40 protein-coding genes and 2 pseudogenes are annotated in these 50,706 nt (G+C 45.9%); 17 read left to right on the top strand and 25 right to left on the bottom strand.

Annotated features, from left to right (window positions below):
* A partial coding sequence (locus tag RID53_RS31005; RefSeq protein ID WP_446391759.1) for an S-layer homology domain-containing protein occupies positions 1-267 on the bottom strand: 267 nt, incomplete at its 3' end.
* Between the two features lie 130 nt (positions 268-397).
* On the opposite strand from RID53_RS31005, the pseudogene RID53_RS31010 reads away from it, so the two are divergent.
* From RID53_RS31010 to RID53_RS31020, 3 genes and pseudogenes are all read left to right on the top strand, one after another.
* Positions 398-550: pseudogene (locus RID53_RS31010) on the top strand (FAD-dependent oxidoreductase); the annotation flags it as partial.
* A gap of 299 nt (positions 551-849) precedes the next feature.
* Positions 850-2,958, top strand: a complete 2,109-nt coding sequence (gene argZ, locus RID53_RS31015; RefSeq protein ID WP_446391760.1) for a bifunctional arginine dihydrolase/ornithine cyclodeaminase — start codon at positions 850-852, stop codon at positions 2,956-2,958.
* An 81-nt stretch (positions 2,959-3,039) separates the two neighbouring features.
* Positions 3,040-3,774, top strand: coding sequence for a Uma2 family endonuclease (locus RID53_RS31020; protein ID WP_446391761.1), 735 nt, complete (start codon positions 3,040-3,042; stop codon positions 3,772-3,774).
* Between the two features lie 42 nt (positions 3,775-3,816).
* Here the strand turns inward: RID53_RS31020 and RID53_RS31025 are convergent, their stop codons facing one another.
* The 4 genes from RID53_RS31025 to RID53_RS31040 all read right to left on the bottom strand — a co-directional run bounded on the left by RID53_RS31025 (position 3,817) and on the right by RID53_RS31040 (position 8,176).
* Entirely contained in the window at positions 3,817-4,398 is a 582-nt protein-coding gene (locus tag RID53_RS31025) for a chorismate--pyruvate lyase family protein (protein ID WP_446391762.1), read from the bottom strand.
* 291 nt (positions 4,399-4,689) lie between these two features.
* Positions 4,690-5,550 (bottom strand): SDR family oxidoreductase, encoded by an 861-nt coding sequence (locus RID53_RS31030; protein ID WP_446391763.1) that lies wholly within the window; start codon positions 5,548-5,550, stop codon positions 4,690-4,692.
* Between the two features lie 199 nt (positions 5,551-5,749).
* Positions 5,750-6,778, bottom strand: a complete 1,029-nt coding sequence (locus tag RID53_RS31035) for a hemerythrin domain-containing protein (protein WP_446391764.1) — start codon at positions 6,776-6,778, stop codon at positions 5,750-5,752.
* Positions 6,779-7,225: 447 nt separating this feature from the next.
* Entirely contained in the window at positions 7,226-8,176 is a 951-nt protein-coding gene (locus tag RID53_RS31040) for an S-layer homology domain-containing protein (RefSeq protein WP_446391765.1), read from the bottom strand.
* Positions 8,177-8,409: 233 nt separating this feature from the next.
* On the opposite strand from RID53_RS31040, the gene RID53_RS31045 reads away from it, so the two are divergent.
* Positions 8,410-9,177 (top strand): Uma2 family endonuclease, encoded by a 768-nt coding sequence (locus tag RID53_RS31045; RefSeq protein ID WP_446391766.1) that lies wholly within the window; start codon positions 8,410-8,412, stop codon positions 9,175-9,177.
* 204 nt (positions 9,178-9,381) lie between these two features.
* Positions 9,382-9,750 carry a hypothetical protein gene (locus RID53_RS31050; RefSeq protein WP_446391767.1) on the top strand — a complete coding sequence of 123 codons (369 nt, stop codon included), beginning with the start codon at positions 9,382-9,384 and terminating at the stop codon, positions 9,748-9,750.
* A gap of 230 nt (positions 9,751-9,980) precedes the next feature.
* Here RID53_RS31050 and RID53_RS31055 read toward each other — a convergent pair whose 3' ends face one another.
* The 3 genes from RID53_RS31055 to RID53_RS31065 form a co-directional block, all read right to left on the bottom strand.
* Positions 9,981-11,756, bottom strand: a complete 1,776-nt coding sequence (locus tag RID53_RS31055) for an N-acetylmuramoyl-L-alanine amidase (RefSeq protein WP_446391768.1) — start codon at positions 11,754-11,756, stop codon at positions 9,981-9,983.
* Between the two features lie 147 nt (positions 11,757-11,903).
* A complete protein-coding gene (locus RID53_RS31060) occupies positions 11,904-12,101 on the bottom strand; it encodes a hypothetical protein (protein ID WP_446391769.1) in 198 nt (65 codons plus the stop codon).
* Positions 12,070-12,615 carry a pyridoxamine 5'-phosphate oxidase family protein gene (locus tag RID53_RS31065; RefSeq protein WP_446391770.1) on the bottom strand — a complete coding sequence of 182 codons (546 nt, stop codon included), beginning with the start codon at positions 12,613-12,615 and terminating at the stop codon, positions 12,070-12,072. Before RID53_RS31065 ends, RID53_RS31060 begins: the two co-directional genes overlap by 32 nt.
* A 526-nt stretch (positions 12,616-13,141) precedes the next feature.
* Here RID53_RS31065 and RID53_RS31070 point away from each other — a divergent pair.
* From RID53_RS31070 to RID53_RS31085, 4 genes are all read left to right on the top strand, one after another.
* Entirely contained in the window at positions 13,142-14,806 is a 1,665-nt protein-coding gene (locus RID53_RS31070; RefSeq protein WP_446391771.1) for a CTP synthase, read from the top strand.
* A gap of 86 nt (positions 14,807-14,892) precedes the next feature.
* Positions 14,893-15,312, top strand: a complete 420-nt coding sequence (locus tag RID53_RS31075; protein WP_006099378.1) for a hypothetical protein — start codon at positions 14,893-14,895, stop codon at positions 15,310-15,312.
* Between the two features lie 302 nt (positions 15,313-15,614).
* On the top strand, positions 15,615-16,985 hold the full coding sequence (locus RID53_RS31080; RefSeq protein WP_446391772.1) for an RNA-guided endonuclease InsQ/TnpB family protein: 1,371 nt from the start codon (positions 15,615-15,617) through the stop codon (positions 16,983-16,985).
* Positions 16,986-17,044: 59 nt separating this feature from the next.
* Positions 17,045-21,934, top strand: coding sequence for a CHAT domain-containing protein (locus RID53_RS31085; protein WP_446391773.1), 4,890 nt, complete (start codon positions 17,045-17,047; stop codon positions 21,932-21,934).
* Positions 21,935-22,228: 294 nt separating this feature from the next.
* Here the strand turns inward: RID53_RS31085 and RID53_RS31090 are convergent, their stop codons facing one another.
* Entirely contained in the window at positions 22,229-22,720 is a 492-nt protein-coding gene (locus tag RID53_RS31090; RefSeq protein ID WP_446391774.1) for a DUF3368 domain-containing protein, read from the bottom strand.
* Positions 22,717-22,962: a UPF0175 family protein gene (locus RID53_RS31095; RefSeq protein WP_446391775.1), complete on the bottom strand. Its 246-nt coding sequence runs from the start codon at positions 22,960-22,962 to the stop codon at positions 22,717-22,719. The genes RID53_RS31090 and RID53_RS31095 overlap by 4 nt, the downstream gene beginning before the upstream one ends.
* 151 nt (positions 22,963-23,113) lie before the next feature.
* On the opposite strand from RID53_RS31095, the gene RID53_RS31100 reads away from it, so the two are divergent.
* Complete coding sequence (locus RID53_RS31100) at positions 23,114-23,281, top strand: hypothetical protein (protein WP_446391776.1); 168 nt, start codon at positions 23,114-23,116, stop codon at positions 23,279-23,281.
* Positions 23,282-23,489: 208 nt separating this feature from the next.
* On the opposite strand, the gene RID53_RS31105 is transcribed toward RID53_RS31100, so the two are convergent.
* Together RID53_RS31105 and RID53_RS31110 are read right to left on the bottom strand one after the other, a co-directional pair.
* The gene (locus RID53_RS31105) at positions 23,490-25,799 is read right to left on the bottom strand and encodes a CHASE2 domain-containing protein (protein WP_446391777.1); all 2,310 of its coding nucleotides are present in this window, start codon (positions 25,797-25,799) and stop codon (positions 23,490-23,492) included.
* 234 nt (positions 25,800-26,033) lie between these two features.
* Positions 26,034-27,359: an AAA-like domain-containing protein gene (locus RID53_RS31110; protein WP_446391778.1), complete on the bottom strand. Its 1,326-nt coding sequence runs from the start codon at positions 27,357-27,359 to the stop codon at positions 26,034-26,036.
* 511 nt (positions 27,360-27,870) lie between these two features.
* Between RID53_RS31110 and RID53_RS31115 the strand changes: the two genes are divergently transcribed.
* The 5 genes from RID53_RS31115 to RID53_RS31135 all read left to right on the top strand — a co-directional run bounded on the left by RID53_RS31115 (position 27,871) and on the right by RID53_RS31135 (position 32,401).
* Positions 27,871-29,580, top strand: a complete 1,710-nt coding sequence (locus RID53_RS31115) for a PEP-CTERM sorting domain-containing protein (protein WP_446391779.1) — start codon at positions 27,871-27,873, stop codon at positions 29,578-29,580.
* Between the two features lie 277 nt (positions 29,581-29,857).
* The gene (locus RID53_RS31120) at positions 29,858-30,778 is read left to right on the top strand and encodes an XDD3 family exosortase-dependent surface protein (protein WP_446391780.1); all 921 of its coding nucleotides are present in this window, start codon (positions 29,858-29,860) and stop codon (positions 30,776-30,778) included.
* Positions 30,779-30,921: 143 nt separating this feature from the next.
* Positions 30,922-31,140: a hypothetical protein gene (locus tag RID53_RS31125; RefSeq protein ID WP_446391781.1), complete on the top strand. Its 219-nt coding sequence runs from the start codon at positions 30,922-30,924 to the stop codon at positions 31,138-31,140.
* A 254-nt stretch (positions 31,141-31,394) separates the two neighbouring features.
* Positions 31,395-31,619, top strand: coding sequence for a hypothetical protein (locus tag RID53_RS31130; protein ID WP_446391782.1), 225 nt, complete (start codon positions 31,395-31,397; stop codon positions 31,617-31,619).
* An 83-nt stretch (positions 31,620-31,702) separates the two neighbouring features.
* Positions 31,703-32,401: a sugar transferase gene (locus RID53_RS31135; RefSeq protein WP_446391783.1), complete on the top strand. Its 699-nt coding sequence runs from the start codon at positions 31,703-31,705 to the stop codon at positions 32,399-32,401.
* 114 nt (positions 32,402-32,515) lie between these two features.
* On the opposite strand, the gene RID53_RS31140 is transcribed toward RID53_RS31135, so the two are convergent.
* From RID53_RS31140 to RID53_RS31180, 9 genes are all read right to left on the bottom strand, one after another.
* Positions 32,516-33,154: a ThiF family adenylyltransferase gene (locus tag RID53_RS31140; protein ID WP_446391784.1), complete on the bottom strand. Its 639-nt coding sequence runs from the start codon at positions 33,152-33,154 to the stop codon at positions 32,516-32,518.
* 85 nt (positions 33,155-33,239) lie between these two features.
* Positions 33,240-33,461, bottom strand: coding sequence for a hypothetical protein (locus tag RID53_RS31145; RefSeq protein ID WP_446391785.1), 222 nt, complete (start codon positions 33,459-33,461; stop codon positions 33,240-33,242).
* Between the two features lie 239 nt (positions 33,462-33,700).
* Complete coding sequence (locus tag RID53_RS31150; protein WP_446391786.1) at positions 33,701-34,600, bottom strand: hypothetical protein; 900 nt, start codon at positions 34,598-34,600, stop codon at positions 33,701-33,703.
* Between the two features lie 127 nt (positions 34,601-34,727).
* The gene (hpsP, locus tag RID53_RS31155) at positions 34,728-35,978 is read right to left on the bottom strand and encodes a hormogonium polysaccharide biosynthesis glycosyltransferase HpsP (RefSeq protein ID WP_446391797.1); all 1,251 of its coding nucleotides are present in this window, start codon (positions 35,976-35,978) and stop codon (positions 34,728-34,730) included.
* A 227-nt stretch (positions 35,979-36,205) separates the two neighbouring features.
* Positions 36,206-37,375: a hormogonium polysaccharide biosynthesis glycosyltransferase HpsO gene (gene hpsO / locus RID53_RS31160; RefSeq protein ID WP_446391787.1), complete on the bottom strand. Its 1,170-nt coding sequence runs from the start codon at positions 37,373-37,375 to the stop codon at positions 36,206-36,208.
* A gap of 174 nt (positions 37,376-37,549) precedes the next feature.
* Positions 37,550-38,542, bottom strand: a complete 993-nt coding sequence (gene hpsN / locus RID53_RS31165; protein WP_446391788.1) for a hormogonium polysaccharide biosynthesis glycosyltransferase HpsN — start codon at positions 38,540-38,542, stop codon at positions 37,550-37,552.
* A gap of 160 nt (positions 38,543-38,702) precedes the next feature.
* A complete protein-coding gene (gene hpsL, locus RID53_RS31170) occupies positions 38,703-40,397 on the bottom strand; it encodes a hormogonium polysaccharide biosynthesis protein HpsL (protein ID WP_446391789.1) in 1,695 nt (564 codons plus the stop codon).
* A 242-nt stretch (positions 40,398-40,639) separates the two neighbouring features.
* The gene (glmM, locus tag RID53_RS31175; RefSeq protein ID WP_446391790.1) at positions 40,640-42,106 is read right to left on the bottom strand and encodes a phosphoglucosamine mutase; all 1,467 of its coding nucleotides are present in this window, start codon (positions 42,104-42,106) and stop codon (positions 40,640-40,642) included.
* Between the two features lie 157 nt (positions 42,107-42,263).
* Complete coding sequence (locus RID53_RS31180; RefSeq protein ID WP_446391791.1) at positions 42,264-43,700, bottom strand: pentapeptide repeat-containing protein; 1,437 nt, start codon at positions 43,698-43,700, stop codon at positions 42,264-42,266.
* 273 nt (positions 43,701-43,973) lie between these two features.
* Here RID53_RS31180 and RID53_RS31185 point away from each other — a divergent pair, with 273 nt between their 5' ends.
* A complete protein-coding gene (locus tag RID53_RS31185) occupies positions 43,974-44,831 on the top strand; it encodes a prephenate/arogenate dehydrogenase (RefSeq protein WP_446391792.1) in 858 nt (285 codons plus the stop codon).
* Between the two features lie 59 nt (positions 44,832-44,890).
* On the top strand, positions 44,891-45,502 hold the full coding sequence (locus RID53_RS31190; RefSeq protein ID WP_446391793.1) for a hypothetical protein: 612 nt from the start codon (positions 44,891-44,893) through the stop codon (positions 45,500-45,502).
* 291 nt (positions 45,503-45,793) lie between these two features.
* Here the strand turns inward: RID53_RS31190 and RID53_RS31195 are convergent, their stop codons facing one another.
* The 4 genes and pseudogenes from RID53_RS31195 to RID53_RS31210 all read right to left on the bottom strand — a co-directional run.
* Positions 45,794-46,597, bottom strand: a complete 804-nt coding sequence (locus tag RID53_RS31195; RefSeq protein WP_446391794.1) for a sulfite exporter TauE/SafE family protein — start codon at positions 46,595-46,597, stop codon at positions 45,794-45,796.
* 158 nt (positions 46,598-46,755) lie between these two features.
* Positions 46,756-48,237 carry a M16 family metallopeptidase gene (locus RID53_RS31200; RefSeq protein WP_446391795.1) on the bottom strand — a complete coding sequence of 494 codons (1,482 nt, stop codon included), beginning with the start codon at positions 48,235-48,237 and terminating at the stop codon, positions 46,756-46,758.
* A gap of 161 nt (positions 48,238-48,398) precedes the next feature.
* Entirely contained in the window at positions 48,399-49,988 is a 1,590-nt protein-coding gene (locus RID53_RS31205) for an insulinase family protein (RefSeq protein WP_446391796.1), read from the bottom strand.
* 156 nt (positions 49,989-50,144) lie between these two features.
* Positions 50,145-50,706, bottom strand: a pseudogene (locus tag RID53_RS31210) (RNA-guided endonuclease IscB); the annotation flags it as partial.

Consider the following 50,706-nt stretch of genomic DNA (forward strand, 5'->3'; position numbering starts at 1 on the left):
GGCTCGATTCCCGCGATAGGTGCCATCGGGATAGCCCGCGATACAACCATACCGTTCCACCAGACTGCGTAGGGCTTCATACGCCCAATCGCCAGGGGAAACATCTCGTAACTGAGAGACACTGGTGACTTGCTCAAGAGCGTTCGTTTGACTGATGGGGTTGTATCCCTCAATCTGTGCCAAAGCATTTGGGGCTGCACAGACTGCCCAAGTACTACCCAACACCACTGGGTTAACGATTAAAGTATTCCACCATGTTTTTGCCATAGTCATTCCTCACACCCTATGCAGTTCAAGGTCTTGCCCGATCGCCTATTTGGTTACTCGGTGTCACAATTGTGATAATCATTATCATAAGAACGATTATCGTTATTGTAAATCAAGGATCAGATTTTTCATGACAAATTATTCGGCATCCTTACCCGCGAATATTGACATTGCCATTGTTGGTGCAGATCCCCAGGCTCTAACCTTAGTCACTCATCTGCTGCAAAAGCGTAAGAAAATGCGGGATAGGTTTTGGGTTTTTGACGCCAGTGGCAGATGGATGAAGGGGATCTATCCGATCCAGATGATCCACAATCACCACCAGTCCTCTTTTCCCTTGCTGCTTGAGGCTTTTTATCGCAGGTTTTTTTACGATTTACCGAAGAAAGGCAGAAGCCAGAAGGCTCCAAGGGGTAGAAGGAAAAAGTACCCAAGTTGAAAAGGGGTTGACAAAAGCAGTTTGGTATGAATGAAGACGCGATCGCATCTCCCCTAATCCAGCACTAATGTGGGTTGTCCTTTGAAAATTAGATAGGATAGGAAGTTGGTCTATTGTCAGCGTCTACCCATTAAAAATTGATTATGACTGATTCGATTCGCTTTCTCATGTGTTCCCCAGACCACTACGATGTGGACTATGTGATTAATCCCTGGATGGAAGGGAATATTCACAAGTCCTCGCGCGATCGCGCCGTCGAACAGTGGCACAAGTTGCACCATGTCCTCAAAGATCATGCGATCGTGGATTTGGTTAACCCTCAACAAGGGTGGCCCGATATGGTGTTTACGGCAAATGCAGGGCTGGTTCTCGGTAAAAACGTTGTCCTGAGTCGGTTCTTGCACAAAGAACGCCAGGGTGAGGAACCCCATTTCAAGGAGTGGTTTGAAGCCCAAGGCTACACTGTCTACGAACTCCCCAAAGAACTGCCCTTTGAAGGTGCAGGTGATGCCCTCCTGGATCGAGAAGGACGCTGGTTATGGGCGGGCTACGGCTTCCGTTCCGAATTGGATTCTCACCCCTATCTGGCAAAATGGCTGGATATTGAAGTTGTCTCCCTGCGACTCACCGATGAGCGCTTCTATCACCTAGATACCTGTTTCTGTCCCCTGACGGGCGGCTATTTACTCTACTATCCCCCCGCCTTTGATGCCTACTCCAATCGCTTAATTGAGATGCGAGTCGCACCCGAAAAACGTATCGCCTTGGAAGAAGCCGATGCCGTGAACTTCGCCTGCAATGCGGTGAATGTTGACCAAGTTGTGGTGATGAACAAAGCGAGCGATCGCCTGAAGCAACGGTTGGCTGAGGCAGGGTTTAGAGTCCTTGAAACCCCCCTGACTGAATTCCTCAAAGCAGGTGGCGCGGCGAAATGCTTGACCCTGCGGGTAACTGAACCGGTTCGTACTGAACTCCATGCTAATGTCCCAGTCGAAAGTCGCACGATTCGCCTAGAAGGACATTTGTTAGATTCTGGCTTGATTAGTCGGGCGTTAGATCTAATTGTGGAAACTGGCGGTAGCTTCCAAGTTCTCAACTTCGATTTGGGTGTTCAACGGCAAAGTACCTCCAGCGCTGAGATTCGCGTCTCTGCACCCTCCCATGATGTGATGGAAGAGGTGATGAGCCAACTGATTGAGTTGGGCGCTGTCGCTCCCGCCCAAGAGGAGTGTGACGCCAATCTTGAACCCGTGATTCAATCAGGTGTAGCGCCGGATGACTTTTATGTGTCCACGATTTATCCCACAGAAGTGCGGATTAAGGGTGAGTGGGTGAAGGTACAAAACCAGCGCATGGATGGGGCAATTGCGATTACCCAGATGGACTCCCAGCCGATCGCTCGCTGTAAAATCCTACGGGATCTAGAAGTCGGAGAACAGGTGGTTGTCGGTGTGGAAGGAATTCGCACCGTTCACAAGCCAAAAACCCGTGAACAGCGTAGCAGTGAAGAATTTAGCTTCATGGGTGCTGGCGTTTCTAGTGAACGCCGGGTGGAATTAATTGTTGAGCAAATTGCCTGGGAATTGCGCCAAATTCGCGATCAAGGGGGTAAAGTCATAGTTACTGCTGGTCCGGTGGTGATTCACACGGGTGGTTCTCAACATTTATCTCGTCTGATTCGCGAAGGATATGTGCAGGCGTTGTTGGGCGGTAATGCGATCGCGGTTCATGATATTGAGCAATCCCTGATGGGAACCTCTCTGGGCGTGGATATGAAACGAGGTGTCCCGGTACGGGGTGGACATCGCCACCATCTCAAGGTGATTAATACTATCCGTCGTTATGGCAGCATTGCTGGTGCTGTGGAGAAAGGGGTATTGACAAAAGGGATTATGTATGAATGCGTTAAGCACAATGTTCCCTTTTCCCTCGCGGGTTCCATTCGCGATGATGGACCTCTACCAGATACGCAGATGGATTTAATTAAAGCCCAAGCCGACTATGCCAAGCTGCTGGAAGGGGCGGATATGATTTTAATGCTGTCCACGATGCTGCACTCCATTGGGGTAGGAAATATGACGCCATCTGGGGTGAAAATGGTGTGTGTGGACATCAATCCCGCCGTTGTTACCAAGTTAAGCGATCGCGGTTCCTTGGAATCCGTGGGTGTAGTTACTGATGTGGGCTTATTCCTAAGTTTGTTAGTACAGCAGTTGGATAAATTAACCAGCCCTTATCAACAATCAGCGTAATCGATTGGGCGGTTGAAACCGCAGCTACACAAACGAAACCCGCCTGCGCGGGTTTCCACAGCCCTAGAGAACTGATGAAGAATGAAAACGATACCCGAACTTCCCAAAACTCTACCCGATCACACCCAACTCCCAGAATCCGATGGTACGTTTGTGAAAAACTTTCAGGAACATCCTCAAAGTATTCTATTAACCGAATCCATTGAGCCGATTCTCCAACAACTACACCCCGATGGATACTATGCGATCGGTCAAGACAGTGGTATCTACTGGCGCTTAACTGACCCGCCAGAGCGCGGAGCCGAAGCCCCTGACTGGTTTTATGTTGCCAATGTGCCACCCACCCTGGATGGTCAAATGCGGCGCTCCTACGTCCTGTGGCAGGAAATCGTTTCCCCCCTCATTGCCTTAGAATTCGTCTCTGGAAATGGCTCCGAAGAACGAGATTCCACGCCTTATCAAGGCAAGTTCTGGGTTTACGAACAAGCGATTCGTATTCCTTTCTACGGCATCTACGAAGTAGAGCAAGCCAGCATAGAAGTTTATCATCTGGTAGAAGGACGCTACAGGTTGTTACCTGCTAATGATCGCGGACACTACCTGATTGAACCACTCGGAGTAGAGTTAGGAATTTGGCAGGGACGCTACAAGAACGTAGAACTGCCCTGGTTGCGGTGGTGGGATAGTCAGGGGAATTTGCTGTTGACAGGGGAAGAACGAGCCGAACAGGAACGCCAGCGAGCTGAACGAGCCGAGGGAGAGAATGCTCGTTTGCGGGAACAGCTCAGGGCTTTGGGGATAGAGCCGGAAACATGATCATGGGATCTGTGACATCTAGATGATTGCTTGTTCTCAAAATCAAACGCTATTGAGAAAATAGCTTTCTGGAAACTTTTCTGTAATCATCATTACAGGTTTACCATTGGTAAATACGCGATAAGTACGGGAAAGTAGCTTGTCACTCGCCTCAATATCAAAATACTCCGCTAAACCCTGAGCCGATTCTTTAGCAGAATCCAAAATTTCTTTGAAAGTTTCCACCTTTTGCTCTAACCAAATCTTACCAATTGGGGTTTTGGTTTTAAACAATTCATGTCTAAAATGATCATCCAGGCGTTCGGGAACCAGGATGGATTCCGCGTAAATAAAGTTTTTGCGACTAATGCGTCCTTGCAGTAAAATGCGTCTATCAATCACGTCCGTCCCCTCCGCTAATTCCATAATCGGAAGTGATTTGGGAATGGGGATAAGATTTTGGGAGAGTTTGACAACCTGGATCTGTTCAAATAAATAGGCTTCCAGAATATCAGTTAACGTGCCATCGGTGGTGAGTAAAATTCGCTGAAACGTACTCAATGTACCTGGATTAATATGATGGCGCTCTAGAGACTGTTGTAAATCGTCTCGCATGAGGTGTTCGTTCGCTATCAGTCGGTTCATGGTATCTTAAGTCCTATTTCCCCTATCCACTTGGTTGAGTAAAAAACGCTCAAACCGAGGTAGCGTACACAGTTTGCATTTTCTGAATTCGTGAATTTACATTTATTTACAACTAGAAATAATGTAGCACTCTTGCGACGATTTGACCACATAAGCCTAATTACAGCATACTTCTACATTCTATCCAAGCAAGATCCCCGACTTCTTGAAGAAGTCGGGGATCTGTGTAGTGGCGTGGCACAGAATTGTAGGAGCGCACCGACGTGCGCCCAATTTGACTCCACCCAATCTCTATGCACCAACAACCACACCACCGTTCGGATGCAGCACTTGACCCGCCATATAAGACGCATCTTGAGACGCCAAGAAAACGAAACTCGGTGCAACCTCCTTGGGTTGTCCTGGACGCTTCATCGGAACTTGTTGACCAAAACTTTCGACTTGCTCGCCCGGAAACGCATCTGGAATAAACGGAGTCCAGATGGGACCTGGCGCGACACCATTTACCCGGATTCCTTTCTTAATTAAAGGTTGGGAGATGGAACGAGTAAAGGCAAGAATAGCACCTTTTGTTGTGGAATAACTGAGCAAGGACGAGTTACCTTTATAGGCATTAATGGATGTCGTATTAATCACAGAACTTCCGGGTTCAAGGTGAGGTAACGCCGCCTTCGTGAAATAGAACATTGAGAAGATATTGGTCGCAAATGTGCTACCTAATCGGGCTGAGTCAATATCCTCAATGCTCTCCTCTAGATATTGCTCCGCTGCATTGTTGACCAGAATATCTAGCTTACCAAATTCATCAATTGTTTTCTGAACCGCTTCCTGGCAGAATTGTTCGTTGCGAATATCGCCAGCAATTAATAAACAACGACGACCATAAGATTCTACAGCTTTTTTCGTCTCTTGAGCATCTCCATGCTCGTCCAAATAAACAACTGCAACATCGGCTCCTTCTTTGGCATAGAAAACCGCAACAGCGCGACCAATCCCGCTATCGCCGCCCGTAATTAAGGCGACTTTATCCCGTAACTTATCGCTTCCTTTATAGTTCGGATCATCATATTCCGGCTTGGGTGTCATTTCTGACTCTAAGGCGGGTTTCCGCTCTTGGGATTGAGGGGGGATTTGATCCGGTGTAATTGTCATGTTATCGCGCTCCTGTTCGTAGTAGGCACTTTAGTGCGTCAAAGAGTAAATTTTGTTATTTATTTATGGGTAAATAGGGCGGGTTTTGCTTTTCAATTAGGGGGTGAAATAGGGCGGGTTTTGCTGTTCCGTTATCGGTGAATAGCGGAATTTAGTCCCTAAACCCGCCCCTACAATTCAATTGTCCCTAAATTTGCCCCTACATTTGGCTTTGCAATTTCTGCTTGGATTCCTTAAATTGAGTTGCCATTTGTTCCCGTTGCTCTGACGAAAGATTCTTCCGCAGGGAAGCGAACATCGTGCTTTCTTCTTGACGAGTGTGATCGCCAATCATGTCTTTCACCTGCTTCAGTTTAGACTTAAACTCGGATGAAGTAGGATCGATATTTTTCATCTCATTCAGAATCGTTTCTAACTGATCCTGCTCATCATAGAGTTCCTGAGTATCAGCATCGCCATAAAAGGAACGAATTTGAGGGTAGACGGCTTCTTCTTCTGCTTTAGAGTGAACAATTATATCCTTGTAGAGTTGTCCAAAAAACTCCTGGATGCGCTGCGGATTATTGGTTCCCTTAATTTCACCAATTAAGGTTTTGACTTTTTGGTGATCCATGAAAATGACATCCATGATATCCATGTCAGACTTATCAGATGTCTGAGTCACAGCACTACCAATCGCACCCGTCATAGCAGCTACTGCATCTTGAACTCGTCCCCAAACTCCTTGTTCGGGTTCTTCACCTGTTAACTCTTGGGTGCCTAAATATTCCAACATGCCCTTGAGTCTTTCCTGATGCGCCCGGTTTTCAAAGTTGACCGAATTTAGGGGAGAAAGTGCTTCCTCGACATCCGCACCAGCGATTTGAGCTGCCTTATGAACCACAAGTCCTGACATGACTTGACCATGTTTTAGTAGTTCATGCTGAGCCATCTTTTCATAAAGACTGAGTTCAGAGCTTTTCATCATCTGCTCAGCTTGTTCAATCATTTTTTTTACTTTCTCTTTTGGCTCAGATTGAATTCCATACTGAGTAATCGTTGTTTCCAGAACGTCTAAGTTGTTCTGGTCATCCTCTAGCATGTCTTCTAAACGACCAAAAATCTCGTTGTTTTTACAGTCGTTGATAAATTGCTGTTCATTCGCAATGATTAAATTCTGAATTGCCCGCATATCGGCAAGCTTTTCAGCAATGGCAGAGCGCTTAGCATCAGTAAGGGTAGCAACCATTTTATTGTGTTCTCCTTTCTACAATTCGTTTATTTATTAAGTGAGTATCTTGATGGTGATAATTGACTCGCTATTCAGATATCCATAAGCTCAAAATAGTAAATAGACTTGTTTTTGCCTAAGTCTACTTTGGCGTTTGCTTAAACGCAGCCTATCTTGCTCAAGGTCTAAGGTTTAGCCTTGCAAGTTCTATCTAAATAGTGTCAATACCTAACCTATCTACTCTACTCAAGTTTTAACCAATCGGATCAATTGGCTCATTTCAGATTAGCTCTATTGCCAATAAAGATTAATCTATCTGAGGGTAGACTGATTCCTAATACAATGGTTAACTATTTAGCAGAAATTTTTAGGAGGATAACCCGTCGATTCAACTCAAGTACGTCTCTCGGTATAGGTTAAATTACTAGGTGAAAGCTAGGCGTAAGCGATACGGTAAAACCGGATTTATTGCCGTGAAGTTCTGTTTCGGGAAACCATCCTAGCTTGATGAAGCATCGCCGCAAGTTCAGCACGGGTAGCTGGTTTATTGGGATTGAGCAAATTTCCTTGAGGATAGCCAGTGACTAAACCCGCTTTTACCGCCGCCGCGACGTTGGCGATCGCATAATCTGGTATTTTGTTGCTATCGGTGTACTGTTTTAAGGTTTTACTGGGTTCGGCTGGGGGTTTCAGGTTTAGGGCTTTAGCTAAGACAACTAAGGCTTCAGCACGGGTGATCGGTTGGTTGGGACGAAATTTATCATCAGGATATCCAATGATTATTCCCGCTTTAGCCACCGCCTTAATCGCTTCATCACCCCAGTAATTTGGTGGTAAATCCTCAAAGGCGATCGCCCGTTGCTTTGGTTTTGGCTCAAATAGCTGCTGTAGCATAGCGGCTAATTCGCCACGAGTGGCAAATCGCTGCGGTTTAAATTCACCCTGGGGAAAACCCACCACAATATCCCGTTTCGCCAACGCTGCGATCGCTTCTTTTGCCCAAAAGTCATCGGGAACATCAGAAAATTCTACCGAGGGAGTCGGTGTCGTCGGAGTTGGAGTTACCGTTGAGGGTGGGGCTTTCTCTGGCGCTGGAAGTGCTGGATCAGCTTGCATTCTCCCTTGCTTCCCTGCACCCCCACTCCCCTGCACCTCAGCCTCCCGACGAGGTGTTGTCTCAGCATCCGATAACTCAGGAGTCGTTGGCGTGGGTTTAGTTAGCTTTGGGGATTCCGGTGTTGAGTCAGGTTGAGGTGAGGGCGGGGAAAACCCCAAGTCTTGCAGAATTTGCTGCTTTTGTTCTTTACCCATCGCCCAATAGAAAATACCGCCAATCGTTGTCAATGTCACAATAATCGCAATCCACTCATCCAAATCGAGAGGAGATGGGGGTTCTGGCGGAGAGGGAGGGGACATAGCGATCGCGTGTAGTGAATCTATAAACTTTTACAGGAGATTAGCGATCGCGTCTGGATAATTCAATTGGAAATCCCTGAACGTTTACACCTGAGACAGGTGAATCCTCTCATCAAGCTTATGAAGCAGCCGTGCGGCATCATTCATGTAAAGCAACTAACGCACTCAAGTCCTGCGATCGTACTCTATCTTTATCTAAAATAGGGCTTACAGATGGAGGGAGATGATACCTGATGACAACGGTAACAAGCCAGCCTAAAATTACCTGGGAGAAGCTACCCGATGATTTTCCCTTACCCGATGATCCTGTGGATAATATTGATCAGCCGACATTAGCCGCCGCACTCAGCGACAGTTTAGAACAAACTGGGCGATTGCAAGAAAATACATTAGTCGCCACGAATTATGGTGTTTGCGCCCGGTTAGAGGGTAAGTTTGTGGTTAAAGCTCCTGATTGGATGTATGTACCTCGGATTAATGTATCCCAAGAGATTGTCCGCCGCAGTTATACGCCACACCTGCAAGGGGATATTCCAGGAATTGTCATCGAATTTCTCTCCGATACAGAGGGAAGTGAATATTCGATTAAGCCGACTTATCCTCCGGGGAAATGGTATTTTTATGAGCAAGTGTTGCGAGTTCCCCAATATGGAATTTTTGAACCTGAACAAGGTGTGCTGGAAATGTATCAGCTCAATGATTCTGGACATTATGTCTTGCAGCCGCCCCAGGAGAACCGTTATTGGGTAGAAGCACTGGGTTTATCCTTAGGTGTGTGGGCAGGAAGGAAGGGAAACCGTCAGGGGTATTGGTTGCGGTGGTGGGATGAATCTGGGCAACTGTTACCCTGGGGGATAGAATTGGTTGAGCAAGAGCGACGACGCGCTGAACAAGAACGACAACGCGCTGAACAAGAACGACAACAGGCTGAGCAAGAACGACAACGAGTTCAAGCTTTGATCGCCCAGTTACGAGCGGCTGGAATTGAGCCAGAAGCATAAGTTATACAAAGTTGCGTTCAAAGATAGCAGATAGAGTAGATGGGGTGAGAGGGTGAGAGGGTGAGGGGGAGATAGGGAGAAAAAGAAAGTTCTACATTAGACTGCAACTTGGTATTAGGAAAGAGCCATGTTTACCTTTAGATAGGTGCTAGACAATATGTCTCTGTCTTAACCTGATAGTAGTTGTGAATACTGGAACCTGATATGGAAGATATTTCTGATAAAACGACTAACCTGGCACAGAAACATGGCAAGCAGCTTGAGGAGCAGGGTAAACGTCTAGAGAAGCTGGGGAAATCTTTCAAAGAGAGAGGAAACCCAGAACATGGACAATCCTTAGAAGAGTACAGCCAAACCATACAGCAGGAAGCGAAAGCTTTAATTGAAGACGCTGAAACATCTGAGCAAAAGCAAGGTGAATCTTCTAATCAAGCGTATGAAGCCGCTGTGAAACATCATGTAAAAGCAACGAATGCACAGACAGACGCGCTCAAGGAGCAAGTAAAATTGAATCAGGATTATCTGAAGGAATCTCAAAAGATTTCTGAAAAAACACAGAAGTCTCAGCAGTAATGAGCTAGACTAAAACAAGATTGTTGGTTAATTTTAGGTGTGGGAGGTCTGGTCGCATCTCATTTTAGAGTTTAGCTTTTCAAAGCTTGGCTAATTGGTGAGTTAAGTGAAGTTATGAAAACCGTTCCCTCCCCGCAGTCCAATATTTCCTCAGCAATCCCTAACTATTCGTGAGAATCTTGGGTTTAAATTATTATCCGGCTCAATCAAATAATACTCACTGTTTGGCTTTATTGAATATTCTGGAACCACTGCGTCACCCCATCCGCGATCGCACTCGCTAATCTCTGTTGTTGTTGTGCATTCATAATCCACTCAAATTCCTCTGGATTAATCATAAATCCTAGTTCTAATAATACCGATGGTGCGGTATGAGGGCGAGTCAGTGCAAGATTATTCCAAAACACCCCATAAGCCGGACGATCTAACTGGTTCACCAGATAATCCTGCAAAAATATCGCCAAATTATGCGCCTGGGGATGATACCAAAACATACCAACCCCTTTGGTATTTATCGCATCACCTGCATCAGGGAGGGCGTTGTAATGAATCGAAAGCGCGATCGCAGGTTTAATTTGGTTGATCATAGTCACGCGATCGCCCAATGACACCGCCCGATCGGTTTCCCTTGTCATATATACTGTTGCACCCTTTTCCTGAAGTTGATCGCGCAGCAACTTCGACACAATTAAATTCACATCTTTTTCCGGATAACCAGTGGGTCCCCTCGCCCCTAATTCTGCACCCCCATGTCCTGGATCAAGGAGGATTTTAATTCCTTTTAACGGTTGTAAAGCATTCTCAGAATTGGGTGCTACGTTTTGAGTGCGAACAGTTGGCGGATGGCGTAAGGTGAGAATCAGATTAGTTTGGTCATATCTCAGGTCATACCCCCATTGTTGATCGGATTTCAAGTTAAACGTATAGTTCACCTGAGTTGGTGTAACGTGTTGCCAATCTAGGCGTTTAATTAAGGGGTCATCATCCAAGCGGATCACATCAGTTTGGGCGGTTGTGTTATGAAGGCTTAACGTAAACGTGCGATCGCCTTGTTGAACCGTCACAGGTACAGGTGTATTTAAAGGAAATACCACCTCTGTCGCCCCTGGAATCTGACGGGCGCGGATACTACGAATCAAGGCGGTTGGCGGAACCGTATTCGGAACAATACGCACTTCTTCTGCTTTAATCCACGCCCCATAATCTAAACGTACCCATCCCCCTTCACGCCCCGTAACCGTCGCCCTGACGCCTTTGGGTAAGGGGGTGAGGCGAGAATAGGTGGTACTTGGTCCAGTTCGGGCGACACCTGCATCTACAATTACCTCAGCCACCTCTAATTCAACGGGGTTGAGAATGGAAATCTGTCCCGGTGCAGCTTGACTTATGGTTTTCCCATTCACGGTTAGCTGATAGTTTGGTTGTCCTAAATTTGCCGCAATTTCTGCGGTTGCACAGCCTTGATAGTCACCCCTCGTTGATTGAACACCAACTTGATTTTGGGCAATTAATACGGCGGAATTGGGCGGTAACGGGACATCCTGGGATTGAGCCATTAGGGGAATGGTTTGATTTGCCAGGTTCACTGTAACGGTTGCATTTGGTGGCGCGATCGCCCGGAAACAGATTAGTTCTCCAGGTAATCGGGCAATGTCCACCTTTGGGGTTAGGGAATCCTGGGCAAAGCTTAACCCCGTTGGCACATTTGGAGTCGGATCAACGCGAGTTACATTAATCTGAATGGTCTGATTTTGATAGCGCAGGGTAAAGCGATTTTTGCCCAATTCCAAGGGGAAACTCGGCGCAAAATGTCCAGCCGTACTGCGGGGGATAACTTGACCATTGACCCGCACATCTCCTGTTGGTGGTGCTGTTCCAATTAAGAAAATTTGTTCCGCCGTGGTTTGATGATTGTCAGACGGATACGTCAGGAAAAGAGGTTGTTCCGCCCAAGCGGGAGATGCCATAACTGATGCTAATACAGCTAATCCTAGGATGGTTTTCATTGGTTATTCGTCATTTGTCATTTGTCATTTGTCATTTATTCAGCAATTCATCATTTAGACAGGGCGGGTTTAGTGACATTAGGGTGAAAAAAAAACGATAGTAGTGAAACCCGCCCCTACACATAAAACTCTTTTCTCGTCATTGAGCTATTTACCTCCCCCTGCTCCCTCTGCTCCCTCTGCTTCCCCTGCTCCCCCTGCTCCCCCTGCTCCCCCTGCTCCCTCTGCTTCCCCTGCTCCCCCTGCTCCCCCTGCTCCCCCTGCTCCCCCTGCTTCCGTAGCTTCCGCATCTCCCCACACCTTACCTGTTTTGTCAATCGGATAAAAGATGAGTGGGTAATCCATCAATGCTTTGGATATTTTTCGCCTGCCAATATTCATAAATGCCCTGTTCTCCCTTTTTTTCTGACCATTTAACCAGAGTTTCTCGTTCACCTTGAAAGTCATAGATGGGAACGCCATAGCCACAAGAAGTTTGCACGGATTCAATATCTAGAACAATAATTTGTCGTTGTCCTGGCAGCGAATTAAAGTGGGTATAAAAGGTGTCCCATTCTGGAGCAACGGGGCGAATTACTCGCCCTTGACCGTAAAGGCGTAAGATTAGAGGTTTATTGGTAAAACTGCAAAACATGATCGTTAGTCTACCATCGTCCTGCAAATGAGCCGCCGTTTCATTGCCACTACCTGTTAAATCCAGGTACGCGACGGTTTTCGGATCAAGACAGCGAAATGTGTCCATACCTTTGGGGGATAAATTAATCCGTCCCTGTCGAGGTGCTGTGGCGGTAAAAAAAATCTGTTGTTCTTTGATGAAGTTTTGTAAACTTTCGCCGAGTTCTGAATAAAATTTTGCCATTGTCCTCTTTAAGATAAAGAAAAATAAAGTTTTGTAAATGTAGGCAGACAATTTGTTACCGTGTCAGTCGGAAGCGATCGCCAGTCGTCTAGCTTGGGAATAGGGATGAGCGTTGAGAGGGAGAGAGGCTGGGAGCATTATCAGGTAGAGTTCATCGGGCTGCGGGAGAAAATCAGGACGAAAAAAGCGTCAGGCTTTCGGGGTGGACATTCCAGACGAGAGCGGATGTTCAACGTAAAGGATAAAAGAATCCCCCAAAACTAATCGGGCAGAGCGTAGACGAGTTGTGCATGGAAAATGGAGAAAGGATGTTCTCAGCGTGACTTGTGGCGTCTGAAGTTAGCGGAAGCGAGTTTCATGGGTTTGGGTGTACAGGGTGATAGCAATTTCAATAACCAGTCAGGGGACGATTACTCTTATGAGTGATTGAGGGCGTCACACTCCAGCCCGACTCCAAACAATCTTAAAAGACTGTGGCACAATTAACGGGGTGCATCTTGAAAAGTCTGGCGTACTTAAAAATTCTATGGCTAAATTTGTCTTTGTAACAGGTGGGGTTGTATCTAGCATCGGTAAGGGTATCGTTGCTGCTAGCTTAGGACGATTGCTCAAATCGCGGGATTATTCGGTGTCGATTCTTAAGCTAGACCCCTATATTAACGTCGATCCAGGAACTATGAGTCCCTTTCAACATGGGGAAGTCTTTGTCACAGCAGATGGGGCGGAGACGGATTTAGACTTGGGACATTATGAGCGGTTTACGGATACGCTGATGTCCCGCCTCAATAGTGTCACCACCGGATCAATCTATCAGGCGGTTCTGAATAAAGAACGTCGCGGCGACTACATGGGGGGAACGGTGCAGGTGATTCCCCATATTACCAATGAGATTAAAGAACGGATTCATCGGGTGGCAAAAAATACCAATCCGGATGTGGTAATTACCGAAATTGGGGGAACCGTCGGCGATATTGAATCCTTACCATTTTTGGAAGCGATTCGTCAATTCCGTAAGGATGTGGGGCGCAATAATGTCCTGTATATGCACGTCACCCTGTTACCCTGGATTCCGTCAGCGGGTGAAATGAAAACCAAGCCGACTCAGCATTCGGTGAAAGAACTGCGTTCGATTGGTATTCAACCGGATATTTTAGTCTGTCGGTGCGATCGCGCCCTGCAACCGGGGATTAAAGAGAAACTCTCGGAGTTCTGCGATGTGCCTGTAGAATCGGTGATTACTTCTCCCGATGCCAATAGCATCTACGAAGTCCCCCTGATTCTAGAACAAGAAGGACTGGCAAACCAAACTTTAGATCTATTACAACTCCCCCAACGGGAGCCTGATTTAAGCCAGTGGCAAACCTTAGTGGAACGAATGCATCGCCCCATCCATCAGGTGGAAATTGCCATTGTCGGTAAGTATATCCGCTTGAGTGATGCTTACCTGTCGGTTGTGGAAGGATTGCGCCACGCCGCGATCGCATTAGGGAGCGAATTCAACATCCGTTGGGTAAGTTCGGAAGATATTGAAACCGAGGGTGCCCAACACTTTTTAGCTGGAGTCAACGCTATCATTGTTCCGGGAGGCTTTGGTATCCGAGGCGTCGATGGCAAAATTGCGGCGATTGAATATGCCCGTACCCAAAAAATTCCTTTTCTGGGTTTATGCTTGGGAATGCAGTGTTCTGTGATTGAGTGGGCGCAAAATATTGCGCGGCTTGAGGATGCTCATAGTGCTGAGTTTGTACCCAATGCTCGGAATCCCGTGATTAACTTGTTGCCCGAACAGCAGGATGTTGTGGACTTAGGTGGTACGATGCGCTTAGGCATGTGTCCTTGTCGGATTCTGCCCAATACCTTAGCCGCATCAGTCTATGGGGAGGAGGTGATTTATGAACGTCACCGACATCGCTATGAATTTAATAATGCCTATCGTAACCTGCTTTTAGACACAGGTTATATGATTAGTGGGACATCCCCCGATGGTCGCTTAGTGGAAATCATTGAATACCCCGATCATCCATTTTTCCTGGCGACTCAGTTTCACCCAGAGTTTAGCTCTCGACCGAGTGCGCCCCACCCTTTGTTTAAAGGATTTGTGCAAGCTGCGATCGAGCAATGTCAGAGTGAAGATGCAATTTCTCCAACAAATGCTCCCATTATCCAGCAATCCCCAGTGCAGGTATCGTGACCTAGAGATTTGAATTTTGAGTTATGAGTTTACCCAAATTATCCACAACTCATAACTCAAAGCTCGCAATGGCTTGAGGAGGTTTTGTGGCGTACTGGATACAAATTGATTATGAACGCAGTGATTATGTGATTGACTTAGATCGCATCAGTGCGTTTGCCTGCGCTCCCAATGGCAAAATTATCTTCTGGTTGCCAAATAGTGCCCACCAGATTATTATTAATCAGCAAGGTGATCCAGAGGGGTATCATCAAGTTTTGGAGTATATTAAACAAGTCTGCGCTCATTCCCTAGCTGGGTCTTGGATTCAAGTTAGATATGAGCGCAGTGATTATGTAATTGATCTAAACCGCATCAGTAGCTTTTCTCACGCGGCGAGTGGCAAGTTAACTTTTTGGTTACCCGATAGTTCAATTCCGATTATTATTAATGAGCAAACTGATCCAGAGAGTTATCAGAAGATTCTAGATTATATTAAACGTAAAACAGGTTATGTCATTTCTTAGAAAGTTTGGCTCTTTGGTACTTGAGGTGGGGTTAGAGAGCAGGGGAAGCAATGTAGAGACGTGCCATGGCGCGTCTGGAAGCCGGGGAAGCTGGGGAAGCAATGTAGAGACGTGCCATGGCGCGTCTGGAAGCAGGGGGAGGGCTACCCGCCTAAAATTTAATGAGCATGCTGTTTTCTTTTGTCCGACTACTTAGCTTGTGATGGCGAGAAGCCCCACGCTTTAATTTTTAATTAAGCGTGGGATGAATCGCCAGTGTTAGCTCATAGGTATTATAATAAAGCTTAAGGAGGTGATAGAAATTGAAGCGAAGCAAAGACACGTTTAAACTGAATTACCAGTATCGGATTGTACCGAATGATCAACAAGTTTATCAGCTAAACGAATGGCTGTATAAGTTGTGCCGAATACACAACCTGATGCTAGAGGAACGGTTTAACTGGTGGGAACGTAACCGCCACTCAGTCAATGCCTGCCCAATTTTTGTCACTCATTTACCAGAGCTTAAAGAACAACCTGGTTACTATTCTCAGAAACGGGCTACTCATTGGTCAAGGGAAACTTGCAAGCACCTATATAATGGGGTTCATTCGCAGGTAATTCAGGAAGCGATTAAACGAGTAGAAGATACGTTTAATCGGTTTATTAAAGGTGATTTAAGCGGAAAACGAAGCGGAAAACCTCGGTTTAAATCAGTGCGGCGATATCGGACATTTTCTATTCCTCAGTTGAAACCCGGTTGCCTCGCTGTTACCCCTAACCCGCATTGTCGCAAAAACGGCGGTACGCGGCGCGACATTGCCTATATCAGCCTACCCAAGGTAGGTCAGGTAAAACTCATCTACCATCGTCCAATCCCAGAAGGATTCACGATTAAGGCGGTACTGGTGTCACGTCGCGCCGATGGATGGTATGTAACCTTAACCTTAGAGGATAAATCTGTCCCGACGCTGAAATCACCAGAGATAGAGGCAACACAAGAAAACTCTCTAGGTTTGGACGTTGGTTTGGAGAAATTCTGGACAGCCTCGGACGGGGAGATTGAGCCAATTCAGCAGCATTACCGCAGGTCTGAGTCAAAGCTGGCTTCTTTGGCTAACCGCAAAGACAGCAAGCCTCACAAATCAGCATCACGGCGGAAGCTAGCCAAAAAGATATCAAAGCACCATCAGAGGCTACAGCGCAAGCGGAAGCAATTCCATTATAAGTCGGCAGCAAAGCTGGTGAATCGGGATGAGAAAGTATTCTTTGTGGAGGATATCAAGCCGGGAAACTTATCCCGAAGGAACAAACCGAAACAGAATGAAAAGGGGGAATATTTACCCAATGGGCAAAGCGCCAAATCAGGTTTAAACAAGTCGATCAATGATGCTGGCTGGGGTCAATTCCTATCAATTCTCGCTTACAAAGCTGCGAAAGCTGGTAAAGCAGTGGTGAAGGTTAAACCCCATAACACAAGCCAGATATGCTCTTGTTGTAATCGCTTGGTCAAGAAAGATTTATCAGTCCGAATGCATGAGTGCTTATGCGGATTGATTTTGGATAGAGATTGGAACGCGGCGATTAACATCAAGAGAGTTGGGCTGGGCATATTCCCAACTATAAAACGCCGGAAGCGTAGCCGCAAGGAGCCGCTCAAGGAAGCCTACACCGTAATCTTTGATTCGGTGTAGGAGGATGTCACAATATTAATTATAGGTAGATAAAAATACTGATATTGGGGGCGGGTGCCATGGGAGAAATACCTCAAACCAAGTCGGGTAGGGAATGGCAGAGTCTAGGGCGTTGGTGTGCGATCGCGTCTTGTTCTCTGGTGGGGGCAATCTTTGGCACTGGGGTTATTTTATCCCCAGCCTCCCTGAATGCACAACCGATTACTCCGGCGGCTGATGAGACGGGAACGGTGGTGACGCCGAATGGGACTCAACTGGATATTACAGGGGGTCGTTTGTCAAGGGATGACGCGAATTTATTTCATAGTTTTGAGGAATTTGGATTAGATGCGGGTCAAATTGCTAACTTTTTATCGAATCCTAAGATTAGGAATATTTTCGGGCGGGTAGTTGGCGGTGACGCTTCGATAATTAACGGGTTGATTCAGGTAACGGGAGGTAATTCTAATTTATTTCTGATGAATCCGGCGGGGATTGTGTTTGGGGAAAATGCGTGGTTGAATGTCCCGGCGGATTTTACAGCAACGACAGCCACAGGGATTGGCTTTGGTGAGGGGAATTGGTTTAATGCGTTTGGCGGGAATGAGTATCAGGATTTAGTCGGAAATCCCAGTGGTTTTGCTTTTGATTTGGCGCAACCCGGAAGTGTGATTAATGCGGGGAATTTGGTGGTAACAGAAGGGCATAATTTAACGCTACTGGGGGGTACTGTTATCAGCACTGGTGAATTGGCTGCACCGGGAGGAAATATTACAGTTGCGGCGGTTCCGGGGGAACGTTTGGTCAGGATTAGTCAACCGGGACAGTTATTGAGTTTGGAAATAGCACCACCACGGGATAGTGAGGGAATGTTGCTTCCGGTTGCGCCCTTGGATTTAGCGACGTTGTTAACGGGGAGTGGTGAAACAGGAGAGACAGGGTTAAGTGTTAATCCCGATAATACGGTACAGTTAACCGAGTCTGGCGCGACTATACCAAATGAAGGAGGAATAGCGATCGCTTCTGGCACTCTTGATACATCTAATGTAGGGGCGCAAAGCCTTGCGCCCTCAACACGTATTGGCGGTGAGATTAATGTTTTAGGTAATAAGGTAGGACTCTTTAATGCCAATATTAATGTTTCTGGTACTGACGGTGGCGGGATTGTAAGAATTGGTGGCGATTATCAGGGACAAGGTACGGTTCCGAATGCCTTACGTACATTTGTCAGCAGAGATTCGGTGATTAATGCTGACAGTTTACTCAATGGAGATGGCGGTCGTGTTATTGTCTGGTCTGATGAAGTAACTGGATTTTATGGGAATATTAGCGCTCGTGGAGGGAGCGAGTTAGGAAATGGGGGTTTTGTTGAGGTATCAGGAAAGGAATCGTTAGCCTTTAGCGGCATGGCTGATGTAGCTGCGACAAATGGTAAAGATGGAACAATACTTCTTGATCCGAGGGATATTATTATTGAACCTGATGATGGACTAGTTGATGATAATACTCAGGTAGCCGATAGTGAGATTCTCTTGGCTGATGGCGGTGCAACCACTGACTTTTTAGTTGATGACACAGCACTCACTGCCTTAACTGGAAATATTCTTCTTCAAGCACAGCGAGATATTATTGCGCTTGAGGATACAGACTTGAATTTTGCCAATCAAACCTTAGATACTACCGTTACGTTGGAAGCCAACAGGGACATTAACCTCAATGAAAGAATAACAACTAATGGTGGTTCTATTGAGTTGAAAGCAGGACAGAATATTTCTATACAAAGTCTTCAGCTAGCATTAGGTTTTTCTACAGGTATTGATATACCGACTGATGTAGGATCTATCACTCTTAATGCAAATGGTGATATCACCGCTACAAGCATTAGCTCAGGCGTACTTTTTGGGGGGATTACAGGTGAAAGCATTACTATTATAAGCAGTAAAGGAACAATTAATGTTAGTGATTTTCACTCTGCTGGATCAGGCGATTTGACTCTTACAGCGGCTGGTGACATTGTAATAACAGGCAATATTTTGAAAGGGACTAATGGGGGAAATGTTGCTGGTGGTGATATTATCATTACCAGTTTTGAAGGTAAAGTTGACACTTCTGCGGCATTAATTCAATTAGGTGCTGCCTTTGGAGTAAATGGTGGGGATCTCACTATTACAGCCGCTAGCGATATTACAACAGGTGAAATCGATGTAACTGCTCAAGGCAGTATTACCCTTAACAGTGGCGGAGCTATTAACACAACTTTAGGTACTATAACAACAGCAAATATTGGTGCTGGTGGTGATGTTTTTCTCTATGCTGCTGGCGACATTAAAACCGCTGGGATCAATACGTCTGGTAACATGGGCGGAGATATAATCCTCACCAGTGGTGGAACAATTGATGCCACAGCAGGTATTTTAAATGCGGCGGGTGGTGAAAATGGCGGTAACATCACACTCAAAGCACCCCGCGATATTTCCACAGGTGAAATCACCTCATTCTTGAGTGGTTTTAGTGGCAATAGTGGCAACATCAGTATTACTAGCGAAAATGGCAATATCGATACCAGCCAAGGCGCACTCATTACCGCATCAGCATTTGGCACTGGCGGTGATATCACCCTTGACGCAGCAGATAGCATTACCGCCGCTCAAATTGATGCCTTTTCTGAAACGAGTACAGGTGGAGAAATCCAACTCACTGCAAATAACGTCATTACTCTCGGAGGTGATATTGCAACAAACCAAAATAACCTTATTTTTAACGGTTCAGTTATCCTCGCTGACGATATTTCCATCACCCTATTCGGTACTGGTGATATTACCTTCCAAGACACCATTGATGGAACTCAAAACCTGAATCTCGAAACGGAAAACGGTATTATTGAATTTAACGATATTATCGGTGGCTCAACCCCTCTCAACAATTTAATCGTTCAAGGCAATATTACTGATAACCCAATCGGAGTCAATATCACAGCTATCAATAACATTATTACCGATAATCTCACCTCACCCACAGGCATTTCTTTTACCAGTACCCGTGGACAAATCAAAACCGGGGATTTAACCTCACCCGCAGGCATTTCCCTCACCAGCAATAGCGGACAAATTGAAACAGGTATTCTTGATTCCTCTAACCTTAGCGATGGTGGTGATATTACTCTCAACGCCCGTGGCAATATTAAAGTCAGCCAGATTAACGCCCAAAGTCTGGGGAATAGTAGCGGCGGAGATGTCGATATTACCACTCCCAGTTATTTCCAAGCCACTGACTCCTTCATCGACCAAAATAACATCAACGCCAGTATTTCTGTCGCTGGGGGTGACAACGGTGGAACCATTATTATTCGCCACGGCGGAGACGGTGATATTCCCTTTATTGTCGGAAATTCTGATATCAATGGCACAGCAGCCGCGATTACCAGAGGCGATGACGCGGGGATACAGACAATTGAACCCACCAGAGACTATTTCTTCACCCACAAACGAGATAGGAATCGGATTCAAATTATATCAATTCTGGGCGCTATACCTCTACCGCCAACGCCCATCCCTGTACCAGAACCAATACCCAAACTAAACTTAGATCAAAATCCCATCGAGTCGTTAGCCCTTCAGGTTGGAAATACTTTAGGCGCAGCCACCAGCATTATCCCAGACCCGGAAACCGGAAACTACAATATTAGCTGGAGATTTCCTGGCGAACAACCTATTAATCTCAACGTTAACAACCCCCTCCCGCCACTCGAAGTCACCCCCCAAGATGATGTTGTCGCCGAAATCGACCAACTTTTTGAAGATGAATTTGAAGACTACTTTGGCGAAGACTTAACCAATGCCAACGTCACCGCCGAAAGCTTACGGGAAACCCTGAAAACCATCGAACAGCAAACCGGAAAACGTGCGGTTGTCATCTATGCCCGTCATCTGCCAGAAGGATTGGAATTAATATTAGTTTTACCGGAAGACAATTATATCCGTAAACTGGTTCCCGCCGCTACTATTACCACCCTAAACAGTACCGTCAGCGAATTTCAGGAGATGGTTATGGATATTACCGAATCCCGTGGCTACCTCCCCGCCGCCCAACAGCTTTATCAATGGTTAATCGCCCCCTTGGAATCTGACTTAAACGCCTTAGACATTGATACGCTTATCTTCTGTATGGATGGCGGATTACGTCAACTTCCTATGGCGGCATTACACGATGGCAAGCAATTTCTGATTGAACACTATAGCATTGGTTCCATTCCCAGTTTTAGCCTCACCAACACCCGCTATCAACCCGTTAAAGATGCCCAAATTCTCGCCATGGGCGCGACTGAATTTTCCGATTTAGGGGAATTACCTACAGTCGCCACCGAATTAAAGATTATCACCCAAACCTTGTGGACAGGGGAATCCTTCCTCAACGAAGAATTTACCCTCAACAATCTGAAAACTGAAAGTCGCCGCCAACCTTTTGAGATTATCCATCTCGCCACCCATGCTGAATTTAATGGCGATAATCCGAGTAATTCCTATATTCAACTGTGGGATACGAAACTGAGACTCAATCAAGTGCGCCAACTGGAATGGTATTTACCCCCGCCTATCGAATTATTAGTCCTCTCAGCCTGTCAAACCGCCCTGGGAAATACTAAGGCTGAATTAGGATTTGCGGGGTTAGCGGTACAAACTGGCGTCAAGTCGGCGGTAGCGAGTCTGTGGTATGTGGGCGATGAAGCGACGCTGAGTTTAATGAGTGGATTCTATAATCAATTACGCCTACCGGATATCACGATTAAAGCCGAAGCTTTGCGTCAGGCGCAACTGGCGATGTTACGGGAACAGGTGTATTTTGAAGGAGGGAAGTTAACCGGAATTGAGGCGTTAGAGGTTGCACTTCCTGGATTGGGAACTCGGGCAAATCAACGGTTATCCCATCCTTATTATTGGGCAGGATTCACAATTATTGGTAGTCCGTGGTAGATGAGAGATCCCTTTTCTCTCAATTTTGGGTGATGATTGGTGGGTTACGGCGGATAGAAAATTAAATGGTTATTGGCAGAATTTAATACCGCCTAACCCACCCTACAAGTTAGACAAAGGAAACACTTTCTCAAAGTTCCCCTTTTGAAGGGGAATTTAGGGGGATATTAAGATTAAAGTCACGCCAGTAGCCAGTAGCCAGTAGGGTGCGTTAGCGAAGCGTAACGCACAAACGCATCATTTTTATAGCCTTCTGTGGGACAGTATAATGATTAGAACGCTGAAGTTTTTCCTTCATACTGACTCACCAACCGCTTGCAAAACCTCTGTATAAAGCTGTTCCTCAACCCAGAAACCGACTCGATCAATTAGAGCATCAAGAAGCGGTTTTACCTCTTGAATTAAATTGTTCCGTTTAGCAGCAATGAGAATTCCTAAGACACCTGTAACTTGTAGCCCAACTCGCATTGCAGCAGCTCTACCGAGTCGTTCATCCATGAGCAGCCGCTCAGCGTTTAACTCGACAGCCAAAGCGATTGCCTCAGCCTCACCCGAATCGAGTTCAGTTCTTAACCTGTTGACCAATGCTTGATCAGTTGCTGATTGAGTTTTCACCCAACTTAAGGTTGGTACAATGCTGGCACTAGCATCAGTATTACCCACATTAGTTATTTCGTTAAAAACTGCCGTGGGAATCACGACTTCCTTGTAGAGTTGACGCAGCAAATCAAGCTGAGCAATGGTAGAAAGATAAAAAATGGGCGAGGTATTACTGACAACAATCATCGCCAGTCGTTTACCTCCAATGTTCTCAAATCTTGCCTAAAGTCCTCAACACCATAATGAATCGGAATTTGGCGGCGACCTAAAATTCGCTGAAATTCGAGTTGATTCATCCCCACAAATTGACTCGCTGTACCCAAGGTAATCTTTTCCTGCCGAAAGAGCAATATAGCAATTTCTAACTTGAGATCCGCTTCAGACATACGTGCCACTTGCAGAAAGTCATCGGGAATCACTAAACTCATTGGTTCACTCTCCTCGCCTCTATGTCAGTATGGATGTATACCTAACCTCAATGGTACGCTTAATAAGTCTTTGACCCATACATTCTCTCACGGTTACGCTTTAATTGTATGATGCTGGGGCAACCCGTCAGGCGATAGTTGATGGATTAACTTGGCTGAAAGCACAAGGGGCGGCGGATACGCAGTAGATACCGAATTAAAGATTATCACCCAAACTTTGTGGATAGGGGAATCCTTCCTCAACGAAGAATGGGTGATGATTGGTGGGTTACGGCGGATAGAAATTAAACGGTTATTGGCAGAATTGAGTACCGCCTAACCCACCCTACAATTACGGATGACAAATGAAAGACTTCCTCAAAGTCCCCCTTTTGAAGGGGGATTTAGGGGGATTTCAAGGTGGGAAATTGGTGGGTTACGGCGGATAGAGAATTAAAGGGTTATTGGCAGAATTTAGTACCGCCTAACCCACCCTACAATTAGATAAGCAAGACAAAAGAACAAAAGAGAAATTAATCGTTTATTAGTTATATAGGTTGGTGTTTCCATAAGAATAGGTTGGTGATTAGATGGGCAAAAATAGAGGGGGTGAGGGGAAGGTAAAAATGAAGGGTGATAAAAATAATAAAACTAACTCCCCCAATACTAATTAAAACCATTCCGCTGGCGATTCCTCGATAGATTAAGCTGGAAATGCGCCAGTTGATGAGTCCGGCTGATAACGCCCATGTTCCAATCCAAATAGTTTCTATCCACCAGGGGGGAAATTGAAGTAGGGGACGTTGATCGGCTACGGCGCTAATCAGTTGACTGATTTTATGGGCGTGAAGATGTAAGCCGCGAATATCTTGATTTTCTGGCGTTTTAAAGTAATCCTTGACACTGGGATCAGTTACGCCAATTAATATAATTTTGTCTTGAATCAAAACGGGATTGACTTGATGGTTGAGTACCTGAGTCAGGGTGACAGTGGGCGCAATTTCCTCGCTGCGGCGATAGTTGAGTAGGATTTGGTGTCCTTTGACTTGGGAGGCGGTATAAAATCCAGGGTTCTGGTTGAGAATCTTGAAGCGGATTCTGCCAATTTTCCATTGTTTGGCGGTGGGAAAGTCAACAGAAAAGCCCTGATTCTGTAAATAACGCAGGGCGATTTGGGAACTAAAAGCATAGTAGGCGGAACAGTTGGAAGGTTGAGGCGGATTCATGGCTAAAAGATGACGGCGGACAATGCTATCGGAATCGGTAATCACATCACTAAATCCTAGACGCTGGCGGGGAATTTCTGGGGGTGGTGAGATACCTTCGGGATCATTCTGATTAGGATGGGTACAAATCGGAATCACGCGATCGCGTGTTTTGAGATACTCAATTAATTCTGCTTGACCTTTGCCTTCAGGTCGGTCACGATAGATATCTAAACCGATAAGTTGGGGCTGATATTGGTCTAAGGTTTGTAATAATTGCCGCATTGTGCGATCATGTAGTGGATATTCATTGCCTAAGTTGGCGATATCCTGCCGAGTAATCTGCACCAGCAACAACCGTTGATCCGGTTCCTCCGGCTGACGCGATCGCCCAAACCAATCAAACGTCTGAAATTCCCAAGATTGCCATACGCCAAGCGATCGCATTCCCATCACCAATACCGTTACCCCCACCGTCGCGGCGATTACCCGCCACCAGGGAATGGATAGCGAGGGAGAGGGAATCGGCTGAAGCTGTTGATTCACCCAATGGCGATCAAAAACCGAGGCGTAAATCCGATTCGCCACCTGCAACTGTCCCCCCCACTTCACCACTAATCCCGATAACCGTAATTGCTGCTGCAAATTATTCTCATCAGCCGGAACTTTTTTCCGTTTGAGTATCCGGTGATACAGCGTTAATACCCGTTGACTATCTTGATATCCAGACAAGACGCGATCGCGAATCGTCCGCAGATGTTCAGGATTATCCTGAGACAGCCAGTTATTGAGAATGTGCGATCGCACCACCTGATCCACAAGGGATTGGGAATAGTTTCCCCTGAGAAGGGCGGGTTTAGTCAAATTATCAATGTGTCTCTCTTCCCCAACTGTCTGACACACCAACCGACATACCTTTTGCGTCAGAAACGGTTGTCCCCCTGTCCAATTTAATATAGCTTGAAGTACCGCATCAGGATAACGAACCTTTCCCTCTAATCCCCTAACTAAAGGTTTCGCCTCCTCCCGTGTAAACCCCTGCAACTCAATCGCCAAACTATCAATATTAAACGGCGTGCGCTGATTATCCGCAATCAAATCCGATGGCGTCGCCACTCCCAACAACGCAAAGGTTAAACGCTGGTATTTTGGCTGAATTGCCCGTTTATTATAACAAGTGCGGATAAAGCCAAACAGATCATCTTTAAAGTCTAAATTCAGAATACTATCGATTTCATCAATAAAAATAACAATCTTACCCGCAACCCTTGCCAAAACCTCCTCATCCACGAACTTACTGAACCGATCAAAGGGAGACAAATACTCATACCGATACCACCACTCCCCCTCATCCAGATCCAACTCCAACCCACTCACCAAATGACTCACCATTGTGCCATAAAACTCCTCCTGAGTAATTTGATAACTACAAATATCCCGCATTTCCATTTCCACACAGACAAACCCCTGATCTTGCAGATGTTTCATCGTCCGCACCAACAAACTCGACTTCCCCATCTGGCGAGAATTCAGCACATAACAAAACCGCATCCCCCTCAATCCCTGAAAAAGTTCTTGATCCGCCGCCCGAACCACATAATTCCTCGCCTCCAGGGGTAAAGCGCCGCCTACTTGATAATCGTCATTTGTCATTTGTCATTAGTCATTTGTCATTTGTCATTTGTCATTTGTCATTTGTCATTTGTCATTTATCATTATTTGTCATTGATCATCTAACCCTAAACATAAAACCCAACTCCATCTCCAACCCCCTAAAACCTGTCCCCCATCCACTCACCCCCTCTGCGTTCCTCTGCGTAAACCTCTGCGTTCCTCTGCGTTAAAAAAACATAAACTCTCTCCCCACAACATCAAATAAAACAATCCCTAACCCCCCGATTCAATCCGACTCTTAAAATACCGACGAAACAACTCATAACGAGGACTAACGCCATCCCCTTCCCACCGAACCAACCCCAAATTCTCCAAAACATCCGCCACCTCCAGATTCAATCTCACCGGATGATTAACACCAACAACCTGATAAAACGCCGCCACCAACTCCGGTGATTGATGTAACTTTTGTCCATACATCAGCAAATAATCCCGATAAACTCCCCTAGGAGTCGCCGCCGTTACCAACACCTCCTCCAATGTCACCAACTTTTGTCCAATTTGCTTCATCGCCTCTTGCACCAAATAAGGCTGTCCCCCCACCATCGCCATTAACCGATTCACCTGATCAATTTGCCAATCCAATCCATAATCTTGCGCCAACGCTTGCACCTGTTCCCGACTCAATTCCGGTAACGCGATCGGAAGCCCCGTATTAAACGGCGACTGATTAATATCCAGTTCGCGATAATCTTCCGTATACACTAAAACCTGGCGCAACTTACCCCAAATTGGGCGCGTTTTTGCATCCTCATGTCGCGTTCGTAGCATCCCTAAAAACTCCCCCGCGACTTCCGGATAAGGAAAAATTCGATCCACTTCATCTAACCCCAAAACCAGGGAACTACCTCCCGGTAACAGATGCTTTTCAAAATACGTCTTACACTTATTCTTACTATTGCCAATACTCTTATTCCAATGTTCAGCAACTGGATTGTCTGATAATGATTCTTGGTTCAGACTCAGCGTCACACTGGTACAGAACCATTGCAGAAATCGATTCAAATCTTGAAAATCCGTCGCCGTTGCATCCCGCAGATTCAAACTCACGACGCGATAACCCTGATCCGCCGCATAATTCAACACCCGTGACATCAACTCCGTTTTCCCCATCTTCCACGGCGCTTTAATCCGCAGTAAACATCCCGGCTTCAGGATTTCCTGGTAACAGGTAGACAGAATCCCCGGTTCAATATAACGATCTTGACAGAGAATCGCACGGGAATCTGTCTCTGGATTCCTCAGTTGTTCTCCATGCTGCTGATATCGCACATACTCCTGTCTTAACCAGTCTCGTAAGCGCTTAAATTTCCCCTTTTTCTCCGTATTCAGCGCCGGACAAGAATGGGCAAATGTCGCATAAATTCGCCCCATTCGCCGTTGCAGTGTCACTTCACTGATATGCAACTTGTCAGCAATTTTGGCATCAAGTTCTGCCAAATTTCGTTCCGCAAAGCGGCAAAACAACACCTGTCTCTCATCGGCATCAAATATACCCTGATAATCCGCAATTTGTTGTAAAAATGTATCCCACGACATAAACAGCTATAGGTATTCAATAGTAAGCAAAATTGTAGGGGCGCAGGTTGTGCGTCCAGAAAATCGCCAAAATCTATTCCACTAGACTATCATTTATAATCCAATGATTAAAATGAACGTAGCTTGAGTCAGCGATGCGAACCTTTATAGCGAAGACAGCGCAACGCTTAACGAATAAGCTGTTCGGTATTTAAACCTTAATATCAATAATGGCGCAATCCTTGCCGTAGTGCGTTTAGCGAAGCCATGCCGCAGGCTTTGCATCTTGCTCGCTAATACCCAATTTCAATGCATGACCGCTTATTTTTGGCTAATATTGATACCTTCTGATGGCTTGTGATACCTTTTGATACCTTTTCAACAAACCCTCACAATCCTATCTGATAGCTAGCTGTGGGTTCAGATGCAAAATAAACCGATTTAATAGAGTTATAAGCAAAGCACAACCATCTGATCAATCAGACTATTTTACAGTTATCTCAACTCTCTCAGAATTCTCAGGAGTACGATTATGCTGAAATTCAAGCCCATTCTTTCTTTTACCGTAGTCGGACTATCTCTCAGTCTACTCAGTAGTAGTAAAGTATTAGCCTTTAGCTTCAACTTTAGCCCGATCGCAGAAACTAGCAGTTCATTCAGTTCCTTTAGCAGCCTCGGATCAGGACTCGGTACTGCAGGTGGGAATAGCGGCTATAAGTTATCTAATGATGCCGACTATCAAAACGGCAAAGGACTGGCAATTAACAATAATGGGCAAGTCGTCTTTTTTGCCGAACTCACGTCAGGAGACCAAGGAATCTATGTTGGTACTGGCGTAGGGGGATCAAAAATCATTGTTGATAACAAAGCCGACTCTATATTTAGCAGTTTTGGTCAGGGGTTAGCCCTCAATAATGATGGTACTGTCGCCTTTTTTGCTGATGTAGATGCTGGAGGTCAAGGCATCTTTACTAGCAACGGTGTCAGGAACACGCAACAAATTGCCCACACGAGTGGAACCTATAGTAACTTTGCCCCTGGACTGGCGATTAACGACAGTGGCACTGTAGCCTTTTTTGCCAATCTTGATAATGGTGGACAAGAAATCTTTACCAGTGACGGCAATAAAACCATCCAAATTACCAACTGTACAGGTGCTGGCTCATCTGAGCAACAATGTCCTCTGTCCAGTGTAAACCTTGATCCTCTTGCACCTGACATTAATAATCAGGGAATGGTTAGCTTTGTCAGTCACTACGGTGTCTTTACAGGGGATGAGAATGGCAACTATCTAATTGTTGCTGATCAAACTAACTTTTGGAATGGTTCATATCGGGAAGCCAATATAAATGACCAAGGCGAAGTCTCAGCGTTTGCTCATAATAATGGCGCGGGACAAGTCATTTTTAAGGCGGATGGCATTAATGGTGAACTGATTGCCGGGAATAATTATGAGCAGTCAGAAACACCAGATACATTCTATAATGTTGGCACCAGTTCTATCAATAATAAAGGACTTGTCGCGTTTATGGCGAATCAGGTCGTTGAAGGGTCTAGCCCCTTTAGCAACCAGGATAAAGGTATCTTTGTGGGTAGTAATGCGGTCGAGGATAAAGTTATTGGCATTGGCGATACCTTATTCGGTTCCACTGTACTTGATTTAGACATGGATCGGCAAAGCCTGAGTGATGATAATGAAATTGTCTTCTGGGCAAAACTGGAAGATGGTACTGAGGGAATTTACCGCGCCAATAACATCGCTGACTCCCAATTTAATCCTTTGCTTCCTGATAGTACCTTGGATGGAGTGTTCCGATTTATTGATGTGATTGGCGGCAAATGGTACGATCCACCTTCCGCCTATGGCTTCCACTATGAAATGACCGGGGATTCTTTATTTACCTCAATTCTGAACTTCCCGGTTGGCTTTGAAAATCCCTTCACGGTATCTGTAGGAGATACAAATCTGGGTGAATTTCTACCCGGAGACAGTATCGATTTTGTCTCGCTTTTGGGTGGTGGTGTTTCTGAGTTTACGATTACCGGACTCAATGTTGATCCCACCAATCCTACAGCGTTCCCAATTAAACTTGACTTTGATACAGATACGGCGAGTTTCGATATGCACGCACTCATAGAGGAAGACAGTCAGGACGTACCTGAACCCGTTTCTGTATTCAGTTTGTTGACCTTGGGTTCAGGTGTTGTATTACTGCGTAGACGGAAATCAAGGCAGCTGTAGGGGTGGGTTTTACAACTATCTTATCGGTTGCACCCAGATGTATAGCACTACGCATTAAGGTTAGGACAATACAATTGGGTGAAAAGGCAACAGGCAACAGGCAATAGGCAACAGGGGAATGTCCTAACGTATCCCCGTAGGGCTATAACTAAACCCGCCCCTGCTAGTAGGGTGCAGCATACCAGTCAGTAACATTGATCTATACCGATTGAATCTTGGCTAGAGTAAAGGCACAAACAAATAACCAACAAAAGCTAAAAACTTGAAGGAGAAAACAATGTTGAACTATACCGCAAAACTTTCTATTTCTGCTCCAATCATCCCTATCGCCACCGTATGTGGTTTGCTATTTGCCACAGGCGAATCCGCTCAAGCTGCTACGTTTGCTCTCAATGAAGATACGACGGTTGATACGTTTACCGAATGTGTCAACGATGGTATTGCCCTCAAAGTTGGCAAAAATCCCGTTGATGAATCAGGATGGCACTATGCGATTGATTCATTTGATGATGGCGTGGATGGAACACAAGTTGGTGGGGATGGTAATCCCTATGAAATTTACAGTTTAGCGCTTAAAGAAACAGAGGATAGCCTTTTTGTGGCGATTAATGCCAATATGCCGTTAACAGGTGTTGATGGAACCAGTGCTGATGATAGAAATATTGGTTGGGGAGATTTGTTCTTCAATTTTACCGATCAAGATTTCACCACGGCGAATAATCAAGGAGATTTATTCGGAGTACGTTTTGCCGGAACTAATGATTCCTTAGTCCCTAATCTGGGTCTTTATGGCAATGTCACCGCTATTAGTACCACAGATATTAATAGTGGATTTGATAGCCTAGAAGCTTACAACCAACGAGTGAGCGATTTTTGTCAAGGTGCTGACTGTGGTCCGAGTCTGGGGGATTTACCTGCTGATACCTCTTATTTTGACCAATCTCAAAGCTTAAATACAATTGGTTCGGGTGAATTTCTCACCAGTCTTATGTATCTGTCTGAGTCTGAATTACTGGCGGCTGGCTATGACTTGAATCGCTTTGATGGGGAACATACGATCGCGTTCAAGTTCGATAAATCAGGGATTTGCGATCGCGGCTATTGTACATCCGTCCCTGAACCCTCTGCTGGCGTGGGTTTAGCCGCCCTCGGCTTAATGGTTGGTGTCAATCATCTCCGCAAGCGTTACTCAGCTTGAAAACCCGGTGTCGCCAAGGTTAAAGCTATTGGCAGATGACGTGCGATCGCCAAGCGTGTCCGCCGGACGTATCGCGACTTCACTCATTGCTTAAATGTTCAACATTTTCCATCTGTCAATAGCCAGGTTTGGGAGCAGGTTTTATGGCAACCTCAAGACGAATTCAAACCTTATCTATCGCTATAATTGAAGTAGTTAGTGCTGGAGTCAATACAGTCCATATTCCGCAACTAACACCAACTATTTTCAGTCCAAGCACACCGTTGAATTTTCAGCGTGAGACGGAACAGACAGCCAATCAACCCGCTCGGAATATTTGCCCATCTCGCCCGACTCTCCCCTGTGCAGAAAGACCCCGATAGATAAGAAAGGAATAGGAAACAGGAAAGGTAAGGGACAAAGCTTTACAGACTAAAACCCGATTTTCTGTATTTTTTACTACATTTTTGCCGGAATTTGATCCGGGTTGTCCAAGCTGGCGATCCAGTGAATACAGAGTTGGTGATTAACTTTGTAAAGATTTGTTTCAAAATCCTGACTATGTGCGTAAAGGGGAGGAATGAACCCAGAGTGATAATTAGAAAGTCAATTCACTGTCAACCAATCCAGGAAACTTATGTGGAACATCATTTTCAGCGGATTAATCCTCTTTTACTTAGTCATGTTACCGCTTTTGTTCACACGATGGCTAGGCTTTTTGCAACGTGAGGAAAACCTCTCTCCCCAAAGCCGATTTCACTCGCTCATGTTCTTACTCATCGCCGCTCTTCTTTGGCCCCTAGTCGTACCCATCTCCTACCTAGAACTATTAGATCGCCAAGAACAGCTTCAGAATTTTTGAGCAACCGGAGTATCACCTTTATTTCTGACACCGCATTAATTAGTATTACATCTCAAGTTATCTGAACTGAAGGAACAAGTCCAATGACTGCATTTACCCTCAACCCAAATCGTTGCGATGAAAACTATATCCATCAGCCATCACTCTTCAATAATCAGATATTAATTTTCTCGCTTCATCCTTCAACCTATTCCCTTTCTAAACGCTGCATTGATATTATGGGGTCTCTAATCGGACTTCTGATTTTAGGAATTCTTTTTCTCCCTATCGCCATTGCCATAAAACTCGATAGTCCTGGTAAGATTTTCTATAGTCAAACCCGCCACGGGCTTTACGGCAAACCCTTCAAAATTTGGAAATTTCGCTCAATGATTTCCCAAGCGGACACCCTCAAATCCCAAATTCCCAATCAAGTCCAAGGACACCTATTTAAGAATGACAATGACCCCCGCATCACTCCTGTGGGGCGTTTTCTGCGCGGAACTAGCTTAGACGAATTTCCGCAATTTTGGAACGTTTTAATCGGAGACATGAGTTTAGTTGGCACTCGTCCGCCCACCCCAGATGAAGTAATCTACTATAACCTCAAGCATTGGCAGCGATTAAACGTAAAACCGGGGATCACAGGCGAATGGCAAGTCAACGGGCGCTCGCAGGTACAGGATTTTGAGGCGGTGGTTGCTCTTGATTTAAACTATCAGAAACAATGGCATCCTGGGTATGATTTAATGATTATTTGGAAAACAATTTCCGTTGTTTTTACCCGACTCGGTGCTTGTTAATAAACAGAAGACTGTAGGATTCCAGCGCCATGGCACGTCTGACAACCCAGTTGTAGGGGCGGGTTTTACAGATAACATTTTGCCACCCATTAATAACTTAACTAAACCCGCCCCCTACGGATTCAAAGGCTTAACCGCTAAATCGGCTAACGTAATCGTGAAATTTTGTTGCTTTTCAGTAGCGACAAAGGTAATAATTACCTCACAAGCAACCGCCACCGCCAGCATAACTAAATTTCGCGCTAAGGGATAATCACAAATATCATCATTGGCAGGTGAGGGAACGCGATAATGATCGTTCCAAATGATCTCTGCATAATCACTTGCCAATCCCACATGCAAACAGGGAATCTGCACCTGTTGACAATAATCTTTCACCGCTTGACGGGCGACACTATTGTCAAAGGTATCAATGACTACCTGACTATCCCGAAGTAATTGAGAACAGTTGTCCGCCGTTAGTTCTTTGGCACGCCCATCGACAGTAATACCTAATGCACGATAGAGCGTATTTGTCAATATCTTAGTTTTATAAGCACCAACATCTGATTTGTAATAGGGTTGAGTAGAAAGATTGCGTTCCTCGATGCGATCGCGATCGATTACCCGTAACCTGCTAAACCCAGAACGCGCCAGGTTTTCGGTCAGATTTGCCCCCAGCGCCCCAGCCCCACATACAGTTACCGGAAACTCCTGCAACCGTGTCATTAGGGTAGGTGTTCGATAGAGGTTTTCGTGAAAGAAAATAGACATTATCTATAAAATTGGGCAATCACCGCGTTCGCGAAGCGTGTCCACCGGACGTATCGCGACATAACCAATGACTCGATTGAAACAACTAACCGTTCTCAATGACTTTAACAAAGCCATGTCGCACCCCATAGATTAATCGAGTCACCGCCTCCTCATGATCGGAGGTAAAGGCATTATCCAGCGGTGTGATCAGCAATTCGTACCAGTCAGAATGACTGATTTGACCCTTTTTCATACTTTGAGCAAAGAGTTGACTAAAGTCAAAGGAGTTACTGAATTTTCTCTGGTGAGCTTTTTTGGTCAGCATCTTATGTCTCTCTCTGTATTGAATAGAGATTGTGGTAGACGATAACTAGATTGTAGTCAAGATTCAGGGATAGTTTCTTGAAATCTTCGTAAAGAAATGTTGGTCAGTAGGGGGAGAAAATTAAAGTTGATGGTTGAGATGGGAAACGGGGAACAGAGAACAGTCAGAATTTGACGCTTGTTTACATTTCTTAGTGCAGGGGACAGCAATGAAGATGATTCGATTACTGGACTGCTGTTCTAGAATCGGGCTTCGATCACACCAACCAGGGATTGTAAATCAAAGTCGCGATCGCAACCACTTAGACAGATTCCCGAACTCATCACGGTTAAATCCCCCTTCGCGATCGCAGAAGTATGACGTTCCCCATCACGAGTCGTCCATTCCACTTGCCAAAACTCGCCGCGATCGCGAAATGTCCGCAATCTCCCACCTCCCATCTGTAACGCATCCCGCAACCGTTGTTCATCCGTTCGCTCAGCTCCCCCAGCTCCCCCAGCTCCCCCAGCTCCCTCTGCTTCTCTCGCTTGACGCCGATGGTGTTCTCGCTGCTGATACGCAGGTGTTTGTTGCAATACCAACTCATAAACCGTCCGCATTTCTGGTGTCATTCCCGTAAACCGCACCTGATCCGCTAGAGTAACCTGTTCTAACTGTTCTCGTAACTGTTCAGTCGGTTGAGGTTCAGCGCGTCTGTCGATTTCATCAAACCAAAACGCTGTACCATCAAAACGGGCAATAATCGGCTCAAATGCAGCACCTTCGCTAACCAAATGGACAGGAACAGGCTTAACCATACCCAAACGTTGCTGCATATCCGACTCATTAATGGGATACGCCAACCACGTCAATGAACGCAATGGATAAGCTAATCGTAAGCGCAGAGGTTTAAGTAATTTCAGATACTCCGCTAATTGAGGTAAACTCGCTTCTTCTACTACCTCAGCCGTTTTCTCATCCACAGGACGAAAAATACCCCACCCCTCAAAATCACTTGGTTGGGGGGTAAAGGTATAAATCAGATTCGCCACTGACGTGCGAACGTTTCCCCCTTGAACACAAGGGGCAAGAAACTCGGTATCCTGAAGTTGGGTTTCTTGGGCGGCTATTTCATTGAGGAGGTTATCAATATCTGCCATTATCAGTTATCAGTTATCAGGTGTCAGTTATACAGCGTTTTCAAATGAGATGTGTATCTAGATTGTCTGTGCTTTGCTTTCAAAAAAAACTCTCTATCTCTTTCCCCTATTGCCTATTGCCTATTGCCTATTGCCTCACTATAGTTTGATATGCCTCAATCATAGTCTGCGCGATCGCATCCCAACTATAATGCTCTAGTGCATAGTCTCTAGCATTGACTCCACGCCGCTTTTGTTCCCCAGCATCCCTTAGCGCTTCCCGTAAGGTTTGAGTCAACGACGCCACATCACACCCACAAATCCATCCTGCTTCCGCCTCCTTCACCTCTGGGCAAATATGCACCTGATCCGAAATTACCACAGGAGTCCCCGCCACCATCGCTTCAGCGACAGCAATGCCAAAATTTTCATAATAAGAGGGTAAAACAAATAGATCCGCCTTTTGTAGCAACGCCGCTTTTACTTCTCCCTCAACAAACCCTGTAATTGTCGTCTGAGACGATAGCGACGACGCCCGAATCTGTTGTTGAATTTGACGTTCATACTCTGGATCTTGGGGATTCGCGCCCGCTAAGATAAACTGAAACCCTAACCCTTCAGCCAAAAGCGTTTCTAAAGCCGGAATCAGTAAATCCAATCCTTTCTTCGGATCAATTCGAGACATAAATAATAGGATTGGGGATTGGGTAGAGACATTCTCTAGAACATCTGTAGGGGCGGGTTTAGGGACTTTTGTTTCACCATTGATGATATCGTTTGTGCAAAACCCGCCCTGACGTAGAGACGTTGCATGCAACATCCCTACATCCTCCGGAGGCGTCACCCCCAAAGGAATCACAATATCCCGCGCATCTGTACCAAACCGTTGAGAAATCTTCGCCTCTTGTTCACTGGTAAAATGAATTCCCGCCGCCCCCGCTAAATTAGCACGTTCCCATAAACCCACATAAACTTGTTTTAATCGTCGCTTCTTCTGTAAATCCGCCGGATCAAGCGTACCCAAGGGACGCAAAATATAGGGTAAATTTCGTTTTCGGGCGACTGTTGCGGCGGCAGTACTCACGGGTGAAAACAGGGCGTGAATATGCGCCAGATCAAACTCCCCTGCATGTTGCCACAACCAACGTAATAAATCGAGGGAAAACTTATAACGACGGAACGGAGAACACCGGAAATATCGCACCTGATAACCATCCTGGGGAACAGGTTTATCTAAAGGAACATCCAGTGGTGGTTGACCAAAATCCCCATTACTATCGGTCGTCAATATCGTAACATCTACACCCTGATTTGCTAGCGCTTTAGAAAGCCCCAGCACCATTTGACTCGGACCCCCATAAACCAGCGAAATTGAAGGGACAATTTGTAAAATTCGCATTTTTTTCATTTGTCATTCGTCATTCGTCATTCGTCATTTGTCATTCGTCATTCATCATTCATCATTTGTCATACTCACTCCCTTCAAAAGAAAGCTACGTCATATCATCACCAATTATTTCCAAACCCTATAAAAATAAACTCCCCCTGCTTTAACCCCTCTGCGTCCTCTGCGTAAACCTCTGCGCCCCTCTGCGTTAAAAAATATAATTCCGATTCCCCGACTTATCATTCAATAAGTCTTTGATAAAAATCAAACAACTTCCGCGCCAAAGCCTTATTCGTATACTGGTTCATTGCCCGTTCATACCCCAACCCAGCCAACTGCTTCGCCAACTCCGGCTGTTCCATCAGCGATACCAACTTGCCACGTAACCCTTCTACATTCCCCTCCGGAAACACCAAACCCGCATCACCAATCACATTCGGAATTTCCCCCGAATCCGACCCAATCACAGGCACTTTCGATGCCATCGCTTCAATTAAAACATGACCAAACTGTTCCTTCCATCCCGCCGCAGTTAACGTTTTAAACTTGTACGTCGTCTCAGATGGCAAGACTAAAACATTCATCAAATTAATATAATTTGGCACTTCGTCATGAGGAACACTCTCCACCCAAATCATCCGGTCTTTAATTCCCCATTCCACCGCCTTTTCCATTAACACAGTTTGCAGAGAACCGCGTCCTAGCAACAACCACTTCCAGGGATAATCCTTAATACCTGCCAAGGCTTCCCCTAGGGTTAATAACCCTTTCTCCTCAACAAACCGCCCCACAAATCCGACAACAAATTCATCCTCTTGAAGTCCTAACTTTCGTTGTAACTCTGGCTGGGTTTGGGGGCGAAATCGGCTTTCATCCACACCTAATTGAGGCATAACGGTATAAGCCCCCTGATAACCATGTTGCTGGAGTACTTCCACCGCATCCTGATTTCCTGCAACCAGTCCGTGAGTATTCTGAAGGTTATAGTCGTGCAATATCGATAAAGGAAACTTAACCTGATAGGGTAAATTCCACCAAGTAAAGAAAACATTTTTTGCCTTGAGTCTTAAAAGTTGATTCAATGCGATGAATTGAGCATAACCTAATGCCTTTGCGCCTTGTTCAACTTGAATGATATGGGGTTTAAAGTCTCGCAATAAGGGAAGAATATCTGCGCCAAATGTGAGTAATCCCTGGTTGTTTTGGCTAAAGTTCGAGACAGGGACAACTCGAAATGAACCCTCTTGACGCGGTTTGGTTTCAATAATTTTATTTTGTACCCCCCCTGGACGCCAGCGACGGGGTACGACTACGGTGACTTCAATATCAGGTTCTAATTTCGCGAGTTCGCGTAGCTTTTCGCAGTTAAGATCAACAATATAGGTATGACTGGCAACTAGAATTTTCATTTTTTTAGAGGGAATAGAGAAGATAAGGGAGATGGGGTAGATAGGGAGTTATCTTAACACTGAGTTAGGGCGGGTTTTGTACCAAGGTTACTATCAATCGCGACACGAGAGTCCCTAAACCCGCCCCTACAAATCATGCCAATTGAATGTCGCGAAGGGTCAAAACGTCCCCAATCAACCATCAGCTTTTTCATCCAACTGGGTATAAACTTGCCCCTGATCCCAACTGGACTTGATTTGAGTTTTCAGGGCGTCGATAAATCCGATAGTGTAGAACCCTGCACGAGTGACAATTTTAATTGGCGAACCACTCTTGTTACAGGGAGGATTTCCGAGAACGTGACAATCAAAAAGCTTGGCAAATAAGCGCACCTGCTGACTGGGGGTAAGGTTCTTCAGCGCCATCAGGAAATGATTGTGGTAAAACGTGACTTGGTATTTAAGCGATCGCGTACTAATATCGTGACAACCACCCGTCTCTTCGCCTAAATGCACCAAAGAGGCATCGGGATCATACCAAATCTGATACCCCGTTTGCCGCAATCGCAGACAAAAATCTGACTCTTCCCGTACCGCACTCCCGCGAAATCGTTCATCAAACCATATCCCATGCTTGGTAAAAATCTCCCGACGGTAGGACATATTACAGCCTCTAGCGGAAATCACCCACTGCGGTTTAATCGTATGCACTAGGTCAATGTGATACCAAGCAATTCCAGGGTCCATCGCCTGAGGGGGCAAATTCTCGATTTCATACTCTCCTTGATGTTTTTTCTGAGAATCGGCTAGCTTCATGCGGTCAAACACTCGCCCCGCAACCGCCCCAACCTCCTGACGTTCATAGTTACGGGCGTGGGCTTGCAAATACCCAGCAGGCATTTTCACATCATCATCGATAAACACAATAATTTCGCCTGTCGCCCGTCGCACGGCATAATTTCGCGCCCCAGGTAAACTCGCCCAGTTCACCCGAAACCATTTAACTTTCTGCTCATTCGCCAATTGTTGTAAATAAGTTTCGATTTCAGGCTTGTGGTTTTGCGTTTGATCTACCACTAAAATTTCAACAGCAGGATAGTCTTGCTTGAGTACATCGTCTAAGGTATCTCGCAAGGGTTCCTCGCGTTCGTAAGTAGGAATAATGACTGAAATTAACGGCTCATTCACGACTGTTTTTTGAAAATGGTGATTGTTGATAGTTCATTGTTCATTGCTAATCCTCTCCCCCAGCTCCCAGACGTAGCATGCTACGTCTCTACATGGCTTTCCCCGCTACCCCATCATCCCATCACCCCCTCACCCCCTCATCCCCTCATCCCCTCATCCACTAAGAGGCTGCTGGGGTAGCAATTCGTGGTTTAGATACCTTTTTTTTACCGTTCTTTTGTACGTCAGATTCATCCTGTTGTTCGACAAGTTTCTGTTTTCGCAGTTCCTGTCGGTCTATCTTGGGTAAGGCTAGGATTACCCCTGCAAAGAACCAGTAATAGACCGCTACGGGGTCTGTATCCAAAGGATACCAATAGGTGTTATAACTGATAATCAACACAAAAACCCAATAACTAGAGCCAAAACTACGTAAATTTTTGTCACGCACTGACTGTTTGGCTTTAAATGTAGTAAATGTCAAGTGCGTCACAAACGCCAAAAATGCTAAGGTTCCGATGGTACCGACTTCAAAGATAAGTTTGGGATAATAGGTTTCAACCAGTGAAACATCCCCAAAGGTGCGAGTAGAATTCGTGGCTCGTCCTAAACCATTACCGAGCCATCCCTTGGTGTTATAAGTTGCCCATTCAAATTGTTCTTGAATGAATGCTTGCGGTGGTGAAGCCTCGGCACGACTCTTAAAACTGTCAATTCGTTCCTGAACCAGTTCTGGATTCATGGCTAAGCCAATTGCAATCACCAAGCCGAGTCCCACGCCTATTGGAAGAAACCGCTTGAGATTCGTTATCTGACCTGTAAGGATTAACAAAAGTATCGTAATAGCTGGAACTAAAGCTAAAGCAATTCGCTGACCGCAGATTACCGCATTAACAAAAACCAGTGCCATACCTGCCAAACCTCCAATCCGCCACAAAAAAGACGAATCGCTAAATGCGGCGGCAAATGTCAATGCGCTATTGCCTATCAAGAACCAACCCCAGTGCCAAGGAGACACAAAGGTTCCTGGCAAGCGAATCATATTTTGTGATGGACTGTACAGCAACGCCCCACCAATATAACACCGAGCTTCTAAGCTAGCTTTAAATAATTCAACCCCGGAGAGGTGATCCGTACCTTTACAGACACCCTGCTTTAGCATCATGTATTGCCACAGCCCTAGGAGACAGCAAATAATTGCCAGACCTAGATGCAAGCGGCTACAAAATAACAACTCTTTTTTACTTTTGAGCAAATGTTGGGCGCAAAAAATCAGGGGAACATATCCTAGGAAAATTTTCAAGCCCAAAATTCCTTGAAGAAAAGGTTGTCCTGACGCATTGCCCGTCAAATGTAAACCGTTAACAAAGAATAATGTCAACAGAGAAAACCCCAAGCAAATACTCAGTGTTGACATTAGGGTTTGGGGAACAAAGAAGGGTTTCTTTTCGCGTCGGCACTGTTGATATAAGCCAATTAGGGCAGGAAAATATAATCCATCTTTGGCTAATTGGAGTAGGGCGCTACCGCCGAGGGTATATACAACCGTGCCGCTAAAGGGCATGTAAATGAGAAATAGCCACAGTGCCTTGCGGGGATATTTGTAGGACAGACCAAAACAGGGTATGATAGCTCCGGCGATCACACCCATCTTCGGTTCAGCCACTACACTCGCGATCGCCCCTAGGAATATCCCCGGCAATAGCGTCATGAACAGCCATTGAATCAGTTCTTGGCGCTGCTTTTTCGCTTTACGCTGTTGGGCTAACTGCTCCTTCAAACTCAGGAGAGGAGCTTCAGACTGCTTTGACTGCTTTTTTCCTTTTTTTGAAGTTTTCGATTTTTTGACTTTTGATTTCGATTTCGATTTAACCATGGCAAAGCTGTCAGGCTGCCCGTTTCTTTCGATTGTGGCACATCCACCAGTGAAGGTGTAGGGGGAGGGAAGATGGGAAAGCTGGGGAAGCAGAGGGAGCTGGGGGAGCTGGGGAAGCTGGGGGAGATGGGGAAGCTAGGGAAGCTAGGGAAGCTGGGGGAGCTGAGGAAGCTGGGGGAGAAAAAATTAAATTAGAGTTCCCCGTGAACAGTGTTCCCTCCTGCCTCCTCTCCTGCCTTCTTCTAACCCAAATGGTTTTCGACGACAGAAACCAGTTTAGCTGTCCAGTGCGTTGCCATTTGCGCTTCAATGGCTTCTACCATCACTCGGATGACGGGTTCGGTTCCCGATGCTCGGACTAAAACTCGCCCTTGATCTGCCATCACGGTTTGAGCTTGGGCGATCGCATCCATTAGGGGTTGACAGTCTTGCCAATGTAAGCGGCGATCGCGGTTTTCGACGCGCACATTTTGTAATAGTTGGGGATAAGTCTGAAAGCTTTGATCCACTAATGTTTTCAAGCCGACCCCCGACTGACGTACCAATGAGGCTAAATGCAAAGCCGTTAACATGCCATCGCCTGTCAAGCCGTAATGGTAACAAAGAATATGTCCAGACTGTTCACCACCAAGCATAGCTCCACTGCGATCCATTGCCGCTTGCACATATTGGTCACCCACAGCCGTGCGTACCAGTTTACCACCACTGGCTTTCCATGCCCGTTCAAAGCCCAGATTTGCCATAACCGTGGCAACAATTAAATCATCGGGGAGTTGATTGGTTTGTCGTAATGTTTGCCCCCAGAAATAGAGAATATAATCGCCATCAACGACTCGACCTTCGCTATCAACCGCCATCACCCGATCCGCGTCACCATCGAAGGCAAACCCCATATCAGCCGACTGTTCTCGTACCGCCTTCTGGAGACAGGCTAAATGAGTAGAGCCACAATTTACATTAATGCGATCGCCATCCGGTTGATTATGCAAACAGATAACTGTTGCTCCCAACTCAGAAAAGACTTGTTCGGCTAACTTCACCGAAGCCCCCCACGCCAAATCCAGGACAATTTTCATCCCCTGTAAATGGGTTACAGAGTGCAGGGGACGCCGTAATGATTCCAAATAACGTCCCACTAATTCCGGTCGGTGATAATGCTGACCCTGAGTATGAGTCACCACAGCCTTATCGACTAGACCTCGGATACCTGCCTCAATCTGCTGCTGCAATTCCCCTGGCAGTTTTGTCCCTTGAGCGCTAAAAAACTTAATCCCATTATCTTCTGGGGGATTATGACTAGCAGAAATCATCACCCCACCCATCGCTTCTGAGAAACGGGTAAGATAGGCAACCCCAGGCGTGGGACATAACCCTAAATTCCAAACCTCCAATCCCGCTAAGTTTAAGCCTTTACTCAGCGCCGATGCCAACATATCACTAGAGTTTCGCGAGTCCTGTCCAACAATCACTGGACCCAATGCTGAGGCTTGCGAATGTAAGACCTGACCTGCCCAAAACCCAATTTGTAGCGCCAATTCAGCCGTAAGCAGTTCTCCCACTCGTCCCCGAATGCCATCCGTACCAAACAAGGGAGTCTTGGGCAAGGTTAGGGATAAATCCGTTAGCGTTCCATGGGTCGAAGATTTGTGTAGATGATGTCTAGGGGTAAACCGATGGATGTCCTGACGTCGGACAGGAGACGTAACCATAACTTGAATTTCCTCACACAACACAATACTGTGGAGGATAACACTTTCTTCTATGGTTGTTATAAGTCATTCGTCATTCGTCATTCGTCCTCAGCTCCCCCAGCTCCCCCAGCTCCCTCTGCTCCCCCAGCTCCCTCTGCTCCCTCTGCTCCGCTGCCTATTGAGATTGCATCAACGGCTTACCAAAGGCTGGATGGTAGTAAGCTGTCCAAGTTTGATTGTGAGAGTTGGTGATGATGGTTTGAGTGGGAGCTTGGAAGAAAGGACTCGACTTCCTAAAATCCACTGCCATTTTTGACTGGTCAATCCCTTGGTTAAGGGTTTGCTGGAACTCTTGAATGGATTGGGACGTTGTAATTCCCCACTTTTCCCGAACACTGGGTTCTAGCTTCTTGAGCAATGTGATAATATTTTGCTGGGTAATCGTTGCATCGTTAAATGGGACAATTCCTAAGTAAGCAATAATCAATAATTCAGAATTACTGGCACTAAAGGTCAAAGAGGTTTTTCGCACGCCTACGTTCACATTGGGTGCTGTATTGAGAACCGGGAAAGTCTGCGCTAGTTGATGATAAACACGGACTAGGGCTAAATTCGCGGCGATATCTAAAGGCGCATCGATGAGAATAGTGACGGTGGGTAGGGTTTCATTAAAAAACTTGTGCGAGACTTCTTCTGTTGACAGGTTTACCACCCGAGAGCGATCGCCCTCTGGACTCAAATCAACCCACTCGCAGACAATCCCTTGGGTTTTGAGACCAACACGAGACACGCCATGCAATTTTGCTCCCGTGAGCGTTGCCCCAGTTAAATCTGCCCCAATCCAATCGGCATGAATGAGTCGCGCTTGGGTCAAATCCGCATACACTAAACTGGTATTGAGCAAATTGGCATGAGTCAAATCCGCCCCGGTTAAATTCGCACCGCTTAATTTCGCCTCACTCAGATTTGCCCAACTGAGATTCGCACCACTCAAGTCAGTCCAGCGCAAGTTCGCACCACTGAGATCCGCACCCGCTAAATTGGCACAACTGAGATTGGCTTGCTTAAATTCAGCCTGTCGAAAATTGCTATTACTCAGATCACTACGGCTCAAATCGGCGGCGTTTAAATTGGCACCTTCTAGAATTGCACCGATGACAAGCGCCCCACGTAGATTGGCTTCGCTCAGATTAGCCCGTTGCAGTTTGGCGTCTCTGAGGGCAGCTTCTCGCAGATCCGCCCCACTGAGGTTGGCTTCTGTCAGGGTGGCACCACTTAACTTGGCACGAATTAGTTCCGCCCGAATCATCGCCGCCTGCGTCAGTTGCGCTCCCCCCAAGTCGGCTCGAATCAAATTGGCAACGTTGAGATTGGCTTGGGTTAAGTTGGCTTTGGTAAGATTTGCACCACTGAGTCTGGCTACATTGAGTCGCGCCCGACTCAAATTGGTTCCAATTAAATAGGCACCACTGAGGTTGGCTACACTTAAGTTGGCTTCACTTAAATCGGCACCACTGAGATTAATCCCACTCAGATTGGCTTCGGCAAGGTTTGCACCGGAAAAGTTTTTCACGCCAGCCGCATATTTTTTGAGAATTGCCGTCACATTCATTAATGCTATCCTTAAATTGAACTGCCAGAGGATACGTTTTTAAGGAAAGCGCTACCGAGTTGTGTTGTTATCGGAGCCAGTTGCCCAGTAGAGTGTCAAGGTAGAGTTGAGTGGGATCAATTAAAATCATTCTCCCTTGTCTTACTTATCCTCTCTCACGGGTAAAGGGTAGCGCCTAGCCTAATCGGGAAGGGTGCTAAGATTCTCTCACTCCAGCTTTGCCTAAAACATTTAAATAGGATTTGATTAGCTTAGCGTGGATGGCATGGGATCATGAAGATTGGGATTGTTGGACTTGGACTCATTGGCGGTTCCCTAGGACTAGATTTGAGAAAATTAGGTCATTCAGTCTTGGGAGTGTCTCGCCAAGACTATACCTGCAACAGAGCCATTGAACTCGGTGTCGTGGATGACGCGAGTGTCAAAATGAACCTTTTGGCAGCGTCTGATATTATTTTTATTTGTACGCCAATTTCAGCGATCGCGCCAACGCTTCAGGCGTTAATTCCCCATCTATCCCCGGAAACTATTATCACGGATGTGGGTTCGGTGAAAACGGCGGTGCTGGAAGCGGTGACACCCCTGTGGCATAATTTTGTCGGTGGACATCCGATGGCGGGTCGAGAATCGAATGGGATTGAGGCGGCGGTATCGGGGTTATTTACCGATCGCCCTTATGTGTTGACACCTCTGGATACGACACCAACCGACGCGGTGAAACAGGTTGAGCATTTGGTGCGATCGCTCACCGATCAGGTTTATTTCTGTAGTCCTCAAGATCATGATCGCGCCGTGGCTTGGATTTCTCACCTCCCGGTTATGGTGAGTGCGAGTCTAATTAATGCCTGTATCGATGAAACTGATCCGATTGTCCTAGAGTTAATACAGCAGTTAGCCAGTTCCGGCTTTCGGGATACCAGTCGCGTGGGTGGCGGAAATCCAGAGTTAGGGGTGATGATGGCGCGTTATAACCGGGACTTTTTATTGCGATCGCTCCTATCTTATCGTCACCGTCTCGATGAATTGATTAAACGGGTTGAGCAAAGCGACTGGCAAGGTTTGGAACAGCACCTGCAAGACACTCAAGCCGCGCGATCGCAATTTTTCTCACCCTCTGTTGATCACAGTTAAGACATTTCTACCAATTCAGGGCGATCAGGATAACTGTTGTTATCACCCATAATCATCTTATGTCTTACAGCGACTTTACTTTAACTAAAGCCAAACAAGAGTTCGGCTTAACTACGTTAGAAAAACGCGATATTTTCGCCGATAGTCCTGAATTAGCCACCAGTACATTACTGGCAGAAATTATTAACTATAACCTACCGATCGCATTAGCTAGTAATAGTGAAAAAGCGCGTTCAGAACTGATTATAGCACCCATATTAGTTGATTTACGCCGCCAATTAAATGAGCAAATAAATTTATTCTCTGGAGTCGATTTTACTGTAGATAAAGACAAAGGATTAAATGGGGTCTGTGATTTTATTATTACTAAATCCCCAGAAATCCTGATCGTAACAGCACCCGTCATTACAATTATAGAAGCCAAAAAAGAGAATATTAATGCCGGACTGGGACAGTGTGCGGCGGCAATGGTTGCGTCCCAAATTTTCAATCAGCGATCAGAAAGTGAGATTAAAACAATTTACGGTGCAGTGACGACAGGTAGTATTTGGCAATTTCTTAAATTAGAAGGGCAAACCTTGTCCATTGATTTAAGCGAATATTATCTCAAAGATGTGGATAAAATTCTCGGTATTTTAGCAAGCGGCATTCTGAAGGAAAATGAAGTATAGCGCTACGCGCTAGGCTTTCTTGCAATAGTGGGAGCAAAAGCCTATTATATAAAGCTTTGGGACATGAGTAGTTCCTACCCTGATTTGATCAAGGCGATCGCTTCCATTGTATCCGAATCAACCATTTAAACGGAAGTTATTGGGTGGGGAAGGGCGGGTTTTGTACAAATGTTATTGGTTTCTTTGTGAATTGAGTCCCTAAACCCGCCCCTACATGGCGGACATGATTGAAGGGTAAGATTTCAAAACATTCCTTTCCTCACCTTTCCCACTTCCCAACAGATGCTGTGTTTAGCTATAACCTTGCCATGCCTGCCAGAAAAAGTAAATGGCTAAGATAGCCAGTAATGTACTAAATGCCAAACTGACCACCGGATCGGGTAATTTAGGCAAAAAACGGGTACTAATTTGCGCTCCCAATAACCCCCCTGTACCCAGAAGTAATCCCTCAATCCATAACACATTCCCCTGTACAGCATGACCGATACAAGCCGAAATTGCGGTAATTACAATCACGCCTAAACTGGTTTGAATTGCCGTTTTAATACTTTCTCCCAAGAGTAAAATTTGCAAGGGAACTAGAATCACGCCGCCACCCACACCAAAGACTCCAGCGAGTAAGCCTGCGGCACTTCCTGTGCCAATTCTGGCTAATGCTGCTTGACTTTTAGAGTGTGGAGTTTGTCGAGGATGTTCCGTTTCTGAAGCGTCTTGCTTTTCTCTGGCTTTCAAACGTTTGCGAAGTCGAACTAAGTAAATATTAAGTAGGAGTAATAGTCCAAATGCGGCTTTTAACCAGTAGTCGGCAAATAATTCTGTTAAATAAGCGCCAATTGGCGCTGTTACGATAGCCGGAAAGCCAATGGCAATGATCCGTTTAAAATGTATGTTACCCAGCCGCCAATTCTGCACCGTACCCGAAATCGCTGTAATCACGATTGATAGGGTACTTGTGGCAACGGCTTGTTGATAGTCATATCCTAAGGTTACTAATAAAGGTACAAGAACTGTACCGCCACCGATCCCCAAAAAGCCGGCTAGGATTCCGGCAAATAAGCCAGCAGATGCGAAAATTAATAACTGGGTCGGTGTCATTTGTTATTGGTCATTGGTCATTGGTCATTGGTTGGTTGAGAAGGGCGGGTTTAGTTAAGTTATCGGATATCAATACAACATTATCAGTCAAACCCGCCCCTACACTCCTACTCCCTCTGATTTAAGCACATCATCAACAATCAACCATTAACCATCAACTAACTGCTTTGTTCGGGAATGGTGATATCTAACGATGTGACATTGTTAGACAGACTGGTTAAGGGAGGCTGAATGGCGTTGGTATTCCCAACAACCAATGTCACCAGTTGATTGGGTTGGAGATATTTTTGCGCCACCCGTTGCACATCTTCAATCGTCGTCTCTTTCACCTGCTGCTGATAGCGGAAGAGAAAATCTTCGGGATACCCATAATATTCATACCGCATCAGCCGCGATAAGGTTTGGCTGGGATCTTGGAAGTTAAACACAAATGAGTTCAAAACTTGGTCTTTAGCAGACTCAAGTTCTTCTGGGGTGACTGGCGTGGTGCGGATTTTCTCAATTTCTGAGCGAATCGCTTGAATCAAGGATACCGTTGCTTCAGAACGAGTTTGTCCACCCGCAACAAACATGCCAGGATAATCGTGGCGAGGACTCCAGAACCCATAGACAGAATAGGCTAACCCTTGGCGCGATCGCACTTCATTAAATAACCGCCCGCCAAACCCGTTGAGGATTTGATTCATCACATCTAACGCCGGATAATCAGGGTTATCAAATTCTCCGCCAATATGTCCCAGATACACATAACTTTGGGTGAGTTGATCCTGATCCACGACAAAGAAACCCTCTTCCTTTGCCTGAGACGCAGACGGTACGGTTATCTCTGGGGGAGGGGATGAGGGGTTCCAGTTACCAAACTTTTCCTGAATCCGCGATCGCATCTTGTCGGAATCAAAATCCCCGACAATACCCAAAATCATCCGTTCGGGATGGAAATAGGTCTGGTAAAATTCCACCACATCGTCACGGGAGATATTGGCTAGCGTCTCATATTCAACGGTGCGGGCATAAGGACTCTGATCCCCATAAATCAGTTTCGTAAATTCGCGACTGGCAATATCTTTAGGATCATCATTGCGACGGGCAATTTGTCCCGCTTGTTGCTTTTTCGCCAACTCCAGCTTATCTTCAGCAAAGGCAGGCTTTTGAATCACCTCAGCAAATAAGTTAAACACCATATCCACATCTTCGCTGAGGGCATTGAAACTAGCGCTACCACTTGACGTGCTAATCCCTGTTTCCACAGACGCCGCCCGTTGTTCGAGTAACTGATTCAGTTCATTCGGCGAATGTTCGGTTGTTCCACCTGTGCGGAGGACTTCTCCGGTAATATTGGCTAAGCCCACCTGATCAGCAGGTTCAAGGCGATCGCCTGTACGAATCATCGCTGTCCCACTCACCAAGGGCAATTCGTGGTCTTCCATTAAATAGACGACGATGCCATTATCCAGTTGATAGCGAGTATACTCAGGAATCTGAATTTCTGATAGAGGCGGAAAGGTTAACTCGGTATAATGCTTTGCCGTAGCCGCCACAGCAGGCGTGCGCGATACGACAACCAACAGCATTGTGGCAACCAGTAATCCACACCAGCGCCAGACTTTTCGACGGAATCTGTTCAATGTAAGATTGCTCATTAGATAAGAAGAGGGGAAAAATTAAAGTTAACGGCTCTTATTGGCATTCGTCTTATGTCTTATGTAAGGGTTTGAGGAGTATAACAACTACCTTGGCAGGTTAGAAGATTCTTTACTGTTCCCTATTCCCTGTTCCCCATTCCCTATTCCCTGACATAAGACTATTGACTCGATAACAACCGTCCAATGGTGCGATTGTCAGGTGTAAACGTCGCTTGAGCCACCCGTTGGATATCAGCTGGTGTAACTTTGACAATTGCCTGGAGTTCATTAAACAGATTGCGCCAGTCGCCTGTCTTCACCTGATATTCAACTAAATTACGTGCCATTCCCATATTAGAATCGAGCGATCGCAATAAGCCAGCACGGGCTTGGGTTTTCACACGTTCCAACTCTTGGGCTGAAACGGGTTCAGTTTTAAGTCGCTCAATTTCTTCTCGCAAGGCTGTCGCCACTTCTTCAACCGTATGTCCGGGTGCAGTTAGGGCATATAACAGCATCAGATTGGGATATTTATCTCCCGGAAACCCGCTAAATCCGGCGGCGGAGAGGGCGACTTGTTGTTCTTGAACCAACGATTTATACAGGCGAGAGGTGCGACCATCGCTGAGTAAACGCCCGATAATTTCATACACTACATGGTCAGGATGGGTTCGAGAGGGTCGATGGTATCCTTCTAAATACCACGGTTGAGACGGTAATTCCAACGTCACTTCCCGTGTTTGTTGCTGGGGAGGTTCGACGATGCTGACTCCCGGTGCGGCGGGTTTTGCCTCATAGCGTCCGAAGTAAACTTGAGCCAACTCTTTCACCTCGTCGGGATCAACATCACCCACAATCGCCATGGTTAATTGACTGGGAACGTAGTGAGTTTCAAAGAATTGTCGTACATCGTCGCGAGTCAGGTTGCGGATATCTTCGTCATACCCAATTACCGGACGCCGATAGGGATGGACTTGGAAGGCGGTATCCAGAAACGCCTCGATCATTTGACCGATGGGCGAGTTGTCGGTTCGCAGCCGCCGTTCTTCGAGGATCACCTCTTGTTCTTTATAAAATTCGCGAAATACGGGTTCCAGGAAGCGTTCCGACTCCAAAGACATCCACAGTTCCAGTTTGTTGGAGGGGAAACTGTAGAAATAGACTGTCGCATCGGCGGATGTGGCGGCATTTAAGCCGACGCCTCCAGCTTGTTCAACAATTTGACCAAACTCATTTTGCTTGACTAAGCTAGCAGCTTGGGCTTCAACTTGGGCAAATTCCTCTTTTAATTCGGCAACCTTTTCCTCGTTCCCGGCTGTTTTGGCGGCTTTAATTTGTGCCGCTAACTGATCCAAGCGGTCTAACAGGGGTTTTTCTGCCTGATAATTTCGGGTGCCGATTTGGTTGGTTCCCTTAAAGGCTAAATGTTCTAGAAAGTGAGCCACACCCGTTTTGCCTACAGGTTCATCAACGCCACCGACATCAGCATAGGTGGCAAAGGAGACAACGGGGGCTTGATGGCGTTCTAGAACGATAAACTTCATCCCATTATCCAGGCTAAACTCCGTCACCTGGTCAAGGACGCCATCTAAGTACGGTTGGATTGATTGGGCGTTCGTCGGTGGGGTTTCGCTGCGAGCCAACGCCCCCAACGGGATACTACTCCATACTAGAGTTGCGACTAAGAACGCTCCGAGGATGGAGCGCCAGGGGTATTGTCTCAAGTGAACAGTCCAACGCAGAAAACGCAAAATAGATCTCTTGGTCATTTGTCATTCGTCATTGGTCATTGGTCATTCGTCATTCGTCATTTTTAATTTAGGTTAGCAAAAAACACCGGAAGCCCCATGCCGTCCTGGAAGGCGGCGCTGGGATGGATAGGTGGGATAATTTGAGGACTTTGAGTCCTCGAATTATCTAAATTACTAAACAACTTCACATAGCCCTCCTCGCTTGCGAATAGGCTTTACAACAGAAGGTTTAACCACTTTGTTTTTCACTCCAGGATAGTTTTTGAGTTTTACGCCAGCGCCTAGATTCTGCATCCCAATCACTTCATAGATAGTTCCTTCAAACAGAACTAAGTCGTGTTGTTTATAGGGATATCGTTTTTTCTTAATAGAGCGGCGTCCGGCACTTACCTTGTGAGCGCGATGCTGTCTCAAATTCTCGCCATTAAGATTAATGTTCCTTGTTCTACGACCAGAAGAAAGTTCTGAGCCAGATCGGGTTTTCCCGTCTCTGAGGTCGCGATATTTGGCATCGTAAAATTGCTCCATCGACCGCTTGTTACGACGGATTTGTTCGAGCATTAGAGGTCTAGTTACGCGAGGTTGAGTTCTCCCACCAGCAATGACAAAAGCATCATTGTGGTGGGACTTCTCTATCGATAGCTCCCGGCGCTTACCCTTGGTGATATAGCCGAAAGTTGAGTTGTGCTGACCTTCTTGTGTTAAGCGCCACCTCACCATTGTCATAAAGGTTTCA

This window comes from Coleofasciculus sp. B1-GNL1-01, from assembly GCF_040220235.1.
GTDB lineage: Bacteria > Cyanobacteriota > Cyanobacteriia > Cyanobacteriales > Coleofasciculaceae > Coleofasciculus.

What these genes read in the sequence shown, in the direction of transcription:
- argZ (WP_446391760.1), top strand. Translation starts at nt 850, where the DNA reads ATGACTGATTCGATTCGCTTTCTCATGTGTTCCCCAGACCACTACGAT.
- RID53_RS31020 (WP_446391761.1), top strand. Translation starts at nt 3,040, where the DNA reads ATGAAAACGATACCCGAACTTCCCAAAACTCTACCCGATCACACCCAA.
- RID53_RS31025 (WP_446391762.1), bottom strand. Translation starts at nt 4,398, where the DNA reads ATGAACCGACTGATAGCGAACGAACACCTCATGCGAGACGATTTACAA.
- RID53_RS31030 (WP_446391763.1), bottom strand. Translation starts at nt 5,550, where the DNA reads ATGACAATTACACCGGATCAAATCCCCCCTCAATCCCAAGAGCGGAAA.
- RID53_RS31035 (WP_446391764.1), bottom strand. Translation starts at nt 6,778, where the DNA reads ATGGTTGCTACCCTTACTGATGCTAAGCGCTCTGCCATTGCTGAAAAG.
- RID53_RS31040 (WP_446391765.1), bottom strand. Translation starts at nt 8,176, where the DNA reads ATGTCCCCTCCCTCTCCGCCAGAACCCCCATCTCCTCTCGATTTGGAT.
- RID53_RS31045 (WP_446391766.1), top strand. Translation starts at nt 8,410, where the DNA reads ATGACAACGGTAACAAGCCAGCCTAAAATTACCTGGGAGAAGCTACCC.
- RID53_RS31050 (WP_446391767.1), top strand. Translation starts at nt 9,382, where the DNA reads ATGGAAGATATTTCTGATAAAACGACTAACCTGGCACAGAAACATGGC.
- RID53_RS31055 (WP_446391768.1), bottom strand. Translation starts at nt 11,756, where the DNA reads ATGAAAACCATCCTAGGATTAGCTGTATTAGCATCAGTTATGGCATCT.
- RID53_RS31060 (WP_446391769.1), bottom strand. Translation starts at nt 12,101, where the DNA reads ATGGATTACCCACTCATCTTTTATCCGATTGACAAAACAGGTAAGGTG.
- RID53_RS31065 (WP_446391770.1), bottom strand. Translation starts at nt 12,615, where the DNA reads ATGGCAAAATTTTATTCAGAACTCGGCGAAAGTTTACAAAACTTCATC.
- RID53_RS31070 (WP_446391771.1), top strand. Translation starts at nt 13,142, where the DNA reads ATGGCTAAATTTGTCTTTGTAACAGGTGGGGTTGTATCTAGCATCGGT.
- RID53_RS31085 (WP_446391773.1), top strand. Translation starts at nt 17,045, where the DNA reads ATGGGAGAAATACCTCAAACCAAGTCGGGTAGGGAATGGCAGAGTCTA.
- RID53_RS31090 (WP_446391774.1), bottom strand. Translation starts at nt 22,720, where the DNA reads ATGATTGTTGTCAGTAATACCTCGCCCATTTTTTATCTTTCTACCATT.
- RID53_RS31095 (WP_446391775.1), bottom strand. Translation starts at nt 22,962, where the DNA reads ATGAGTTTAGTGATTCCCGATGACTTTCTGCAAGTGGCACGTATGTCT.
- RID53_RS31105 (WP_446391777.1), bottom strand. Translation starts at nt 25,799, where the DNA reads ATGACAAATGACGATTATCAAGTAGGCGGCGCTTTACCCCTGGAGGCG.
- RID53_RS31110 (WP_446391778.1), bottom strand. Translation starts at nt 27,359, where the DNA reads ATGTCGTGGGATACATTTTTACAACAAATTGCGGATTATCAGGGTATA.
- RID53_RS31115 (WP_446391779.1), top strand. Translation starts at nt 27,871, where the DNA reads ATGCTGAAATTCAAGCCCATTCTTTCTTTTACCGTAGTCGGACTATCT.
- RID53_RS31120 (WP_446391780.1), top strand. Translation starts at nt 29,858, where the DNA reads ATGTTGAACTATACCGCAAAACTTTCTATTTCTGCTCCAATCATCCCT.
- RID53_RS31125 (WP_446391781.1), top strand. Translation starts at nt 30,922, where the DNA reads ATGGCAACCTCAAGACGAATTCAAACCTTATCTATCGCTATAATTGAA.
- RID53_RS31130 (WP_446391782.1), top strand. Translation starts at nt 31,395, where the DNA reads ATGTGGAACATCATTTTCAGCGGATTAATCCTCTTTTACTTAGTCATG.
- RID53_RS31135 (WP_446391783.1), top strand. Translation starts at nt 31,703, where the DNA reads ATGACTGCATTTACCCTCAACCCAAATCGTTGCGATGAAAACTATATC.
- RID53_RS31140 (WP_446391784.1), bottom strand. Translation starts at nt 33,154, where the DNA reads ATGTCTATTTTCTTTCACGAAAACCTCTATCGAACACCTACCCTAATG.
- RID53_RS31145 (WP_446391785.1), bottom strand. Translation starts at nt 33,461, where the DNA reads ATGCTGACCAAAAAAGCTCACCAGAGAAAATTCAGTAACTCCTTTGAC.
- RID53_RS31150 (WP_446391786.1), bottom strand. Translation starts at nt 34,600, where the DNA reads ATGGCAGATATTGATAACCTCCTCAATGAAATAGCCGCCCAAGAAACC.
- hpsP (WP_446391797.1), bottom strand. Translation starts at nt 35,978, where the DNA reads ATGCGAATTTTACAAATTGTCCCTTCAATTTCGCTGGTTTATGGGGGT.
- hpsO (WP_446391787.1), bottom strand. Translation starts at nt 37,375, where the DNA reads ATGAAAATTCTAGTTGCCAGTCATACCTATATTGTTGATCTTAACTGC.
- hpsL (WP_446391789.1), bottom strand. Translation starts at nt 40,397, where the DNA reads ATGGTTAAATCGAAATCGAAATCAAAAGTCAAAAAATCGAAAACTTCA.
- glmM (WP_446391790.1), bottom strand. Translation starts at nt 42,106, where the DNA reads ATGGTTACGTCTCCTGTCCGACGTCAGGACATCCATCGGTTTACCCCT.
- RID53_RS31180 (WP_446391791.1), bottom strand. Translation starts at nt 43,700, where the DNA reads ATGAATGTGACGGCAATTCTCAAAAAATATGCGGCTGGCGTGAAAAAC.
- RID53_RS31185 (WP_446391792.1), top strand. Translation starts at nt 43,974, where the DNA reads ATGAAGATTGGGATTGTTGGACTTGGACTCATTGGCGGTTCCCTAGGA.
- RID53_RS31190 (WP_446391793.1), top strand. Translation starts at nt 44,891, where the DNA reads ATGTCTTACAGCGACTTTACTTTAACTAAAGCCAAACAAGAGTTCGGC.
- RID53_RS31195 (WP_446391794.1), bottom strand. Translation starts at nt 46,597, where the DNA reads ATGACACCGACCCAGTTATTAATTTTCGCATCTGCTGGCTTATTTGCC.
- RID53_RS31200 (WP_446391795.1), bottom strand. Translation starts at nt 48,237, where the DNA reads ATGAGCAATCTTACATTGAACAGATTCCGTCGAAAAGTCTGGCGCTGG.
- RID53_RS31205 (WP_446391796.1), bottom strand. Translation starts at nt 49,988, where the DNA reads ATGACCAAGAGATCTATTTTGCGTTTTCTGCGTTGGACTGTTCACTTG.